This window comes from Cysteiniphilum sp. GTC20157 (assembly GCF_055396795.1).
This window is the reverse complement of sequence record NZ_AP044698.1, coordinates 230687-286098: the sequence shown is the minus strand read 5'-3', so window position 1 is coordinate 286098 and position 55412 is coordinate 230687. Positions and strand designations below refer to the sequence as shown.

General features: G+C 39.3%; 65 protein-coding genes and 5 tRNA genes (2 of these 70 running past the window's edge). 37 read left to right on the top strand and 33 right to left on the bottom strand.

Going from position 1 to position 55412, the window contains the following annotated elements; all coding sequences use genetic code 11:
* The 15 genes from rplN to ACZ5V8_RS01150 all read right to left on the bottom strand — a co-directional run.
* On the bottom strand, positions 1 to 135 hold the beginning of the coding sequence (gene rplN / locus ACZ5V8_RS01220) for a 50S ribosomal protein L14 (RefSeq protein WP_192484761.1). Its footprint begins 234 nt before the window's first position; only the first 135 of its 369 coding nucleotides appear in the window; the start codon lies at positions 133 to 135; its stop codon lies off the left edge, out of view.
* Positions 136 to 274: 139 nt separating this feature from the next.
* Positions 275 to 526 (bottom strand): 30S ribosomal protein S17, encoded by a 252-nt coding sequence (gene rpsQ / locus ACZ5V8_RS01215; protein ID WP_192484762.1) that lies wholly within the window; start codon positions 524 to 526, stop codon positions 275 to 277.
* A 2-nt stretch (positions 527 to 528) separates the two neighbouring features.
* A complete protein-coding gene (rpmC, locus tag ACZ5V8_RS01210; RefSeq protein ID WP_117001406.1) occupies positions 529 to 738 on the bottom strand; it encodes a 50S ribosomal protein L29 in 210 nt (69 codons plus the stop codon).
* Positions 738 to 1151 (bottom strand): 50S ribosomal protein L16, encoded by a 414-nt coding sequence (gene rplP, locus ACZ5V8_RS01205; protein ID WP_464218032.1) that lies wholly within the window; start codon positions 1149 to 1151, stop codon positions 738 to 740. Before rplP ends, rpmC begins: the two co-directional genes overlap by 1 nt.
* A complete protein-coding gene (rpsC, locus tag ACZ5V8_RS01200) occupies positions 1151 to 1852 on the bottom strand; it encodes a 30S ribosomal protein S3 (protein WP_117001408.1) in 702 nt (233 codons plus the stop codon). Before rpsC ends, rplP begins: the two co-directional genes overlap by 1 nt.
* A 10-nt stretch (positions 1853 to 1862) precedes the next feature.
* Positions 1863 to 2198 (bottom strand): 50S ribosomal protein L22, encoded by a 336-nt coding sequence (gene rplV, locus ACZ5V8_RS01195; RefSeq protein ID WP_119328266.1) that lies wholly within the window; start codon positions 2196 to 2198, stop codon positions 1863 to 1865.
* Positions 2199 to 2210: 12 nt separating this feature from the next.
* The gene (rpsS, locus tag ACZ5V8_RS01190; protein WP_117001410.1) at positions 2211 to 2489 is read right to left on the bottom strand and encodes a 30S ribosomal protein S19; all 279 of its coding nucleotides are present in this window, start codon (positions 2487 to 2489) and stop codon (positions 2211 to 2213) included.
* Positions 2490 to 2505: 16 nt separating this feature from the next.
* A complete protein-coding gene (rplB, locus tag ACZ5V8_RS01185) occupies positions 2506 to 3330 on the bottom strand; it encodes a 50S ribosomal protein L2 (RefSeq protein WP_440616898.1) in 825 nt (274 codons plus the stop codon).
* 17 nt (positions 3331 to 3347) lie between these two features.
* The gene (gene rplW / locus ACZ5V8_RS01180; protein WP_151192904.1) at positions 3348 to 3644 is read right to left on the bottom strand and encodes a 50S ribosomal protein L23; all 297 of its coding nucleotides are present in this window, start codon (positions 3642 to 3644) and stop codon (positions 3348 to 3350) included.
* Entirely contained in the window at positions 3641 to 4264 is a 624-nt protein-coding gene (rplD, locus tag ACZ5V8_RS01175; protein ID WP_440616872.1) for a 50S ribosomal protein L4, read from the bottom strand. Before rplD ends, rplW begins: the two co-directional genes overlap by 4 nt.
* A 14-nt stretch (positions 4265 to 4278) precedes the next feature.
* The gene (gene rplC / locus ACZ5V8_RS01170; RefSeq protein ID WP_464218031.1) at positions 4279 to 4923 is read right to left on the bottom strand and encodes a 50S ribosomal protein L3; all 645 of its coding nucleotides are present in this window, start codon (positions 4921 to 4923) and stop codon (positions 4279 to 4281) included.
* Positions 4924 to 5544: 621 nt separating this feature from the next.
* Positions 5545 to 6681 (bottom strand): Fic family protein, encoded by a 1137-nt coding sequence (locus ACZ5V8_RS01165; RefSeq protein ID WP_464218030.1) that lies wholly within the window; start codon positions 6679 to 6681, stop codon positions 5545 to 5547.
* Positions 6682 to 6690: 9 nt separating this feature from the next.
* Entirely contained in the window at positions 6691 to 9357 is a 2667-nt protein-coding gene (locus ACZ5V8_RS01160) for a TrlF family AAA-like ATPase (RefSeq protein WP_464218029.1), read from the bottom strand.
* Positions 9347 to 9643 carry a type IIL restriction-modification enzyme MmeI gene (locus ACZ5V8_RS01155; RefSeq protein WP_464218028.1) on the bottom strand — a complete coding sequence of 99 codons (297 nt, stop codon included), beginning with the start codon at positions 9641 to 9643 and terminating at the stop codon, positions 9347 to 9349. Before ACZ5V8_RS01155 ends, ACZ5V8_RS01160 begins: the two co-directional genes overlap by 11 nt.
* A gap of 99 nt (positions 9644 to 9742) precedes the next feature.
* A complete protein-coding gene (locus ACZ5V8_RS01150) occupies positions 9743 to 11275 on the bottom strand; it encodes an NAD(P)H-hydrate dehydratase (RefSeq protein ID WP_464218027.1) in 1533 nt (510 codons plus the stop codon).
* A gap of 268 nt (positions 11276 to 11543) precedes the next feature.
* Between ACZ5V8_RS01150 and ACZ5V8_RS01145 the strand changes: the two genes are divergently transcribed.
* From ACZ5V8_RS01145 to ACZ5V8_RS01125, 5 genes are all read left to right on the top strand, one after another.
* Entirely contained in the window at positions 11544 to 12860 is a 1317-nt protein-coding gene (locus ACZ5V8_RS01145; RefSeq protein ID WP_464218026.1) for an MFS transporter, read from the top strand.
* 31 nt (positions 12861 to 12891) lie between these two features.
* Positions 12892 to 14421: a glycosyltransferase family 39 protein gene (locus tag ACZ5V8_RS01140; protein WP_464218025.1), complete on the top strand. Its 1530-nt coding sequence runs from the start codon at positions 12892 to 12894 to the stop codon at positions 14419 to 14421.
* 9 nt (positions 14422 to 14430) lie between these two features.
* Complete coding sequence (gene zapE, locus ACZ5V8_RS01135) at positions 14431 to 15477, top strand: cell division protein ZapE (protein WP_464218024.1); 1047 nt, start codon at positions 14431 to 14433, stop codon at positions 15475 to 15477.
* A gap of 93 nt (positions 15478 to 15570) precedes the next feature.
* Complete coding sequence (gene traT / locus ACZ5V8_RS01130) at positions 15571 to 16245, top strand: complement resistance protein TraT (RefSeq protein WP_464218023.1); 675 nt, start codon at positions 15571 to 15573, stop codon at positions 16243 to 16245.
* 107 nt (positions 16246 to 16352) lie between these two features.
* Positions 16353 to 16745, top strand: coding sequence for a hypothetical protein (locus tag ACZ5V8_RS01125; protein WP_464218022.1), 393 nt, complete (start codon positions 16353 to 16355; stop codon positions 16743 to 16745).
* 23 nt (positions 16746 to 16768) lie between these two features.
* Here the strand turns inward: ACZ5V8_RS01125 and ACZ5V8_RS01120 are convergent, their stop codons facing one another.
* From ACZ5V8_RS01120 to ACZ5V8_RS01110, 3 genes are all read right to left on the bottom strand, one after another.
* Entirely contained in the window at positions 16769 to 17017 is a 249-nt protein-coding gene (locus ACZ5V8_RS01120) for a YdcH family protein (RefSeq protein ID WP_464218021.1), read from the bottom strand.
* Positions 17018 to 17146: 129 nt separating this feature from the next.
* On the bottom strand, positions 17147 to 17566 hold the full coding sequence (locus ACZ5V8_RS01115) for a GNAT family N-acetyltransferase (protein ID WP_464218020.1): 420 nt from the start codon (positions 17564 to 17566) through the stop codon (positions 17147 to 17149).
* Positions 17567 to 17646: 80 nt separating this feature from the next.
* A complete protein-coding gene (locus ACZ5V8_RS01110; protein WP_440616860.1) occupies positions 17647 to 17937 on the bottom strand; it encodes a type II toxin-antitoxin system TacA family antitoxin in 291 nt (96 codons plus the stop codon).
* A gap of 370 nt (positions 17938 to 18307) precedes the next feature.
* On the opposite strand from ACZ5V8_RS01110, the gene ACZ5V8_RS01105 reads away from it, so the two are divergent.
* From ACZ5V8_RS01105 to grxB, 6 genes are all read left to right on the top strand, one after another.
* Positions 18308 to 19510, top strand: a complete 1203-nt coding sequence (locus ACZ5V8_RS01105) for a trans-sulfuration enzyme family protein (RefSeq protein WP_464218019.1) — start codon at positions 18308 to 18310, stop codon at positions 19508 to 19510.
* A 2-nt stretch (positions 19511 to 19512) separates the two neighbouring features.
* Complete coding sequence (locus tag ACZ5V8_RS01100; RefSeq protein ID WP_464218018.1) at positions 19513 to 20313, top strand: amino acid kinase family protein; 801 nt, start codon at positions 19513 to 19515, stop codon at positions 20311 to 20313.
* A 1-nt stretch (position 20314) separates the two neighbouring features.
* Complete coding sequence (locus tag ACZ5V8_RS01095) at positions 20315 to 21478, top strand: trans-sulfuration enzyme family protein (protein WP_464218017.1); 1164 nt, start codon at positions 20315 to 20317, stop codon at positions 21476 to 21478.
* Positions 21471 to 22397, top strand: a complete 927-nt coding sequence (locus ACZ5V8_RS01090) for a methylenetetrahydrofolate reductase (protein WP_464218016.1) — start codon at positions 21471 to 21473, stop codon at positions 22395 to 22397. The genes ACZ5V8_RS01095 and ACZ5V8_RS01090 overlap by 8 nt, the downstream gene beginning before the upstream one ends.
* A 69-nt stretch (positions 22398 to 22466) precedes the next feature.
* Positions 22467 to 23330: a LysR family transcriptional regulator gene (locus ACZ5V8_RS01085; RefSeq protein ID WP_464218015.1), complete on the top strand. Its 864-nt coding sequence runs from the start codon at positions 22467 to 22469 to the stop codon at positions 23328 to 23330.
* A 12-nt stretch (positions 23331 to 23342) separates the two neighbouring features.
* Positions 23343 to 23999, top strand: a complete 657-nt coding sequence (gene grxB / locus ACZ5V8_RS01080; protein WP_464218014.1) for a glutaredoxin 2 — start codon at positions 23343 to 23345, stop codon at positions 23997 to 23999.
* Here grxB and ACZ5V8_RS01075 read toward each other — a convergent pair.
* Both ACZ5V8_RS01075 and ACZ5V8_RS01070 read right to left on the bottom strand, forming a co-directional pair.
* Positions 23996 to 24685, bottom strand: coding sequence for an aspartate/glutamate racemase family protein (locus tag ACZ5V8_RS01075; RefSeq protein WP_464218013.1), 690 nt, complete (start codon positions 24683 to 24685; stop codon positions 23996 to 23998). The two genes, grxB and ACZ5V8_RS01075, sit on opposite strands and share 4 nt — an antisense overlap.
* Entirely contained in the window at positions 24685 to 25002 is a 318-nt protein-coding gene (locus tag ACZ5V8_RS01070; RefSeq protein ID WP_464218012.1) for a hypothetical protein, read from the bottom strand. Before ACZ5V8_RS01070 ends, ACZ5V8_RS01075 begins: the two co-directional genes overlap by 1 nt.
* A gap of 158 nt (positions 25003 to 25160) precedes the next feature.
* Here ACZ5V8_RS01070 and ACZ5V8_RS01065 point away from each other — a divergent pair, with 158 nt between their 5' ends.
* The 7 genes from ACZ5V8_RS01065 (at position 25161) to ACZ5V8_RS01035 (ending at position 30104) form a co-directional block, all read left to right on the top strand.
* A complete protein-coding gene (locus ACZ5V8_RS01065) occupies positions 25161 to 26339 on the top strand; it encodes a mandelate racemase/muconate lactonizing enzyme family protein (protein WP_464218011.1) in 1179 nt (392 codons plus the stop codon).
* 194 nt (positions 26340 to 26533) lie between these two features.
* A tRNA-Ser gene (locus tag ACZ5V8_RS01060) sits at positions 26534 to 26626 on the top strand.
* Between the two features lie 222 nt (positions 26627 to 26848).
* Entirely contained in the window at positions 26849 to 27982 is a 1134-nt protein-coding gene (locus ACZ5V8_RS01055; RefSeq protein WP_464218010.1) for an aminotransferase class I/II-fold pyridoxal phosphate-dependent enzyme, read from the top strand.
* The gene (locus ACZ5V8_RS01050) at positions 27970 to 28755 is read left to right on the top strand and encodes an amidohydrolase (protein ID WP_464218009.1); all 786 of its coding nucleotides are present in this window, start codon (positions 27970 to 27972) and stop codon (positions 28753 to 28755) included. Before ACZ5V8_RS01055 ends, ACZ5V8_RS01050 begins: the two co-directional genes overlap by 13 nt.
* Before the next feature lie 195 nt (positions 28756 to 28950).
* Positions 28951 to 29187: a 50S ribosomal protein L28 gene (gene rpmB / locus ACZ5V8_RS01045; protein ID WP_117001429.1), complete on the top strand. Its 237-nt coding sequence runs from the start codon at positions 28951 to 28953 to the stop codon at positions 29185 to 29187.
* A gap of 29 nt (positions 29188 to 29216) precedes the next feature.
* Positions 29217 to 29372 carry a 50S ribosomal protein L33 gene (gene rpmG, locus ACZ5V8_RS01040; RefSeq protein ID WP_119328291.1) on the top strand — a complete coding sequence of 52 codons (156 nt, stop codon included), beginning with the start codon at positions 29217 to 29219 and terminating at the stop codon, positions 29370 to 29372.
* Positions 29373 to 29453: 81 nt separating this feature from the next.
* Complete coding sequence (locus ACZ5V8_RS01035) at positions 29454 to 30104, top strand: YoaK family protein (RefSeq protein WP_464218008.1); 651 nt, start codon at positions 29454 to 29456, stop codon at positions 30102 to 30104.
* Between the two features lies 1 nt (position 30105).
* Here ACZ5V8_RS01035 and ACZ5V8_RS01030 read toward each other — a convergent pair.
* A tRNA-Ser gene (locus ACZ5V8_RS01030) sits at positions 30106 to 30193 on the bottom strand.
* Between the two features lie 259 nt (positions 30194 to 30452).
* Here ACZ5V8_RS01030 and rplM point away from each other — a divergent pair.
* From rplM to panD, 8 genes are all read left to right on the top strand, one after another.
* On the top strand, positions 30453 to 30881 hold the full coding sequence (gene rplM, locus ACZ5V8_RS01025) for a 50S ribosomal protein L13 (protein ID WP_117001431.1): 429 nt from the start codon (positions 30453 to 30455) through the stop codon (positions 30879 to 30881).
* A gap of 15 nt (positions 30882 to 30896) precedes the next feature.
* Positions 30897 to 31289, top strand: coding sequence for a 30S ribosomal protein S9 (gene rpsI, locus ACZ5V8_RS01020; RefSeq protein ID WP_464218007.1), 393 nt, complete (start codon positions 30897 to 30899; stop codon positions 31287 to 31289).
* 163 nt (positions 31290 to 31452) lie between these two features.
* Entirely contained in the window at positions 31453 to 32061 is a 609-nt protein-coding gene (locus ACZ5V8_RS01015) for a glutathione S-transferase N-terminal domain-containing protein (RefSeq protein WP_464218006.1), read from the top strand.
* Positions 32062 to 32072: 11 nt separating this feature from the next.
* Positions 32073 to 32477, top strand: coding sequence for a ClpXP protease specificity-enhancing factor SspB (locus ACZ5V8_RS01010; RefSeq protein WP_440616834.1), 405 nt, complete (start codon positions 32073 to 32075; stop codon positions 32475 to 32477).
* Positions 32478 to 32625: 148 nt separating this feature from the next.
* The gene (locus ACZ5V8_RS01005) at positions 32626 to 33381 is read left to right on the top strand and encodes a DUF2520 domain-containing protein (protein ID WP_440616831.1); all 756 of its coding nucleotides are present in this window, start codon (positions 32626 to 32628) and stop codon (positions 33379 to 33381) included.
* Entirely contained in the window at positions 33368 to 34192 is an 825-nt protein-coding gene (panB, locus tag ACZ5V8_RS01000) for a 3-methyl-2-oxobutanoate hydroxymethyltransferase (protein ID WP_464218005.1), read from the top strand. The genes ACZ5V8_RS01005 and panB overlap by 14 nt, the downstream gene beginning before the upstream one ends.
* 14 nt (positions 34193 to 34206) lie before the next feature.
* Positions 34207 to 34998, top strand: a complete 792-nt coding sequence (gene panC / locus ACZ5V8_RS00995) for a pantoate--beta-alanine ligase (protein WP_440616829.1) — start codon at positions 34207 to 34209, stop codon at positions 34996 to 34998.
* A complete protein-coding gene (panD, locus tag ACZ5V8_RS00990) occupies positions 34995 to 35372 on the top strand; it encodes an aspartate 1-decarboxylase (protein ID WP_464218004.1) in 378 nt (125 codons plus the stop codon). The genes panC and panD overlap by 4 nt, the downstream gene beginning before the upstream one ends.
* On the opposite strand, the gene phoR is transcribed toward panD, so the two are convergent.
* Both phoR and ACZ5V8_RS00980 read right to left on the bottom strand, forming a co-directional pair.
* Positions 35369 to 36388, bottom strand: coding sequence for a phosphate regulon sensor histidine kinase PhoR (phoR, locus tag ACZ5V8_RS00985; protein WP_440616826.1), 1020 nt, complete (start codon positions 36386 to 36388; stop codon positions 35369 to 35371). The genes panD and phoR overlap by 4 nt on opposite strands.
* Positions 36385 to 37083 (bottom strand): response regulator, encoded by a 699-nt coding sequence (locus ACZ5V8_RS00980; RefSeq protein ID WP_440616825.1) that lies wholly within the window; start codon positions 37081 to 37083, stop codon positions 36385 to 36387. Before ACZ5V8_RS00980 ends, phoR begins: the two co-directional genes overlap by 4 nt.
* A 294-nt stretch (positions 37084 to 37377) precedes the next feature.
* Here ACZ5V8_RS00980 and crcB point away from each other — a divergent pair, with 294 nt between their 5' ends.
* Positions 37378 to 37764, top strand: a complete 387-nt coding sequence (crcB, locus tag ACZ5V8_RS00975) for a fluoride efflux transporter CrcB (protein ID WP_440616824.1) — start codon at positions 37378 to 37380, stop codon at positions 37762 to 37764.
* 7 nt (positions 37765 to 37771) lie between these two features.
* Here the strand turns inward: crcB and ACZ5V8_RS00970 are convergent, their stop codons facing one another.
* A complete protein-coding gene (locus ACZ5V8_RS00970; RefSeq protein ID WP_440616822.1) occupies positions 37772 to 39175 on the bottom strand; it encodes a sugar porter family MFS transporter in 1404 nt (467 codons plus the stop codon).
* A 394-nt stretch (positions 39176 to 39569) separates the two neighbouring features.
* Here ACZ5V8_RS00970 and ACZ5V8_RS00965 point away from each other — a divergent pair, with 394 nt between their 5' ends.
* From ACZ5V8_RS00965 to ACZ5V8_RS00935, 7 genes are all read left to right on the top strand, one after another.
* Positions 39570 to 40493: an ROK family protein gene (locus tag ACZ5V8_RS00965; RefSeq protein ID WP_464218003.1), complete on the top strand. Its 924-nt coding sequence runs from the start codon at positions 39570 to 39572 to the stop codon at positions 40491 to 40493.
* Positions 40494 to 40540: 47 nt separating this feature from the next.
* Positions 40541 to 40897 (top strand): phosphomannose isomerase type II C-terminal cupin domain, encoded by a 357-nt coding sequence (locus tag ACZ5V8_RS00960; protein ID WP_464218002.1) that lies wholly within the window; start codon positions 40541 to 40543, stop codon positions 40895 to 40897.
* Between the two features lie 218 nt (positions 40898 to 41115).
* Positions 41116 to 41670: an ATP-dependent protease subunit HslV gene (gene hslV / locus ACZ5V8_RS00955; RefSeq protein ID WP_440616583.1), complete on the top strand. Its 555-nt coding sequence runs from the start codon at positions 41116 to 41118 to the stop codon at positions 41668 to 41670.
* A gap of 21 nt (positions 41671 to 41691) precedes the next feature.
* Positions 41692 to 43041 carry an ATP-dependent protease ATPase subunit HslU gene (gene hslU / locus ACZ5V8_RS00950; protein WP_440616584.1) on the top strand — a complete coding sequence of 450 codons (1350 nt, stop codon included), beginning with the start codon at positions 41692 to 41694 and terminating at the stop codon, positions 43039 to 43041.
* Positions 43042 to 43141: 100 nt separating this feature from the next.
* A tRNA-Gly gene (locus ACZ5V8_RS00945) sits at positions 43142 to 43216 on the top strand.
* A 3-nt stretch (positions 43217 to 43219) separates the two neighbouring features.
* Positions 43220 to 43293, top strand: a tRNA-Cys gene (locus tag ACZ5V8_RS00940).
* Between the two features lie 14 nt (positions 43294 to 43307).
* Positions 43308 to 43396 (top strand) — tRNA-Leu (locus tag ACZ5V8_RS00935).
* 100 nt (positions 43397 to 43496) lie between these two features.
* Here the strand turns inward: ACZ5V8_RS00935 and ACZ5V8_RS00930 are convergent.
* From ACZ5V8_RS00930 to ACZ5V8_RS00905, 6 genes are all read right to left on the bottom strand, one after another.
* Positions 43497 to 44036 carry a dihydrofolate reductase family protein gene (locus tag ACZ5V8_RS00930; protein WP_440616586.1) on the bottom strand — a complete coding sequence of 180 codons (540 nt, stop codon included), beginning with the start codon at positions 44034 to 44036 and terminating at the stop codon, positions 43497 to 43499.
* 20 nt (positions 44037 to 44056) lie between these two features.
* Positions 44057 to 45760: an NAD-dependent malic enzyme gene (locus ACZ5V8_RS00925; protein ID WP_464218001.1), complete on the bottom strand. Its 1704-nt coding sequence runs from the start codon at positions 45758 to 45760 to the stop codon at positions 44057 to 44059.
* Positions 45761 to 45828: 68 nt separating this feature from the next.
* Positions 45829 to 46869, bottom strand: coding sequence for a uroporphyrinogen decarboxylase (hemE, locus tag ACZ5V8_RS00920; RefSeq protein WP_464218000.1), 1041 nt, complete (start codon positions 46867 to 46869; stop codon positions 45829 to 45831).
* A complete protein-coding gene (locus ACZ5V8_RS00915) occupies positions 46866 to 47780 on the bottom strand; it encodes a lysophospholipid acyltransferase family protein (protein WP_464217999.1) in 915 nt (304 codons plus the stop codon). The genes hemE and ACZ5V8_RS00915 overlap by 4 nt, the downstream gene beginning before the upstream one ends.
* A gap of 21 nt (positions 47781 to 47801) precedes the next feature.
* Positions 47802 to 49310: a YifB family Mg chelatase-like AAA ATPase gene (locus ACZ5V8_RS00910; protein ID WP_440616591.1), complete on the bottom strand. Its 1509-nt coding sequence runs from the start codon at positions 49308 to 49310 to the stop codon at positions 47802 to 47804.
* A 5-nt stretch (positions 49311 to 49315) separates the two neighbouring features.
* Complete coding sequence (locus ACZ5V8_RS00905) at positions 49316 to 49570, bottom strand: accessory factor UbiK family protein (protein ID WP_464217998.1); 255 nt, start codon at positions 49568 to 49570, stop codon at positions 49316 to 49318.
* A gap of 78 nt (positions 49571 to 49648) precedes the next feature.
* Between ACZ5V8_RS00905 and ACZ5V8_RS00900 the strand changes: the two genes are divergently transcribed.
* The gene (locus ACZ5V8_RS00900) at positions 49649 to 49987 is read left to right on the top strand and encodes a P-II family nitrogen regulator (protein ID WP_464217997.1); all 339 of its coding nucleotides are present in this window, start codon (positions 49649 to 49651) and stop codon (positions 49985 to 49987) included.
* 221 nt (positions 49988 to 50208) lie between these two features.
* Here ACZ5V8_RS00900 and ACZ5V8_RS00895 read toward each other — a convergent pair whose 3' ends face one another.
* The gene (locus ACZ5V8_RS00895) at positions 50209 to 51879 is read right to left on the bottom strand and encodes a lytic polysaccharide monooxygenase (RefSeq protein WP_464217996.1); all 1671 of its coding nucleotides are present in this window, start codon (positions 51877 to 51879) and stop codon (positions 50209 to 50211) included.
* Positions 51880 to 52134: 255 nt separating this feature from the next.
* Here ACZ5V8_RS00895 and ACZ5V8_RS00890 point away from each other — a divergent pair, with 255 nt between their 5' ends.
* Complete coding sequence (locus ACZ5V8_RS00890; protein ID WP_440616595.1) at positions 52135 to 52281, top strand: hypothetical protein; 147 nt, start codon at positions 52135 to 52137, stop codon at positions 52279 to 52281.
* Entirely contained in the window at positions 52274 to 53557 is a 1284-nt protein-coding gene (locus ACZ5V8_RS00885; protein WP_464217995.1) for an AmpG family muropeptide MFS transporter, read from the top strand. Before ACZ5V8_RS00890 ends, ACZ5V8_RS00885 begins: the two co-directional genes overlap by 8 nt.
* A gap of 168 nt (positions 53558 to 53725) precedes the next feature.
* Here ACZ5V8_RS00885 and ACZ5V8_RS00880 read toward each other — a convergent pair whose 3' ends face one another.
* Together ACZ5V8_RS00880 and ACZ5V8_RS00875 are read right to left on the bottom strand one after the other, a co-directional pair.
* On the bottom strand, positions 53726 to 54103 hold the full coding sequence (locus ACZ5V8_RS00880) for a RidA family protein (protein ID WP_464217994.1): 378 nt from the start codon (positions 54101 to 54103) through the stop codon (positions 53726 to 53728).
* A 67-nt stretch (positions 54104 to 54170) separates the two neighbouring features.
* Positions 54171 to 55412, bottom strand: partial view of a hypothetical protein gene (locus ACZ5V8_RS00875; RefSeq protein ID WP_464217993.1) — the 3' portion only. Its footprint extends 144 nt past the window's final position; only the last 1242 of its 1386 coding nucleotides appear in the window; its start codon lies beyond the right edge, outside the window; its stop codon occupies positions 54171 to 54173.

Genomic DNA, 55412 nt, shown 5'->3' with positions numbered 1-55412 from the left:
TTCTTTAACAGTCACTTTAATCACATCACCAACACTTGCGTATCTGCGATGAGAACCACCCAACACCTTGATACATTCTACCCTACGAGCGCCACTATTATCAGCAACTTGAAGTTCAGTTTGCATCTGAATCATTTTTATACCTCACTTACGTCAATTTCTAAATAGTGGCGTCAAAAGCCGCACTATTATAACAACAAAAATCAAAATTGCAATTTGACAATTTGCGCAAAGAATAAGCGCTTTACACAAACTGTTTATCATTACATTTTTATTATTTTGCACGCTCTACGATTGAAACCAAACGCCACTTTTTAGTTTTTGAGTAAGGTCTTGTTTCAGTGATCTCAACCGTATCACCTTCGTTGCACTCGTTTGTTTCGTCATGCGCATGGTATTTAGTCGATTTAGTTACGAACTTACCATATAGCGGATGCTTAACCTTACGATCCACAACGACAGTGATCGTTTTATCCATCTTATCGCTAGTTACTTTACCAAGTAACGTTCTTATTTTATCACTCATCTTTAGTTACCCACTTTTTGTTTTTCAGACAAAATCGTATTAATGCGAGCAATATCACGACGAATGTTTTTAAACATATGATTTTTTGTTAATTGCCCAGTTCCTTTTTGCATACGCAAGTTGAACTGCTCTTTTAACAAATCAATCTTATGCGCTTTCAACTCTTCAGCTGATTTTGCTTTTAATTCTTTTATTTTTTCAATAGCTTTCATTACATCACCGTCTTTTCTGCGAATGTAGTTGCAAAAGGAAGCTTAGCCGCGGCACGCGCAAAAGCGGCTCTAGCCATTTCTTCCGTCACACCTTGGATTTCATAAAGCATCTTGCCTGGCTTGATTTGTGCTACCCAGTACTCAACGTTACCTTTACCTTTACCCATACGAACTTCTAATGGCTTCTCAGTAATCGGCTTGTCTGGGAAAACGCGAATCCACACTTTACCACCACGACGAATGTGACGGTTAATTGCACGACGACCTGCTTCAATTTGACGAGCTGTCATACGACCACGAGCAGTCGCTTGCAAACCATACTCACCAAAACTGACTTTATTGCCACGCAAAGCAAGACCACGGTTACGCAATTTTTGCTGTTTACGGAATTTAGTACGCTTAGGCTGTAACATTATTTAGCCCCTCTTCTTTTTGCTTTCTTTGGTGCTTTATCTTCAGTCGCTGCGTCAACTTTACGCTCTTGACCTGGAAGAACTTCACCTTTGAATATCCATACTTTAACACCTAGGATACCGTAAGTTGTTAAAGCTTCAGATGTTGCATAATCAATATCAGCACGGAATGTATGAAGTGGAATACGACCTTCTTTTGCCCATTCAGTACGCGCGATTTCCGCACCACCTAAACGACCAGCGATCGATACCTTAATACCTTCAGCGCCCATTTTCATTGCTGTTTGAATTGCACGCTTCATTGCACGACGGAACATAACGCGCTTTTCTAATTGCTGCGCAATACCATCAGCAACCAATTGAGCATCTAGCTCTGGCTTACGAATTTCTTCGATATTCACCTGAACAGGAACGCCCATTTTCTTGGTTAACTCATTGCGTAACACTTCAACGTCTTCACCTTTCTTACCAATCACGATACCAGGACGCGCAGTGAAAATAGTCACTTTAGCATTTTGCGCTGGACGCTCGATCTTGATTTTACTTACTGAAGCATTGGCTAGTTTCTTATGAAGATAGTTACGAACCTCAATATCAGAGTTTAACTTATCTGCATAATCTTTTGCATCTGCATACCATACTGAACGCCAGTCTTTAATAAAACCTAGGCGTATACCGGTAGGATGAACCTTCTGACCCATTTAGTGCCCCTTAATTTTTTTCTGCCACTTTCACAGTAACGTGAGAAGTGCGTTTTAAAATACGATTACCACGACCTTTAGCGCGAGCTTCAAAACGCTTCATGGTTGAACCTTCATCAACGTGTACTGTAGAAACATACAGTTCATCAATATCCAACCCATCGTTATGCTCAGCGTTAGCGATAGCCGACGTTAAGACACCTTTGATCAATTCAGCAGCTTTTTTATTGCTAAAAGAAAGAAGGTTTAACGCTCTTTCAACTGGCAAACCACGGATTTGGTCAGCGACCAAGCGTGCTTTTTGAGCTGAAATTCGCGCATGTTTTAATTTAGCTTGAACTTCCATTGAAAACCTCAATTATTTTTTCTTAGCTTTTTTATCTGCTGCATGACCACGGTAGTTACGTGTCACAGCAAACTCGCCTAACTTGTGCCCAATCATGTTTTCAGTTACAAGAACTGGAACATGCTGATGACCATTATGCACAGCGATTGTTAAACCAATCATATCTGGCACAATCATTGATCTTCTAGACCAAGTTTTGATTGGCTTTTTTGAATTAGACTCTTGCGCATCAAACACTTTCTTTAATAGGTGATGATCTACAAAAGGTCCTTTCTTTAATGAACGAGCCACAGTATTCTCCCTTTAATTATTTACGTCTTTGTACAATTAGCTTGTTAGAACGCTTATTTGTACGTGTTTTCTTACCTTTAGTTTTCACACCCCAAGGCGTTACAGGATGACGACCACCAGAAGTACGACCTTCACCACCACCATGCGGGTGATCAACTGGGTTCATCGCAACACCACGTACAGTAGGACGAATACCACGCCAACGATTAGCACCTGCTTTACCGATTGATCTTAAGTTATGCTCAGAATTAGAAACAGTTCCAATCACCGCGCGACAACCCAATAATACTTTGCGCATCTCACCTGAACGCAAGCGCACGATCGCATAAGCATTATCTTTACCAACAACTTGAACTGAAGTTCCAGCAGAACGCGCCATTTGCGCACCCTTGCCAGGCTTTAACTCAACGTTATGAACAACCGTACCAAGCGGGATGTTACGAATTGGCATACAGTTACCCGGCTTGATTGAGACATGCTCACCAGAAATAACTTCCATACCAGCCGTTAAGCCTTTTGGTGCAATCATGTATCTTCTTTCACCATCTTTGTACAACAATAATGCGATATTTGCTGTACGATTTGGATCATACTCGATACGTTCAACTTTAGCAGGAATACCATCTTTAACACGCTTAAAGTCAATAACACGGTAGTTTTGCTTGTGACCGCCACCTTGATGACGAACAGTAATACGACCTTGGTTGTTACGACCTGCGTTTTTAGACTTACTCTCAACTAATCCAGCAAAAGGTCTACCTTTGTGAAGCTCAGGGTTTTGGATCTGAACAACAAAGCGACGACCAGGAGAGGTTGGTTTTGCTTTAACTATTTTCATTATCTATCCTCACCGCTAACTTATTCAGCACCAATAAAATTGATGTCATGACCTTCTTGAAGTCTAATATAGGCTTTCTTCCAGTCTTTAGTTCTACCTTCAATACGACCAAAACGGCGCGCTTTACCTTTAACGTTGACAGTTTTCACATCTTCAACTTGTACTTCAAAAAGCATCTCAACTGCTTTTTTAATTTCTTTCTTAGTTGCATCCGTCGCGACTTTAAAAACAACATAAGAAGCACGCTCAGCGGCCTCATATGCTTTGTTTGTCACATGCGGGCTTAGCAACACCTTAAGCAATCTTTCTTGATTCATACTAAACGCTCCTCAACTTGCTTAACTGCTTCTTGAGTCATAATTACTTTGTCAAAGCACATTAACGCAACAGGATTGATTTCATGCGAATCAACAACAGCTACATTCTTAATGTTTCTTGAAGCAAGGTATAGCTCTTCAGTAAACTCTTCAGGGCTTACAACAATCAAAGCTTCTCTGACATCTAACTGCTTTAACAACTGGACGAATTCTTTTGTTTTTGGCGTTTCAAGCTTAAAGCCTTCAACCGCTAGCAGACGATCACTTCTTAACAGCTCAGACAAAATAGACTGAATTGCTGCACGATACATTTTGCGGTTAACTTTTTGCTCATAGCTACGAGGTTTAGCAGCAAATGTAACACCACCTTTACGCCAGATTGGAGAACGAATAGTACCAGCACGCGCACGCCCTGTTCCTTTTTGTCTCCAAGGCTTAGCACCACCACCTGATACTTCAGAGCGTGTTTTCTGTGCTTTTGTACCTTGACGCGCGCCAGCCATATAAGCCACAACGACCTGATGAACCAACGCTTCGTTATAGTCTTTAGAGAATACACTATCTGCCACATTCAGCACGCCAGTGTTTTCACCAGCCAATGTTTTAATATTTAAATCCACGTGCAATTCCCCTCTTAAGCTTTAACTTTGATAGCAGGTGTTACGACAACATCACCGCCTGTTGCGCCAGGAATGCCGCCTTTTAGTAACAACAAACCGTTTTCAACATCTACTTTAACAACTTCAAGAGTTTGCATAGTGGTTTGAACATTACCCATATGACCTGCCATTTTCTTATTCTTGAAAACACGCCCTGGGGTTTGGTTTTGACCTGTTGAACCATGCACACGATGAGACAGGGAATTACCATGCGTTGCATCTTGCGTTCTAAAATTATGACGCTTAACACCACCTTGGAAACCTTTACCTTTAGAAGTGCCTGTTACATCTACTTTTTGACCAGCTTCAAACATAGAAACATCAACTGTTTTACCAGCTTCATATTCTGCAACTTGTTCTGCACTTAGACGAAACTCCCATAAACCACGACCTGGTTCAACATTTGCCTTAGCAAAATGACCAGCTTCCGCTTTGTTTAGACGAGAGCGCTTTTTAAGACCTGTTGTTACCTGAATAGAGCTATATCCATCTGTATCAGTAGTTTTTACTTGTGTAACCGTGTTTGGCTCCACGTGAATAACCGTTACAGGGATAGATGTTCCATCTTCAGTAAAGACACGAGTCATGCCGCATTTGCGACCTACGATACCTAAAGACATCTTTTATCCTCATTTTATTATTATTTACTTCCGCGATTACAATTGACCACGAAACACTTATTTTTACTGCTGACGCAGCTTCAACCAAAACGCCACCTTTATCTATTAAGGCGATACTGCTTTGGCAATTTTTCACAGCTTTCACTGTAAAATCTTTCACTTACCCAAGGACAAGCTCCTTTAACTCACCTCCAAAACCCCGTTTGAAGATAACTTAAAACAACTCGCAAAAAAGACGCTAAAAACCGCCTAAAATCAGCATTTTCCACCTCTTCAGCGCGCACCAAAGCCGCCTGAGCACAGGAAAATAGTAGCGCATTCTAACGCATACTGGTTTAAACATCAACAGCGTGATTGCAATTAGTTTGTTAACCGAATTGAATCAAATTAAAAATCATCAAAATGAGACTGCACAGCTGACTTCAACATAGGCTACAGAACCCTTAGTTCGGTCTGGCACGCTAACTTGAACTATAAGAATCCTTAGTTCGGTTTAGCGCCTTAACTCGAACTATAGAAATCCTTAGTCAAGTTTGAGGCGTTAACTCTGACTATAAAATTCCTTAGTCAAGTTTGAAGCGCTAACTCTGACTATAAAATTCCTTAGTTAAATTTAGAACCTCAAGTTTTACCATAGATCATTAAATACCTATCAAAAACAAAAAGTTTATTACGCTCATATCCTGTAATTTCTTTGAGAATATTTTTTTGCTCAAACTCTTTGACTAAAATGCTTGCTGTTTGTTTACTCACACCCAGAGGCTCAATGATATCACCGACCGATATAATAGGTTTTTGATATAAAAATTCGATCAACTTGCTTGCATTATGCGCTTTTTTACCAAATCCTACGATCTGTGTATCCATTTCTTGTTTTAGCATCAAAAGACTCCGAAAGGTTTCCACGCCACTGTTAGCGGTAACAATCACTGCTTCAAGGAAGAACTTAAGCCAATGCGTTAGATCGTGATCGGTTCTAACTCTAGTAAGCGCTTCATAGTAGGCTGATTTATTTTTTTCAATAAAGTCCGATAAATACAAAGACGGCTTTTTTAACAACCCATTACTCACCAAATAAAGTGTGATTAGTAACCTACCAATGCGACCGTTGCCGTCTAAGAAAGGATGAATGGTTTCAAACTGATAGTGGGCAATCGCAATTTTAATCAAGTGCGGCACAAAAATAGCCTCATTATGCAGAAACTTTTCCAAATCACTCATCAGATCAATAACTTCGCGATGATGCGGCGGGATAAAATAGGCACTGGCTAAACTTGCACCCCCTATCCAGTTTTGAGATTTCCTAAATTCTCCCGGCTCTTTTGTCTCACCACGCACACTGTTGAGTAACACAGCATGAATGTATTTAATCAATCGTGTAGATATTGGTAGCGTCTCAAGCTCCTTGATTGCATAATTCATCGCATCGATATAATTTCTCACCTCCTGCCAGTCATCTCGCTTTTCTGGATCAATTTGCTCTTTGGCAACAAGCACCTCATCCATTTCAGTTTTAGTACCCTCGATTTTACTCGAGGTATTTGCTTCTTTGGTAATGTGCATTTGGATAAACATATCAACATTTGGCACAATCATCGTAAACGCATTTAGCTCACCCAAAGCGCGTGTCGCATCCTCTAACATGGTATTGATTTGCGGATCATCCCAAGTAAAGGTGTGATTAATTTTCTCAGGCAAAAAGCTTTTGTATTGATATTCTTGTTTTAATGTGCCCGATTTGAAGTCTTTTAGGTTCATATTGTTGTCTTAACCCTTAATTATCAAATATCTATCATTTCTTTTTTTAAACGCTTCTTCTCCACCTTCAAGCACTTCACAAATATGCTCTTTAATGTTCTTCTGATCTAAAAAATATCCTTTTTTATTCTTTTCAGTATTCTCGAGCGATCCTGATTTATATGAAAATTTTGCACCATTTGAGTTTGCTGCCTCAACTCCATGTTGATTTGCAACTATTATTTGCTCAGAGTCAGCATTAACTACTAAATTTGCATTATGAGTCACTATGATTATTTGCCTATCCTTTTTCTTGTCCTTTATATATGCAACTAATTCATTGTAAATAGCCCTATTATCTAAACTATCTTCCGGCTGATCTATTAAAATTGGGCACTTTCTATCACTATACTCTAAAAGCAATTTGAGTATAACAAAGGCTCTTTTACCTTCTGACATACTTTCAAAATTGTCCCCTTGATATATTAGATCATATTTATATTGGTATGGATTTGTTGTAAGAACAGATTCTAATAGCTTTGTCTTGTCACTATGAGCATTGATTTTAAAATAATCATTTAAAACTTTTGAAATAAAATCTTTGATATGTTTTTGTTTATCATCATGATAATTTTCATAAAAGTTATTGATATAAGTTTGAATCCCTTTTGCTTGTTTATTTATGCTTCTAGGCAAATCAGCAAAAATATCATCTTTAGATACTTTTGCTGATTGAATCTTTATTTCGACATCATTTGTTTTTTTAGATTTGAATTGATTTTTTAAATCCTCAATTTTGGATTCAAACTGATTATTTTTTTTGACAATATTATCTTTTAGCTTATCAAGCTGAGCTGAATATACTTTCTTTGTTTTTTCTAGTTTTTTGAGCTCTTCAAGCTTTTCTTCTTCTTGCTTAAGTTTATCACTTAACTCTTTTAGGGTTGTGTTTTGCTTTAGAAATTCTAAGCCTTTTTTATAATCTACATCTTTTTCAATGTTTGATACTGTATGTGTGTGAGTATTTCTCTGCTTGTCTAACTTACCTATTTTCCTTGTAATTAATTTCTTCCATCTGTTTTCAAATACTTTTAAAAATCTCGAGCAAGCTCTAGATATTAGCTCCCTATTTTTATCCGAAAGCTCTAATAGGTCATAGTTATACTCAAAACTAATTAACTTCTTATTATAATTTTGTAGGCACTCAATATCTGACTCTATCTCACGCTTCTTTATATTTGCATCATCAAGTTGATTTTTAAGACTTTCAAATTTATTTTTTTCAGTTTCTGTAAACTTGTTTTCTTCCATTAGATAGGCGATTTTCTGATTCAATTCTGAAATTTCTTTTCCTATTGCTTTTTCATTGCCAATTTCATGAATTTTCTGTGTAATTTCTTTAAATCTACCATCTTCTTCAAGCAATTTAGATATATCTTTCTTTATATCTAACTGATTAGCAGCTATAAATTTTTCATATGATTCTAATTGCTCCTTACCAATAATATTTTCTACTATTTTTTTTCTTTTGTTATCATCTTCGACGATATCGTGCATATAAGATTGTGGAAAATATTCAACTTGTCTATCTTGATGATCAGTTTCTCCATCAAGCCACTCTATAGATACACTATCGGCAATATTTTTAATACGCTCTATGTTCTCTTTTAGTACCTCTAATTTACATGCAAGAACTTGAAGTAACGTTGATTTACCTGTAGAACGACCACCAATAATAGTATTTAAATTTGGATTAAAATTTATCTGTCCTTTGTTAAAATCTGCAGTATCAGAATTAAAATGAATAGCTTTAATAACGCTATATGCCGTTTTATTATCATCTGGTTTTATTTCTTGTATTTTTACTCTATCCTCTGGTTCTTGAACAATCTGTTTTAAGCCTTCAAAAGTAGGATCTGCTTTTATCCAAGTATTACAACTATAATTTTTATTTAGCTTATCAAAATCGTGTATATCTAATGAATGTAGTAATGGCTTGTTGCCAAAGATATTCATCTTTCTATTTTTTTTATCAAAACTTAATATTTCTCCAGCCGATAAAAAAGCATTTGCTTTATTAAATAAATCTTTTTTCGTATCCTGAATTTGATTGTTTTTATCTAGATTATTCCATTCTTTATACCCTAAGAATAAGAAAACTTTATCTTTCCATGCATCAGATCCTACAATATCTAACACCTGTTTTGTCGATGGTATAATATTTGCAAAACCATTTTGTAAATTATTGTTTCCTTGTGAAATGAAGTGATCTTTAGATAAGCATTTGGTTTTATGTTTATCTAAGCCTGATAAATTGATACACCTTATAAACTCATCTTTGACCTTCTTGATCTCTTTACCTAAATCATTCTCATCTAAATCAAAGAGTATATGTAAATTAATCTTTTGGAGGTTGTTTTCATTACCACTTCCAAAAGTATCAATTCTAAATTCCAATATCGGAAATATTTTTTCTATATTTGCTAATCTGCCATTATTTTTATATGACATTACTTTCTCATACCCATCAATAAAGTAATAATCGGTAATGCCAATAACTTTCACATCTTGAGGTAAGCCTTCTAAGCTATTTATAAAAGAGTCCCAACCATTATCTCCACCGTAACTTTGATTAATTGAGGCTGGGGTATGAATATGCAAATCCCACTTTCTCCAAATACTACCATTATTTTGCATTTTTCTTCTCCCCCGCTGTCATCTTCTCATACAGCTTAAACAAATATGCCAAGCGTTCCTCATCACTTTCAAATGGTGTTTCACGATAACAGCGGTCAATGGCTTCATCCATAGCGTGATGTGCCGCACGTAAGTTATCAGGCATTTTATCAGGGTCATATAGCTGGGCGAGGGTTTTACCAACATAGGTATCCCACGTATTTAAAACATTAAACACAAAGCTTGCGTGTGTTATGTTACTGACAAGACCATGAATATTTTCTTCAATTTTAAACGCACTAATCATAATCGCTTAAGTGTTCTCATACTCCATTTTGACAAGCATTATAATCAATATTTTCAGCAACACCCAACAATATACAAAGTTAAATTCAAACCGCTAAATTTAACTAAAACCACCATTCATCACCTCAACAATTTCATCCAAAAGCATCGATGCGACAAACCCATGCATTCCATGCTTTGCGACATGGTTTTCAGCGGCAACACCTTGTAGTAATAACGCAAATAGCGCTGACGACTGCATACACTTTATTTGTGCTGCCAAGCCAGCAATGACGCCCGTGAATATATCACCTGATCCTGCGGTAGCGAGGATATTAACGCCATACGGGTTTAAGTACATTGTGTTATTACTGTAAAGCAAACTGCCGCAACCTTTGAGCAAGACAGATAGATTGTATTTTTGTGCCAACTCCTTTGTTATTTGAACTCGATGCTCACGAATATATTCGACTTCAATGCCAAGCAGCCTTGAGGCTTCGCCCTCATGTGGCGTGATGAGTCGAGAGGAAGTGAAGTCAGATAGATTGAGATTATTTAAAAAATCCAAAGCCCCAGCGTCTATTACCATTGGTTTATCAACAAGCAAAATACTTGGCACAATATTCTTTGACCACGGTTGATTAATCGACATGCCACAGCCCGCGGCAATTACATCAAACTGATCTGCTTGATTTAAAAATTCCTCCGCTGAATGCAATTTATGACACATGACTTCAGGATATGCAGCGCTTAATGCATCACAATTATTTTGCGGATGAGTAAAAAGACTAACTCGTCCTGCACCGACCTTTAACGCTGCATAGGCAGACATTACTGCCGCACCGAACATTCCCTTATCGCCAGCAATAATCGCCACATGCCCTTTATCACTTTTATTAATCGTTTTAGCTCGCGGTAATAAATTCAAATAATCTGGCAAACCCTTTTTATCCAGAAGCTTAGCCTGAGGCTTTTCAGCAAGCTCAAATTTAAAATTTCCCCAATCAACAAGTGGGGCGAATACCAACTCACCTACATAGTCAGGCGCCGCTCCGGTATATAGCCCTAGCTTTTTGCAGATAAAACTCACTGTTTTATTGGCAACAATTGCCACTTTAAATACCTTGCCAGTCGTGGCACAAATACCTGATGGAATATCAACGCTTAAGGTGTTTTTACTGTGATTATTCATCGTATTTATGACTGACGCAAAGAGACCTTCAACATTGCGATTGACACCGGTACCTAAAATCGCATCAACCACTACATCCGCCTGTGATATTGAGATAATAAACGACTCATTAACAATGTCTAATTTCGTAACAACAACACCGACTGACTGCGCATGCTTAAGCATATACTGACTATCTTGGGAAAGACTCTCCGGCGCCAAACATAAAAAGACCTCCACGCTCAACCCCGCCATATGACAAAGGGCGGCAATCATCAAGCCATCACCTGCGTTATTGCCAGCACCACATACGACAGCAACCTTTTTATAATTGCCTTTTTGGATTTCGGCAAAACAAGCAAAAGCCGCCTTTGACATCAAATCCAGACCATTAATCCTGAGCTGATCGATAATTAATTGATCATTTTTTTGTGATTGTGCGGCATTGTAAAGCTCAGATTCAAAAGGTAAAATTTGACTCATTGCCGTTGCCCTTATTTTTTGCCTTTATAATACAAACCCGCCTAAGTTAAACCTAAATCCCCCTCACCCGCGCAGCTTGCGCTACGCGACCTCTCCCTCAAGGGGCGAGGTGAAAAAAATAGCTCAACTCATTTTTTAGTTAGTTACATACTATACCCCTCACTTTGGGCAATGCATATGAAAAACCTGACAAATCCAGACACTTTACTTTTAATTTTCAATCAAATCGTTAATATGTTTTCACCCTCTAGATAACCCTCTAACATATATGGCAATTCACAAAATCAAAGGTTATGTTATTTTCGTTGTGGTGCTAAGCGCCTTTTTACTATTCTACAAGTATATTATGCAAGTTTTTCCAGGCCTTATCGCCAATGACATCATGTCTTCGTTTCGCATCTCTCCGGCTGAAGCAGGATCATTGGTCGCAATTACTTTTTGGACGATTGTTATTACCCAGCTATTCTCGGGTGTCATTTTAGATAGATTTGGTTTTCGCATTATTAGCTCACTATCCCTAGTAAGCTCGGCAATAGGATTGCTTGTATTTATTTATGGCGCTAATCATGGCGATCTTTGGTTGGGATATCTTGGGCGCATTTTGATTGGTGTTGGCATCTCTTTTGCCACGGTTAGCTACATTAAAGCCGTATCCGTGTGGTTTTCGCCACGCCGCTTTGCGTTTGTTTCAAGTTTTTTAGCAACTGCAGCAATGCTAGGAGCAATCATTGGACAAGCCCCATTATCCTATTTAATTTCACATACTGGCTCATGGCAAAAAGCATTGGTAATTTGCGCTTTCGCAGGTCTTGTTGGCGCTTTTTTGTACTTCCTAATTGTACGAGATCACAATCCTAAGCAAAAAGAGATTTCGACCAAAGATAGTAGTCTTGAATGGGCATCGATCAAAACGGTACTTTTCAATCGTAACAACTGGCTGCTGACCTTTTATTCAGGCTTAAGCTTTACGGCGATTGATGCCTTTGCCGGTCTTTGGGGGAACAATTATTTTCGCGAGCAATATGGGGTATCAACCGAGCATGCTGCGGGTATGATTTCAATGATTTTCCTTGGCATGGCAATTGGTTCTCCGGTTATCGGCAAGCTATCAGAATACTATAATACTAAGCGTTTAATGCTTTGTTTTCATGTTATTGCCACCATAAGCCTTGCCATTGTTCTCACTATGAAAACTACGCCACTGACTGCCTCTATCTGCTTATTTATTTTTGGTTTTTCATTAGGTATATATATGCTGAGCTTCGCTATCGGTCGGCGCATTAACCCCATTGTTGTAACTGCCACTGTTGCCGCATTGATCAATACCGGTGAGCCAATCTTTGGTGCTATCTTTGACCCATTGATCGGCTATTTCCTCGAACTAACGTGGCAAGGCAATTATATCAACAGTGCTGGGCAAATTGTGCATTACGCGCAGGGTTTGGCGCCCGCTAATGCAGTTAAACACTTTGATGTTTCTTCTTACCATATGGCGTTCTCTATTTTAACACTCAGCATGATTCTCTCTTTTGTCTTATTATGTTTTGTTAAAGATAATAGCGAAGAGCAAAGTGATGATGTTTAATAAAAACATTTTCTAAGAGGCTATTTCTGCTATGATGATGCGCATTGCCACAATATTTACCGATGCAATGAAGCAAACAATTAAAGCAAGTCACCTTTTTTGGATTTTTTTTATAAGCTATGTATTTTTATGGACACTAGCTCCTTCGTTAATGCGCTTTGTCACGCCCATGGATGCAACAGAAGGGGCAATGTGGGCGCATACCTTACAATGGGGGTATCCGCGCGATCCTTGGTTGAATGCGCTATTAACCAAAATCGCACTCATTATTAGTGGCAATCAAGATTGGAGTATTTATTTATTTTCACAGTTAATGGCGCTTATTGCTTTTTGGTCGGTATGGCGCTTAGGAAAATTAATTTTTAAAAACGACTATCTTGCTTTATTTGCGGTAATTATTTTAGTTGCCATCCAATATTACAACCTTGCAATTATTGATTTCAATGACAACGCCTGTGAACTTGGACTTTGGCCTTTAATGGCTTTATATTTTTATCGTAGTGTGACAACAAATCGCTTAAAGCATTGGTTGCTGCTTGGCGTCATTGCGGGGCTTGCAATGATGGCAAAGTACTACACCGCCGTGCCCTTAGTTGCCATGCTACTTTTTATCCTTTTTGAAAAGTCACTTCATCGCCATTTAATCAACTGGAAGCTTTATCTAAGTTTGATCATCTTAGTGATTATTTGTATTCCACATATCGTTTGGCTGGTGAATTATGGCTTTATTACCATTCACTACTCAATGGATAAAGTCGATAGTCATATGCACGAGAGCATACTGCAAAGACATTTTGGTTATGCGCTACACTTCTTCTTTGCCCAACTAGGCACATTCATGGGTGCAGTTGCTTTGTTTTTATTCGGGTTTATTGGCAAATCAAAAGGCAAAAAAACACTCAACACCAAAACGGCTATCAGCTTATTTGATGCCAAATTTTTATTCTTTGTTGGGTTTTGTCCAACATTAATTACACTATTGATCTCAATTATTGGTGGTTGGAATATCCACACGATGTGGGGCATCCCATTATTGAGCCTGTGGGGATTAATTTTAGTCGCATTAACAAAGCCTATTTTAACCACGAGCAAACTGAAGCGCCTCATTGCCATGGCTAGCTTTATTACTATTTTATTGCTTGTCGGCTACAGTATTTCATTGTCACGCAGCAAAACCAGTAGCGCCAATTACCCTGCGCGCGAAATCGCACAAATCGTTACCAATGAATGGCATCAACGTTATAATACTAAGCTTCAATATATCGCGGGCTTTAACAAGCCGATCAGCTATATTACACGCTATTCAACAGATCATCCCATGGCGCTTATCGCTTTTAATCCAGCGCTTAATCCAGCACTTGATATGCATGATTTACGCCAGAAAGGTGCCGTGTTTATTCTTGTGCCACAGATGGAAGGAACTTCCAAGTTTCCGCAAGAAGTATTAGCACAATTTCCTGATCTAGTCATCACGCCTTATCAGGAAACCCCTTGGAAACGTGCCAAACCTGATCAACAGCCGATGCGCTTTCAAATCGCCTTTTTACCACCGAAAGCTTAGTGAGAAATTATGAGTTTACATGAAAACTACCTAAGCTATATTCAAGGACATCACTACAACGAGGATCCATTGCAATTACAGGCAATTGACCTTTTACAACAAGTTATTGATCAGCTAGATAACAAAGTCATAAAAGCTAAGTCATGGCATTTATTTAAAAAAAAACCTGACCCTATTAAAGGCCTATACATGTGGGGTGGCGTTGGTCGCGGTAAAACCTTTATTATGGATTTGTTTTATGATGCGCTAAATACGCAGAAAAAAACACGCTTGCATTTTAATCACTTCATGCAGCAGGTACATCAATCATTGCGTAATTTTCAAGGTCAAAAAAATCCTTTACAAAAAGTTGCTCACAATATTGCAGATCAATATAGCGTGATTTGTTTTGATGAATTTTTTGTCGAAGACATTGCAGATGCAATGATTCTTGGCAATCTTTTTACTCAATTGTTTGCGCTTGGTGTCACCCTTGTTGCAACATCCAACATTCCGCCAGAGCGTTTATACCAAGGGGGATTGCAACGTGAGCTTTTCCTTCCTGCAATCGACTGCCTTATCAAGCATGTCACCGTTCTTAACCTTGATTCCGGCACTGATTACAGACAACTAGCACAAGCGCGCAATCAGAACTACTTTTACCCCTTACCCCAAGCCACGCTTGATCTTGCTAATCGCTTTAAACAAAATGCATCAACTCACGTTATGTATGATACTGATATCATCCTTGAAGATCGTCTTGTGAAAGTCAAAGCCGTTGATGAAAATGCTATTTGGTTTGATTTTTCTAGTATTTGCGGTGATGGTCGCGGAGTTAGTGATTACATTGCTCTTGCCAAGCGTTTTGATATGATTTATATCAGTGATATGCCGATATTAACGATAAAAGATGAAAGTGAAACCAGACGTTTTATCGCCATGATTGATGAGTTTTATGATGAAGATAAACACGTTATTATCGCAGCGGATACTGATTTTAATGATATTTATCAAGGTGAAAAACTTAAGTTTGAGTTTGAACGCACTAAAAGCCGATTGCACGAAATGCAGCAATAGCATCAATAAAGCATAAACTCACGTAAAACTACGCTTGTCTTTTTAGATGAACCTTATTAGAATCATCCACCTCAAATTCAAACAGATAATTAAATGAACATTAAAAGAATATTTTCAATCCTAGTTGTTTTAGTAACGATCACACTCTTTAGTGGCTGCGCTGCCATTGGTACCGCCGTTAGTCATCGCAACTTAGAAACCCAAACGCTTATGAGCAATAGTATCTTTTTATCACCTGAATCTGTTGATTTAAAGCCCACGATATTTGTCATGCTAACCAATACCACAGATCATCCTGATTTCTCTATCAAAAGTGCTTTATTAAAGCGTCTTGAATCAAAGGGTTACACTATCGTTAATCACCCACAGCAAGCTTCCTTTATTTTGCAAATCAACATTCTACAAGTTGGTCAAAAAAGCAAAACCGCAGCACAAGAGATGATGTCTGAAGGCTATGGTGGCGCACTAGAGGGCGTTGTATCCGGTGTTGCTATTGCAGCCACAGGTGGTGCAAATATCGTTGTTGGCGGTGTTGCAGGTGGTGTCGCCACATCGGTGACAGATAATTTTGTCAAAGATGTCACCTATACTGTAATCAGTGACATTAAGCTCAGTCAAAAATTCAAAGACAACACAATCACAGATAAAACAAGAATTCTTAGCATGGCAAATCGTGTGAACCTAGCATTTGATAGCGCCAAACCATTACTTGTAACCGGCCTATCTGACGCTATTTCCGGATTATTTATCCAACAGACTGCTGCTTAGGAAGCCTCATGCGATATTTCCTCACAATAATAAGTCTTTTTATATCTTTGCTTCTGCTAACAGGTTGCGCTCATCAACCGATTGGCAGCGGCCCCGTTCTCAATAGCATGAAAGTCGAGAAAAAAGACGTCTTGCATGCGGTTGGACATGACTCCACGGTCGTTGGCACAATTGGTGCGGGGGCTGGTGCGGTTACCGGAGCTGTTATCGGCATTGGTTTAACGATTGTAACATTTGGTTTAGCGGCACCATTAATTCCTGTAACAACTTTAGCAGGAGGTGCCGGAGGTGCTGCCATTGGTGCTGGCAGTGGCGCTATTTACGGCTATGCCAAAAACCATGACCAATACTTGTATAGCTATCTTGTAGAAAATAAAAATGATGGCAAAAAATACCTTATTCACCAGTATGACAAAAACCAAATTGCGCAAGGTCAATTAGTTAATATTTATCATGATAAGGGTGATATATTTTATATTCGAGAAATCAAAAAAGCGTAAGGAAATACGACAATAACTAAGAACTAAACCACTTCTTTCGCTTGTAACACTTGATTGTAAAGCATATCTTTGACACGGCGGCGCTGCTTTTTAAGGTTTGTTAACTCATTATCTGTTACTGCTTCTTGATTGGCTTCAATCCTAAATATTTCCTTATCAAGCGCCTCATATTCATCGAATAACTTATTAAAATGATTATCCGTTTCTTTTAAATTATGGATTATTTCCGCATGCTCAGGAAACTCTTTAACTAGTGGGTGATGCTCTAACATTATTGACTCCTACATTTACGATTAATATTACAAATTCCCATCTGAGTCTAACAATCATAAAACCAGGCGTCATGCGCGTTTACAGCAAAAAACTTCGATAGATACTAAAAAAATGATCTATGTCATCTTTTATATATTTTTTAGGGGCAAAAATAGGCGGTGCTCCTCCAAGTGAAAGGCTCTGAAACCAAACTGCTGATAGAAAGATACTGCTTTTTTATCAATTGCATCAACAATCATGGCATAGACAGCGATTTGCTCACTCACGCCAAGTGTGCGCTTAATCGCATCGACTAAGAGCATTTTACCAACACCTAAGCCTTGTGCATCTTCACTGACCGCCAAACGCCCAATTAAAGCGCAAGGGATTGGGTGACGTGGCAATTTACACGCCACTTCCTCAGGTAAAGCACTTACATCTACTGACAATGTGGAAAGTGTATAATAGCCAACAATAGTCGCTATATCTTCTTTAGATGTTGCAACAAACGTACGCGCAATATTGCGCCGATCATCTTGAGTTGCTTGCTTTTGAATATAATGGTCCAATACCTCAACTCCACAGCAAAAATGGGATCGATTGTGAATGCTACCATCCAGGGTTGAAATAACTATATTTGAATAGCTTATCATTTACTATCAACACGCACATTATGCTCATCAAATGCTTGAAGCAACTTATCATTAAACTGTACTGGCTGCGATAACGCTGTTAGAAAAGCCATTGCATCACCCTGATCTAATTGCATCACTTCATGCGCATGAATCGTTTTTTCAGCCTGTCTTAATGCGCAATGCAAGATAAAGCTGCTTACACTTTTTCCCTCAAAACTTGCGGCGCGTTCGAGAACTGTTTTTGCCATATTATTCAATCTCAAATTAATACGTTCTTGTTTAAGATTCATTGTCTCGCTTCGCATTTTGAACTCCACATACTTTCAACACAACCTAAGTGTACGTCAAAAAGGCACCAAAATCAAAACAAGGTTATCATATATACCGCCCATAGCGTAAATCACAAAAAAAATGCAAATCACAATTGACAGCCTTTAAAAACTTCTGGTAGTTTAAGTTCAAGTTACTAATTTTTTCGTGAAGTCATTATGCTTAAATACGCTTGTTACAAACGAATGATGATGCCCAACCTAGGCACTGTTGTCGAGGTTGGGTTTAAGTCGTTTGCTTAAGCGCGAACAAGCGATTTAAATGCCAATTCCAGTGCCTAGGATCCCAAGGCACTGGCTCTTTGCCAGCGACCCCAAGCGCAAAAATAGCTTAAAGAGGTTCAAAATGGCAAATCAATTTACAAATGAGCAGCACTTCAACACGCAATGCATTCATTCAGGCATCCAAGCAGATCCAAATAATGGCGCGTTATTAACACCTATTTTCCAAACAACAACCTACTTACAAGAAAGTGTAGGCAATCACAAAGGTCACACTTACAGCCGTTCATCTAATCCTACAGTTAGCGTATTAGAAGATAAACTTGCCAAGCTTGAAAAAGCACCTAGTAGCGCATGCTTTGCTACAGGCATGGCTGCCATTAGCGCGCTTGCCTGCACTTTACTCAAAGCAGGTGATCATGTGATCTGCTCAGATGTTGTCTATGGTGGCACCGTGCGTTTATTTAATGAAGTGCTTAAAAAGTTTGGTGTTGATGTGAGCTATGTTGACAGCAGTAACCCACAAAATGTCAAACATGCAGTCACTAACAACACGCAATTAATCTTGATTGAAACGCCAGCCAATCCAACGCTTAAATTAACTGACATCAAAGCAATCGCTGATATTGCTAAGGCACGTAATATTCTGCTTGCAGTAGATAATACTTTCTTGACAGCAGCACTGCAAAAGCCACTTGATCTGGATGCGGATATTAGTATCTACTCGACCACAAAATACATTGACGGACACAACGCGACTGTTGGCGGTGCGTTAATTGCAAAAGATGAAGCAATTAATGAGCGCTTTCGCTATACCCGTAACTGCTTAGGCTCAATTCAAAAGCCGTTTGAGGCATGGCTTATTTTACAAGGCATCAAGACATTGCCGCTTCGTTTGAAACAACATTCTGACAATGCCTTAGCAGTGGCGCGTTTTCTAGCAACACACGAGGCAGTCAAAAGTGTTTACTACCCTGGCTTAAATAGCTTTCCACAGCACGCACTGGCTGAAAAGCAACACCTAGGCGCACACGGTGGAATGCTTGCCTTTGAGCTTAAAGGTGATATTCAAAATGGGATAAACTTTATTAATTCTGTTAAACTTTGTGCATTAGCTGAGAACCTTGGTGCGATTGAAACATTAATCACCCATCCAGCGACGATGACACATGGTCCAATTGCTGCAGATGAACGTAAACGCCTAGGCATTCATGATGGTTTAATTCGATTATCTGTTGGCTTAGAAGATCCATTTGATATCATTCAAGATCTAGATCAAGCATTAACCGCTGCCACTGAACAACAAAATAAACAAAAGGTATCTTAATCATGACGCAATATCGCTGTAGTAGTTTTCAAGCCGAAGTGATTGTGCTTAAGTTTGGCAGCTCAATCCTTGAGTCTTTTGATCACTTCAAAGATGCTGCTGTTGAAGTAAAGCGCTTTGTTGATAAAGGATATAAAGTCATTGCCGTTGTCTCTGCTATTGGTAATACCACTGATACTTTAGAAAATCAAAGCACATTGGATTTAAGTAACAATCAAACAATCGCTAAAGCCCGTGCTTTATTACTTTCCACTGGTGAGCTACAATCCGTCGCCTATCTCACACAAACACTACTACAGCACGGTATCCAAAGTAATTTCATCACCCGTCCAATTGTTGCTGAAGGCGATTATGCTAATGCCACACCACTTTGCATCAATCAATCATTATTTCATGAGCTATTGAATACACAACAAGCCATCGTTGTACCTGGCTTCATTGCCGAGAATAAAGACAATGAACCTTGCCTTTTAGGGCGCGGCGGTTCAGATCTAAGCGCGCTTTTTATTGCGCATCAATTAAAGGCCAAGCGCTGTATTTTGCTTAAAGATGTCGATGGTGTTTATCATTTGGATCCCAATAAATTTAAAGAAGCTATTCGCTACGAGACACTTACGTATGACTGCGCGAAAGAAAAAGCAACGCAAGTCATTCAGCCGCAAGCGATCACTTGGGCTAAAGCGCATTGTCTGACATTTCAAATTGGTAAACTCAATGGCAATAATTACACAACCGTTGGCACCTTAGAAACAAAGCAGGTAGCTCAAACGCTGAGTCAAGCTAAAATTTACGAGGTTGCATAATATGGATCAGTGGACTCGCCTTATTCATCCAAATATTAACAATAACGACCCTCATCACGCCAATAGTTTACCTATCTATCAAACGGCTACGTTCGCCCAAGATGACGCTGAGCATCCTGATAACACCTATGATTATTCAAGAAGTGGTAATCCGACACGAACGTACGTTGAAGCTTACATTGCCAAGCTTGAAAATGCGCAATATGGTCTGGCATTTAGTAGTGGTATGGCAGCCATTAGTTGTGTGCTGCAACTATTAAACGCAGGCGATCATATCATTATTGGTACGGATATTTATGGTGGTACACACCGCATTATTCACAAAGTATTAACGCGTTTTAATATTCAATGTACACAGGTTGACTTCAATGATGAGCAAGCACTAAAACAAGCATTAACGGCGAATACTAAGTTGCTATTGTTAGAAACACCAACTAACCCACTACAACAAATCACTGATATCAACGCCTTAAGATTAAAGCTACCACAAGAGATTATTCTTGCCGTCGACAATACTTTGTTATCACCGTGGCTACAAAAACCACTGGATCTTGGTGCTGATATTGTGATTCATTCAGCGACTAAGCATTTAGCAGGACACAGCGATGTTTCCGCGGGTATTGTTGTCACTAATCATGAACATTTAGCACAAGCGCTTAAATTCTTACAAAATGCTAATGGTAACGCACTTGACCCTATGCAAGCATGGCTTTTATTAAGAGGAGTCAAAACACTTGGTTTACGCATCGAACGGCAGCAACAAAGCGCGCTTAAAATTGCACAATTTCTTGAGGGTCACCCCAAGGTGACTGAAGTCTACTATGCAGGACTGCCAACACACCCGAATTATAATATTATGCAGGCTCAAGCCTCAGGCGCTGGTTCGGTATTGAGCTTTACCACTGAATCATTTGAACTATCTAAACACATTGTTAATCAGACACAACTTTTTACTATCTCAGTAAGCTTCGGCAGTTTAATGAGTCTTATTAGCTTACCTTGTCAGATGTCACATGCCGCAATTGATAGTAGCAATCACAATATTCCAGAAAGTCTTATTCGACTATCCATTGGCATCGAAGACCCTGATGATTTGATTGCCGATCTTGAGAAAGCCTTAAACCATGAAATAACAACGTCTTTTACGAGTGAACACCATGCCTAATTCCAGTCACATCAGTTTTGAACTATTCCCATCCAAAGCTCATCTTGACAATGGCAAGCTTTACCAAGCCATTGATGAGATAAAGCCTCATGCACCTAAATACGTATCCGTCACCTTTGGCGCTGGCGGCTCCGAATCTTACGCTAATTCGTTAACACTTATTCGCTATTTACGTCAACAACATATTGACGTTGTGCCACACATCACCTGCTTTCATCTTGATAAGCAAGCGATTTGTAATCTTTTGCAAGAGTATATTAAGCTTGGCATTAATCGCCTTGTTGTTGTTCGTGGGGATCTACCACAAAATATCCAAAAACAAACGAATGTAAGCTTTAATTATGCTTACCAATTGATTGATTATATTCGTCAAATCAGTGGTGAGCAGTTTGATATTACGATTGCAGCATATCCTGAGTTCTACCCCAGCTCCAAGACCTTACAAGAAGATATCGATAATCTAAAGCAAAAGATTAGTGCAGGGGCCAATCATGCCATTACGCAATATTTTTATAGTATTGATGCTTTTTATCATTTCTTACAAATGTGTCATGATCACCAAATCAATATTCCAATTACAGCAGGGATTATGCCTATTGCCAATTATCAAGGGCTAAAACGCTTCTCACAAATTTGTCATGCTGATATTCCACAGTGGCTTGATAAGCGTCTTGCTGCCTACGCACATGACTCTGTTGCATTGCAAGACTTTGCCAGTGACGTTGTCGCTAAACTGTGTGATGACTTAATTAATCTTGGTGTACATGGGCTTCATTTCTATACACTAAATCAAATGTCCGCAACCAATGCCGTGATTGCTAAAAGTTCTAAAATACAAAGCATCTTGGAGCAACAAAAAAACCAAAGGAATCAACAATCTCTAGCATTTACAGCAGTTTCTCATTCGACATCTCATTAATCACTCAGCTTTACAGCCACAGGAGTTCGACGTACCATAAGCACAAATCAATGAGAGTCATAACTTCTTATGCAATTGCCGCCATTAAAATCTTTGCCCTATTTTATTGCTGTTGCCAAGCACAAGCACTTTGCTCAGGCTGCTGCCGAGCTTAATCTTACTGCTGGCGCAATCAGCCAGCAGATCAAGCAACTAGAGCAGTATCTTGGCACAACATTATTCAAACGTGATACCAAACACGTTGAATTAACACATGACGGCATGCGTTATTACAAAGAAATTGAAGCTGCACTAAACCATATTGAACAAGCAACAAGTCAGATTAAACCAATTAGTCAAGACACTGTACAACTACGTATTTTTTCAACACTTGCCGTACAATGGCTTATCCCACGATTAAGTGACCTTTATCTAAAACATCCAGATATTAATCTCAATATGATGACATCGACTGAGTTAAAAACACACGATGTTGACAATGCTGATCTGAGTATTCAACTGGGATTAGAGGACTCAACCAGCAAAGCAGTGAAGCTATGGCAGAATCAACTGGTGCTTGTCTACAACCCGCAAATTATTAAAGCCCATGAGATAAGAAAGAGTCCTGCGATTATCGTAAATCACCCCTTGCGCGAACAAGACTGGCAGATTTTTTGTCAGTCTACTCATTTAACAATCCCTAGCAAAAAAATATCTGTTGCCACGACCATTCATGCGCTTCAAGCCGTTGAAAATGGGCTTGGCAGTTTTGTTACGCATTTGCCCCTTGTTTATACATTAATCCAAAGCAAGCGGCTTAGCATATGGCAAGATCCTTTGCCACTACAACAATATTATTACCTAATAGACAACCAACCGCATCGACATACTGCCAATAAAAAAATTGTACATGATTGGCTAGTGGCACAAGCACAAACCTATCTAAAATACTAACAAGGAAATTTGATGAAACTTTATATTTATGAACACTGCCCTTTTTGTATCCGTCCACGCATCATTTCAGGACTAAAACAGATCCCACTTGAACTGATTTACCTTGCCAATGATGATGAAAAATCTCATCTTGATCTTATTGGCAAAAAACAAGTGCCTTTTTTGCAAAAAGATGATGGTAGCTTTTTAGTTGAAAGCTTGGATATCTGCCAATATCTCAATACTTTTGACAACAAACCAATATTAAGCGATGAAATCACGACAAGCACCAGCCTCATTGAACTCACGACACTGCTGAGTAATGCCAGCAAATCACTGGTCTACCCAAGTTTTCTGAATCACCCGCTTAACCAACAAGATTTCCCAACCCAAAGCGCCAAAGACTATTTTGAGCATAAAAAAGAAAAATACATTGGTTGCTTTAAGGCAAATCTACGCTTCCCAGATGCTGCCATTGAAAGCACGCAAGCGATTTTAAATGAGATTGATCCGCTTATGACATTTACATATGCTAGCAGTAACCAGTTGTCTTGGGATGATATTATGGTTTTCCCGATATTGCGTAATCTAGGCATTATCAGTCATCTAGTCGATATACCAGAAAACATTAAACGCTATATCAAACACTTAGCGCATGAAACAAATATTGGGCTTTACAACACGCTTTAATCACCTTCTTTACTATCACGAAGAATTGCGTCTACCAATGCTTTTGATGAGTCAACTATCCTCATAGGTAACTTCTGATCATCTCTGACACGTAAGATAATCTCACTTAACTCAGTACAACCAATGATTAACGTATCTACTTTTAATTTGGTTAGTGTCAACAATAACGCATAGGCTTCCTCATAAACACTATCTGCACTTGTTTTAACTGCCCAAATTAAAGCATTAATTTTTTGTTGCCAATGAGGCTCAAAAATAAATTCTTTTGCTACTTTTTCAATGGCAAGTTGATATAAATTACTATCGAATGTTGATTGTGTTGAAAGCAAACTTACTCTGTTCGCATTTTTTGGAACCTGTTCAACTGTCTCATGAATGATATTTAATAACTTTACTTCCAAACGCTGCTGTAATTGCTCAAAATATAAATGTGCTGTATTACACGGCATCGCAATCAACTTAACACCCCAGTCTTGCAACTTTAATAAACCTTCGGTAATAACACGCTCCATTTCAACATGATCAAGCGTTTTATCAATGTAAAACGGCGTTGGCAATGAATAAATCGCAACATGTGGAAACTCAATATCATTAATCGCACCAAATCTTTTCTGCCAGCTTTTCATTAACAGGTCAATAAATGGTGCTGTTGACATGGGTCCCATACCCGCCAAAACACCTATCATTACAATTTCTCGGTAATGTAGTACTTAGAAAAGTGAAATTCCATCGATAGCCACGTGCCTGTGGGAGTTCGCGGTCTTATAACACCATCAATAATTTTAAGCATGATTTCAATATAATGCTGATCACGATTAGGTTTTTCCAAAAAATGTGCATCAACCTTAATATGTGAATGTCTATACTCTTCTGTACGGTAAAGTCGTGACTTGCAATCACCGCAACTCAGATCAAACTGATTGATCTGGGTTTCAATATCTTTAAATATTGCATCACAATCTATTTCAATGTCACTTGAGCATTTTATTTCAATATGAGGCATTTATTCTTTCTTCCGAAGTTAATTTAATTGGCGAGATTATAACATGCCGCATTCATTATAAAAGAACATGACACCTTAAAACTTTGCCGATAACATATTGCATACAGATAAGAGGATTACTCTCGTCTACGAAACAATAAGATTAAGGATAGTAATTGATGAAAATCACCCACATTGAAATTTTTGATATTCACTGCCCCAAGCGTCCAGCATGGTCACCCGTATTTGTGCGCATTCATGCTGATGAGGGGTTAACTGGCGTCGGTGAAGCGGGTCTTGCCTATGATTTAGGACATTCCGCTGCGGCACATATGATCAAAGAATTTAGTGAGGAAATGCTGATTGGCATTGACCCATTTGATACTGAAAATCTATGGAATCGCATGCTCAGAGAAAGCTTCTGGGGTTTAGGAGGAGGACCTGTCGTTTACGCTGCGATGAGCGCGATTGACACCGCGCTTTGGGATGTCAAGGGCAAAGCACTTGGCGTTCCCGTCTATCAACTATTAGGTGGCAAAACCAATAAAAAACTGCGCACCTACGCCAGCCAATTACAATTTGATTGGGATTGTTATGAACGTAAGACTTTATTTAAACCCGAAGACTACGCCAAAGCAACTGAAAGGGTAGTTGCGGAAGGTTATGATGCAGTTAAAGTTGATCCTATGATGTTTGATCACAAAGGTGACACAATCTACGATTGTACATTACCATTTCGTCGTGATCATTTGAACCTTATTCGTGCACGCATGCAAGCAATTCGCGATGTATTGGGTGATAACGGTGATATTATTTTTGAATGTCATAGTTTGCCAGGACTCACCTCCGCGTTGCAACTTGGTGAAATCGCAGAAGAGTTTAACTGCTTATATTTTGAAGAACCCGTTAATTATTTAAATAGCAAATTACACGAACCACTTAAGCAAAAATTAAACGTGCCTATTGCTGCCGGTGAGCGTTTGTATCTACGCCATGGCGTACGTGAATATCTTGAGAAACAAACCGTTGATGTCTTACAACCTGATATTGGGCTTTGCGGTGGTTTAACTGAAGCAAAGAAAATTTGTGATTATGCCGATATGTATGATGTCAAAATCCAAGCCCACGTCTGCGGTGGTCCCGTAGCAACCGCTGCTAGTTTGCACTTGGAAACCGCAATCCCCAACTTCATTATCCATGAACATCACACCTACGCCTTAAAAGACTGTAATCGCGAGCTTTGTATACAAGACCCACAACCTGTTAATGGTTTCTTTGAAGCTCCAGAAACGCCAGGACTTGGGATTGAGTTAAACGATGAAGTAGTAATGAAATCCCCTAGGATGATTATTAAATAAAACCCACTTTTTACTGCATAATTTCATAACTCATTTTGATTTTTTCTGATTACATACCCACCGCAAAATCATTTACGATGGGCATAATTCCAGTTTATTTTGCTGTTTTTTAATCTGATTTAATTCGATTTCAAAATATCGGCATTAACCACTTGACATAGAAAGGTCAAGTCGATAAATTGTCGCAGTACCGCGGAGAGATGGCCGAGAGGCTGAAGGCGCTCCCCTGCTAAGGGAGTATGGGGCTAATAACTCCATCGGGGGTTCGAATCCCCCTCTCTCCGCCACACTCAAACAATTCAACTTTTTCCGTATCCAAAATATTCAAAACACTTAATTGCTAAGGAAGAAATTCTGCAAAATGCTTTGCCGTAAGCATATATACTGTTTTACCATGACCTTATAATCTGTTGTGAGCGTTGAAAATAATGGTACTTTGTTACCCATTTGCATTCATGAAACAAAAGAGCATTCACACAGCTAACCATACCTAAGAGAACATTTAAGTTATGTCATTTAAACCCTACATCAACACCGAGCCATCCATTTTTGGTAAAATGTCGGTAATGGCAAAAGCCCATAATGCCATTAACCTCACGCAAGGTGCGCCTGATTTTAAAACGCCTGATTGGTTAGTCGATCGTTTGAATTATTATGTGCAAAATGGCTTTAATCAATATGCACCGATTCCTGGGGCGCCTAGCTTAAAACAAGCGATCGCACATAAAGTAAAGATGAGTTACGACGTAGATATTAATCCCGAGGATAGTGTATCTATTAGCTCAGGTGCCGTTGAGGCAATTTTTGCGCTAATTAGCGCGTGCATTAGTAAGGGTGATGAAGTGATCTACTTTGATCCTGCTTTTGATGCCTACCCTTCGATTGTTAACTTCAATCAAGGCATTAGTCGACGTATTCCCTTATTGCCAAACGGAGATATCAACCTTGAGCGACTAGCACAAACGGTTAATGCTAGAACCAAGCTCATCATTCTTAATTCGCCTCACAACCCTATGGGTAGTGTGATCACAAAAGCGCAATATCAAGAAATCGCAAAACTGATCAAAGGTCGGGATATTCTATTGCTTAGTGACGAGGTATATGAGCATATTTACGCAGGAGATTCTTATACCAGCGCCTTACAAATTCCTGAGCTAAAAGATCAACTTATCGTTGTTCAATCTCTTGGCAAAACTTATAACCTTACCGGTTGGCGCCTAGGTGTTTGTATTGCGCCACCAGCAATTATCCAAATGATAAATGCTATGAAACAATTCACAAGCTTCAGCGCACCACATCCGATGCAATTAGCACTAGCTGATGGCATTAATGCACATCCTGAGTATTGGCAGGACTTACCCAAACTTTATCAAACCCAGCACGAAAAGCTAATCAACGGTCTTACCAGCAGCCGCTTTAAGATACTGCCATGGTCAGGTTCACCTTTTCAGATACTTGACTATACCGCGATTTCTGATGAGGATGACTTTAGTTTTTGCCAACGTTTGATTCATGAGCACGGTGTTGGACTGGTGCCGATTTCATCATTATATGAAACACCTAAGCAGGGATTGGTGCGTTTGTGCTTTGCCAAATATGATGATGTCTTATTACAAGGAGTCAAACGACTATGTCAAGTTTAAAGGTCGCCGTCATTCAGTCTGATATCGTTTGGGAAGATAAGCATCAAAACTATACTCACTTTGAAAAAATTATTGCCGATCTTGAGCCTTGCGACCTGATCGTGCTACCAGAGATGTTTAACGTGGGCTTCACACCGAACATGGATAAAGCTGTTACTCCAAAGGATGAAATCATTAACTGGCTAAAGCGCCAAGCACAGTACAAAAACGCAGCGATTATCGGTAGCGTTGTTGTATTGAATGATATGCAAAAACCAGTGAATCGTTTGTTTTTTGTCACGCCCGAAGGTTTAGTTTCTCATTATGATAAATGCCATCTGTTTGTACTATCTGATGAGTATAAACTACTTACTGAAGGCAAAACGCGTAAGATTTTGCACTACAAAGGTTTTAACATTCTCTTAAGCATTTGTTTTGATCTAAGATTCCCTGTTTTTAACTGCAATAACAATGACTATGACCTGTTGATCAATATCGCGAGCTGGCCTGCTAAGCGTCGCGCACATTGGCGCACATTATTGCAAGCTCGCGCAATTGAAAATCAAGCTTATGTTATCGGCTGCAATCGCATTGGTCATGACGGGCTAGGATTCGATTACAGTGGCGATAGTCTGTGTATTCACTTTGATGGCGAAATTAAACAAGATATTGCAGCGTACACATCAGGCATTTTATATCATACATTTGACAAAGGTACTTTAGGCAACTATCGAAACAACTTCAAAGTTCTGGCATCACAAGATAAATTTAATTTAAATTTGACCACAAATTAAAATATCCACCACTTGGCAATTGTAAGGCGCTAATGACAATGATAGAATGCGCAGCGAATTGTCATGATCTGGCAGCTTATTAAAAGTATGTTATAAATTCTGATTGCCTTTGCGTCATTTTTTTGCTATAAAGTTGCCCCTTGAGAATTTAATAATTATAACTATTTAATTTACAGCAATTGACTGGAGGATAACATGTCTAGAGTTTGTATGGTTACAGGCAAGCGCCCGATGACTGGCAACAACGTATCGCACGCACAAAACAAAACTAAGCGTCGTTTTTTACCTAACTTGCACTCACACCGTTTTTGGGTTGAGAGCGAAAATCGTTATGTTCGTCTACGCGTCAGCTCAAAAGGTATGCGCATTATCGATAAAAAAGGCATCGATTCTGTGTTGGCTGATTTACGTGCACGTAACGTAAAATTCTAATTCACTAGATACTTCAGGAGTAATTTAATATGCGTGATAAAATCAAATTAGTTTCAAGCGCTGGCACGGGTCATTATTATACAACAACTAAAAACAAGCGCACTATGCCAAACAAGATGGAAATCAAAAAATTTGATCCAGTTGTTCGTCAACACGTTCTTTATAAAGAAGCTAAAATCAAATAAGCTTATACTCTAAAACTCTTTTCGCCCTTAGCAGCTTAAACGAAACACAAACATCTAAAGCTGAGGTATTTTGAATCAAACATGAAGAATAGCATTCCTCAATCATCCGCTTGGATTTATATTTCAGCAATCCTCTTACCATTCAATGGTGGCTTTATTAACGCTGCAACGCTCATTAGCTTCTTACACAACCCCGTTGGCTATGTAACAGGAAATTTAACCTTTGCAGGCACTCATTTTGCTGAGGGTGACTATACCGCATTTTTACGCATGATCGCATTAGTGCTTGCTTTCTTAACGGGTGCAATCATCAGTGGGTTGTTAATCAAAAATGAGCATTACCATAAAGATCAACGCTATCGTGTCATTCTAATATTACAACTAGCACTCATCTTAACTTCCATAGGACTCATGCATCTTGATATTCTCTACTGTGAATACTTATTGGCTGCAACCATGGGATTACAAAACGCAATGACCACACATTATGGCTCAGCGCTTATTCGCACCACACACATGACTGGAACCACAACCGACCTTGGTGTTTTGCTTGCGCATTGGATAAAAAGGAAAAACATTGCTATCTGGAAGTTAAAATTATACTCGATCTTGATTCTATCTTTTTTGGGAGGATCAATCATTGGCGCAATTGCTTTTACGCATCTTCATGAAACAGCGTTATTTGCTTCGATAGCGATTTATTTGGTAATGATATTTGTAAGCAAAAAATAAGTGGCGGAGAGAGAGGGATTCGAACCCCCGGACCTGTTACAGTCAACGGTTTTCAAGACCGCCGCTTTCGACCGCTCAGCCATCTCTCCGAACGAGGGCTAATTATAACGGTATTTTTGCAAATAGAAAGAGCTGTTTTTGTTTTTTTAGAAAAAAATTAATCAAAAATATTTGAGCGTATATTTTTCACTCAGCCAGTCGCCAAAACATGCAAAACATAAACTTAGTACTTCTTTTTAATCAGTCACTATGATAGAATCGCCACGCTTAAATTTTTATGGATTGGGAACAACCCACACAGAAATTAGCAAAACTGAGTAGTTAATAATAAATATTAAGGTAACAAAGATGAAAACGTTTAGCGCTAAGAGTGATGAAGTCAAAAGAGAATGGCTTTTGATCGATGCAAATGGTAAAACTTTAGGTCGCCTTGCAACCGAAATTGCAAGACGTCTTCGTGGTAAGCATAAAGCTGAATATACACCTCACGTTGACACAGGCGATTACATTGTTGTGATCAACGCTGAGAAAGTTGCTGTAACTGGCAACAAACAAAAAGATAAAATTTACTATCACCACACAGGCTATATTGGTGGTCTTAAGTCTGTTTCTTTTGAGAAATTAATCGCGCAACACCCAGAGCGTGCGATCGAATCTGCTGTTAAAGGCATGCTTCCTAAAAATCCTTTAGGTCGTGCGATGTACAAAAAGTTAAAAGTTTATGCAGGTGAATCTCATCCGCATACAGCGCAACAACCACTTGTTTTAGAAATATAAGAATAGGATAGGAAAATGACTCAAGCATACAATTACGGTACTGGTCGTCGCAAGAGCTCAGTTGCTCGTGTATTTATGAAAAAAGGCACTGGCAGCATTATTGTTAATGGTTTGCCACTAGATGATTATTTTGGTCGCAAGACTGCAAGCATGGTTGTACGTCAGCCACTTGATTTAACGAACAACCTAGAAAGCTTTGATTTCAAAATCAACGTTCATGGCGGTGGTGAAACTGGTCAATCTGGCGCAATCCGTTTAGGTATCGCTCGCGCTTTAGTTGACTTTGATGAGAACTTAAAACCTGAGTTACGTCATGCTGGCTTTATCACGCGTGATCCACGTAAAGTTGAGCGTAAGAAAGTTGGCTTTAGAAAAGCACGTAGAAAACGTCAATTCTCTAAGCGTTAATCAATACGCTTACTTTCTACTTTTTATACATTTTATTTTATTAAAAGCCCAACTGAAGTTTCAGCGGGGCTTTTTTGTTATTACTACGACTTCTGTGATGCAAAATGGCTGATCAGTAGTATATAATGTTGAAGCTAATATTGAATAAGGAAAATTGGGATAAATGTCTGCTCAAAACAAACGATCATCAATGACTTTATACACCAACGGTAATGACCCTTTTTGTCATCGCATTAAAATGATTCTTGCGGAAAAAGACATTAGTGCAGATATTATTGATGTTGTTGCTGAAGATAAATTAGAAGAGCTTTATGAGCTTAACCCTTATGGCGGCGTGCCAACATTAATGACAAAAGATCTAATTGTATATGAGCCAAATATCATATTTGAATATCTTGAAGAGCGCTTCCCCTATCCTCCTTTGTTGTCTGTTTTTCCACTTGAGCGTGCTCAAGCGCGTATGTTATGCAAGAAAATTGACAACGAATGGATGCCTTATCTCATCAATGCGTTAAACGCTGATAATGAAGACATTCGACAAGCCAACAAGATTGCGCTACTTAAGGCACTTTTTTCATTGATTCCGACCCTCAGTCGACAATCTTATTTACTTGGTGATGATTTCACCATTGCGGATTGCTCACTTGCCGTGATCCTATATAATTTACCTAAATTAGAGATCCGCCTACCTGAAAAAGCAATGCCGCTCATCAAATATGCAAAACGCTTATTTGCTCGCAATTCATTTAGAAAAAGTATTAGAACTCAATAAGGAATACCACCATGGCAATGTTACGCGCTTACTTAGTTGAAGCAACCTATGACTGGATGATCGATCATGATTTAACACCTTATTTGCTTGTTGATACCGAATATGAAGGGGTGATCTTACCCGAAAGTCATATCGATGAGGACGGTAAAATGCTACTTAATATTGCCCCTGAAGCAATTGAGCGTTTTGACTGTGATGATCAATTTATTCGCTTTGATGCTACATTTGATGGCGAGGCGATGTCATTGCAAATCCCTGTTGAAGCAGTGCTTGAACTCTACGCAGGCGAGACAGCGCAAGGTCTTTATGCTCGCGAATTTGGTTATGGCATCGATGTCAACGAAGGTGACGACAATGATGTTAACCCTTCAAAAAATAGTGCACAAAAAGGTAGCGGCGGACTACATCTGGTTTAATATATACCCCATTGCTTCACGCATCATTTTATCCTACGATAGCGCTTAAGTTGAAACCGCATGATTTTACTTTTTATTAAGAAAATACAAAAGCAGTAACAACTTAAATTTATACAACACAGAAACAGACAACAAGGAACTTGATCCAATGCGACAGGTATCTCATTCATTAGGCGCCAATCCTAGCTATGGCATTATTGGCAATGGTCGACTTGCGCGACATATACAATTTTATTTTAAGCTCAAAAATATCCCACATACGCTATGGCACCGTCAGCAAGCAGAACCTCCAGAAAATACGCTTGATCAAAGCGACATTATTCTACTGGCAATTAGTGACGATGCGATAGACTCATTTTTAGATAATCATCGACAATTGAATGATAAACTATGCGTGCACTTTTCAGGCACATTAGTAAGCCAAAATGCCTTATCATATCACCCTTTAATGACGTTTCCCTCACAACCATATGATTTTGATTTTTATCAAAAAATACTATTTGTTGGCGAGGAGAAGACACCCGCTTTTAGCACTATTTTCCCACAATTGACTAATCCATCTATTCAAATTCCTCAAGCAAAAAAAGCTTATTATCACGCGCTTTGTGTAATGGCGAATAACTTCACCACACTCTTATGGCAAAAGTTTTTTAATGAAATGACAACAACCTTTAATGCATCATTAAATGATATTAAACCCTATCTTAAACAAACACTGCTTAATATTGACAGCGATTATAACAACGCCCTAACAGGACCTTTAAAGCGCCAAGATTTGCAGACGATTAAGCGCAACTTAGAAGCACTTGAAGAAGATGGTTTTGTCAAAATTTACCAAGCATTTGTCGACGTCTATCAGGCAAATTTGGATAATAAAACGGGAGAGCAACATGAGCACGCATAACTTAATTAAAAAACAAAGCATTAGCGACCTTCAAAGCAAAAAGCTCAAGCAACAAAAGCTATCGATGCTGACTTGTTATGATTTTACTTTTGCGCAAATCATGAATGAGACAGCCATTGACATGCTGCTTGTTGGTGATAGCGGCGTGATGACGCAACTTGGCTATCCTGACACAACCCATGCGACAATTGATATGATGTGTTTTATGACACAAGCTGTTGTTAAAGGCGCGCCTGATAAACTTATCATTGCTGATATGCCATTTCTTGCACAACGCCAAGGTATAGCGCATGCCATACATTATGCCGACAGATTAATTAAATGTGGCGCCAATGCCATAAAGATCGAGGGCATTAATGGGCATCAAGAGGTTATTGCACATATTGTTGAATCCGGCATCCCCGTGATGGGGCATATTGGATTGACACCGCAATCAGTGCATAGCTTGGGTTACAAGGTACAGGGCAAAGATCAAGCAGCTGCCAAGAATTTAAAAGAACAAGCGCTGCAACTTCAAGAAATTGGCTGCTTTAGTCTAGTCATGGAATGTGTACCTAGTGAGCTTGCCAAGGAAATCAGTCAAATGCTTAGCACTCCAGTAATTGGGATTGGTGCTGGCAATGATGTTGATGGTCAAGTACTTGTTCTTCAAGATATGCTTGGCTTAAACAACAACCTTCAACCAAAATTTGTGCGCCACTTTCTCAATGGTTTTAGTGATATCAAAGCAGCATTTGACGCTTATCAGCATGCAGTACAGAGCTGTGACTACCCTAATAAGCAAGAAAGTTACGATATTAAAATTGCATAAACTAAGGACTTCTAATGAAGATTTTTAATGATATAGTCTCTTGGCAAACAATACGTCAGCACATTGCAACTAACAAGACTCTAGGTGTTGTAATGACTATGGGCGCACTGCATAAAGGGCACTTGAGTTTAATCAAGCAAAGCCAACAAGACAATGATTACACATTGGTAACCATTTTTGTCAACCCGACACAATTCAATAATCAAGGCGATTTTGACGATTATCCAAATACATGGCAACAAGATGTTGATCTACTGACGACGGAAGGTGTTGATTTTCTACTATCGCCACATAAAGAGATGCTTTATCCGGATAATTATAATTATCAAATCATTGAAAACCATTTAAGTCGGATATTATGTGGCTCTTCACGTCCTGGCCATTTTGAGGGAATGCTCACCATAGTAATGAAGCTGTTAAATATTGCTCAAGCAGACAATGCCTACTTTGGCGAAAAAGATTATCAACAATTTCAGCTAATCAAAGGCATGACACAAGCATTCTTTATACAGACCAACATCGTTAGCTGTCCAATTATCCGTGAAAAAGATGGACTTGCTTTTAGCTCAAGAAATTTACGTTTAAATAAAAGCGCTCGCAACAAGGCAGGCTATTTTGCCCAAACGATTCGTCAGAATCATGATATTGAACAAGTCAAGAACAAACTTATAGCCAACCATATCAAAATTGATTATCTAGAGGATATTGATAACCGCCGCTTTGCTGCAGTGATTATTGATGATATTCGCCTTATTGATAACCTCCCACTTGCTAAAATCATTCAGCTTACCAAGGAAAATGTATGAAACGCACACTATTAAAATCTAAAATACACATGGCAACTGTCACAGAAGCAAATCTTAATTATTACGGTTCAATCAGCATTGATCGCGCGCTTTGTAAAGAGGCAAACCTAATCCCTTTTGAGCGCGTTGAAATTTACAACTGTAACAATGGTGCACGCTTTGCCACCTACGTCATCTTAGGCGATAAAGGTGAAGTTTGTCTTAATGGTGCCGCAGCACGTCATGTCGCCACAGGGGACACCATGATTATTGCATCTTACGCTGAATATGAGACCCATGAATTAATCGATCACAACCCACATCTTGTCTTTGTTGATAAGCAAAATGACGTGATTGAAATCAAGCGCTATTTAGATTCTTCCATTAATCATTAGCTAGGGAAATCACAACGAAATATACTGCCCTTACCAAGCTCGCTTTGAATGCTCAATGATGCTTTATGGCGAATAAGCACGTGTTTGACAATTGCCAACCCAAGACCAGCACCTCCTGTTTCTGGGGAGCGTCCTTTATCCACGCGATAAAAGCGCTCAGTTAGGCGCGGAATGTGCTTTTGCTCAATACCTAAGCCCTCATCTTTGACATAAAAGTGCTTACCATGTTTATCCTGATACCAAGCAATCGTAATCCTTCCGCCATTTGGGGAGTAGCGTACCGCGTTGATAATCAAATTACTAAAACAGCTATTGATTTCTTTTTCATTGCCCTGAAGTGGCAACTTTTCGTCAATATCTAAAACAAACTGATGCTTATCTGTACCTAGTGTTTTTGTCGATTCGATAATTTCAATGAGCATTGGTGCAACATTCAACGTCTCTAGTTCACCTTTTTGCACTTGATGGCTTTGAACTTTAGATAATAATAACAAATCTTCAATAAGCCATTCAATACGCATCATTTGTTGCTGCATTTGCTCAAAATAAGGTAGCCATTGACTTAAATGCTCAGCAACATCTGGCTGCATCAATTCTAAATAACCGCGAATAACCGTCAATGGTGTGCGCATTTCATGTGAGACATTGGCGACAAAGTCTTGACGCATACGCTCAATATGGTGCCGAAAACCGGCATCTTGAGTAATAAGCAAGAAATGCTGGTCATAGGGAATAAGTACCACAGACAATATCTGATCGGGTGTTTTGGGTAATGGCAACTCAAAGGTGCTCATGTTTTTTTGTCGCAAATAAGTCAACAAAGCAGGAAACTCAAAAACTTCAGTAATGTTTTGCGTCAATTGCGCACTGGATAATTGAAAGAAATTTTTGGCCGGTTGATTAAACCATTGCATCACCCCTTCTTGGTCAATGATGACAACGGCATCAGTAATACCTTGAGCGAAAGTCTTTGCCCAAAGCAAGCCAATTTTATTGTGTTCATCTATCATCTTCATACAATCTCTTGATCAATGAGTTGATAACCCTCTCCACGAATCGCACGCAAATAAATATCATAATGACAGGAAGCTAAGAGTTTTCTAACTCGCGCAATATGTACATCAACGGTTCGTTCAGTGACTTCCTTATCTGTATCCCAAACGTGATCCAAAATACGTGCACGCGATAATGTTTTACCTGCATGTTTCATTAAATACGTTATTAACTTAAATTCAAGTCGCCCACATTTGATTATTTGCCCCTTACAGCTCAACACGTGACTTTGTAAATCAGCATTAAGCTCTCGAAAAGTGAGTTTTGATTTATCATCACTTACCCCCTTTGTCCGCTTTAACAAAGCTTGAATACGCATAATCAGTTCTTTAGGTGAGAATGGCTTAGTGACATAATCATCAACGCCCATACCAAACCCTCTTAAAACATCACCCTCCTCAGCCTTAGCCGTTAACATAATCACAGGTAAAGTCTCAAGCTGCTTGGTTTGCCTGATTTGCGCTAATAGCTTAATCCCACTGGTATCTGGCAACATCCAATCTAATAAGATCAAGTCAATACTAGAATCACTTATTAGTGCTTTTAATGCTTGCTCACCATTCTCAACCATGACAACATCGTATTGCTGTCGCGTTAATGTTAAATGCAATAACTGCCGTATTGGCGGTTCATCATCCACAATTAATATTTTTGCCATGTGATTATCAAGCCTCTACTGAACATTCACTGTCAAATCCTAACTTATATATAGCTAACCCACAAATGCTTTCTGTCAAAATTCTAGTGAGACAACCATCATAAGTCATATTAGAGTATTTAATAGCTCAGCATTTTAGTACATATTGATTTCATTATTTATTATGTTATAGTTTGGCGCTAAGGAAATGACGTTCTTCCGAAGTGTACAAGTGATTATCTCGAGCAAACACTTAAACTATCCTTTAAGATTGATGACGTCTATATAATGAGAACTTAAAGGAGAATTACAACGATGTTGACGTTATTATTAGTTGGTTTAGGTGGTGGTTTAGGTTCAATCAGCCGCTTTGGTTTATCTGAGTTTATTTACAAAGTATTTGGAAAATCCTTTCCGCATGGCATTTTGATTGTCAACATCCTAGGATGCCTTATTATTGGTGCATTGGCTGCTTTTTTTCAAAAAGAGCGCTTGCTTGAGCACTTTCTCACACCTCACTTTAGAGCCCTGTTAATCACCGGCTTCTTAGGTGGATTTACAACCTTCTCAAGTTTTAGTCTAGATGCCTTAACGCTTCTACAAAAAGGTGAATGGTCAAAGGCAATTATTTATATCATGCTTAGTGTTTTTATTTCGATGATTGCCGTTTTTGTTGGCTTTTATTTAGTTGAGAAGTACTAGGACTTATTTATTCACCCAGATTTTTAAGCGGAACCCCATTTTCTAAATTCTTTTCAATATGTTCAAGACTCACACCTTTTGTTTCAGGCACAAAGAACTTCAAGAAGATCATTGCTAAGATACAAAACCCTCCAAACACAAAGAATATCGAGGCATTACCATAAAGCTTCATAAAGCTTAATGCGTTTGCCATCACAACGCCTGCAAATGTCCAGTTCACCATTGTCGTTACGGTCATGCCAATTTCACGTCCCTTTAATGGGAAAATCTCGGCACAAATTACCCAAGCAACGGGCCCCCAAGAGCAGGCAAAACCAAAAATATAAACAACGGCTGACAATAATAAGACAGTTTTTGATAATCCACTAGGTGACGCATTACCTGCCATTGATAAAAAAGCAAAGCCCGCCGCAAACATTGACACCATCATTACGACCGCTCCAACATAAAGTAGTTTCTTGCGACCCCACTTTTCAATCCATTTAATTGCCGGGAAAGTAAAAAGCATATTAACCGTTGGAATAGCAAGAAGGGCTATAATTCCCGTCATACCGGCATAACCAAAGATGGTTGGCGCGTAGTAAATCATCATATTAATACCAACTAATTGTTGAAACATTTGCAATATCACGCCAACAATAAGCACTTTCCAGAAAAAGCCTTTAGAAAGCATATTAAAACCAACGCCTTTATTAATTGAAATGCTTTCTCTAATTTCATTGACCTCATCATCAATTTCCTGCTGTGATGAACGTACACGCTTTAGTACCGAAATAGCTTGAGTCTCTTTGCCTTTTAACAGCAACCAACGAGGACTTTCTGGCAAGAAAACACTTCCTAAAAACATGACAAATGCAAATATGACAATCACACCAAACATCAAGGTCAATGAAATTTCAACATGCCCTAACGCCTTGGCAATAAAGACATTTGTTACCGCGATTAAGAATATACCAATAGTAATCATTAGCTGGAAAAGTGTTGCCATACCGCCACGAATCGCTTTTGGCGCGGTTTCAGATAGATAAAGCGGCACGGTAAATGAAGCAATACCAACCGCAAAGCCTAAACCAAAACGACAAGCTGTAAGCACAGCCAATGGCGGTAAAAACGCTGAAACCAATGAAAAAGCAGTAAATAGAAAACCTGCTAAAACAAGTACTTTCTTACGTCCTAAGGCACGTGCAAATAATCCACTGAGCAAAGCGCCCAGAATACCTCCCCATGCTAAAACTGCCGAGTAATGTTCACCTTGTTGTGTCGTTAAACCATAAACATGGTCAATCGTTGATAATGAATTTGCAATAAACCCTTGGTCTAACCCAAATAATAAACCACCTAATGCTCCAATTAAGCAGATCATATAGACGAGTTTTTTATACTCTTTTTTTGCATTGACATTGACAGTCATTGAATTCTCCCCGTTTTTAACATTTACTCAAGAACAAGTAATAAAATAGTAAAAATATGTTAATGCAATATTGCAGCAATAGTTACACACATTGTCAATAAATTACTTACTTTATTGCGTAAAATAATTAAATCTGACTTGTTCTCATGATGAAAACTATTGCACGCATATAAAATATTTATCACATGAAATTCGTGAGTTTCTGTTTTTGGTCAAAAAAATCGAACTATTCTACGTAACCCAACAACTATGACAACCCTTTAGTCTCTTTGGCTCCCAAGCCCCCTTGACATTTGGCTGTTCTTTGCTTGTTAACTGCACTCAAAATGCGATATATTTGCCATGAATGAATTCCCTGCAAACACAACATAAAAAAGAAAAAGGTAACCAAATTATGCATAATTTTTTAGGTGCTATTGAGGCTGGAGGCACTAAGTTTGTCTGCGCAATCGGCACTGATAACGGAAAAATTCTACAACGCATTCGTATTAAAACTATTACACCTGAAGAGACCATGCCTGAAGTGATTGCGTTTTTTCGTGAGCATATGAACAAATACCCACTTAAAGCAATTGGTTGCGGGTCTTTCGGCCCCATTGATCCTGATATAAACTCTAGAACATATGGCCACATCACCCATACTCCCAAGCTGCCATGGCGAGATTATAATATCGTTAAAACCCTAGAAGATGAGTTACAAATCCCTGTTGCATTTGATACGGATGTCAATGCCGCGGCACTAGGTGAGCATCGTTGGGGTGCAGGCAAAGGGATTAGTGATTTGATTTATCTAACCGTAGGCACAGGTGTTGGCGGTGGCGCCATCGTCAACAATCAGTTAGTGCACGGCAGTGCTCATCCTGAGATGGGGCATATTTATATCCCTGTTGATTTAATCCACGATGATTTCAAGGGTATTTGTCCATATCATGAGCGCTGCTTAGAAGGATTAGCCTCAGGTCCAGCCTTAAAAACACGCTGGCAGGTTGAATCCGCTTTGGATCTTCCTGATAATCATATTGCTTGGGAGCTTGAGTCCGAATACCTATCGTACGCACTTGTAAACTATATGATGTGTTTTGTCCCTAAGCGCATTATTTTAGGCGGTGGGGTTATGAAGCAGCAACATTTATTTGAGAGAATTCACACTAAAGTAAAAGCAAAAATCAATGGCTATCTGAACAAGGAGTATTGTGATAGTATCCCATCGATTATTGTGCCGCCAGCTTTAGCAGATGATGCTGGCATTATGGGTGCTTTGGCTTTAGCTAGCACCGCTATAGGCGTCAGGTCAGAGGAAAGCTCACTTAATGCCTAAAAATCAACCAAATACATTCAAAAAAAATTAAATTTTAAGGTTTTAAAATGGATATAAATGAAGTAGGTAAAGTATATGAACGCCCTTGGGGAACATATCGCACAATTGAATTAGCGGAAGGCTATCAGGCAAAAATCATCACAGTAAGTCCTGGTGGGCAACTATCTTTGCAAAAGCATTTTAAGCGTGCTGAGCATTGGATTGTTGTTAAAGGATCGCCAACTTTCACCATTGGTGACACTAAGAAAATGTATCACGTCAATGACCACGTCTATATTGAAAAAGAAGAAGTGCATCGCATGGAAAATACAACCGATTCACCATGTGAAATTGTTGAAGTGCAGATTGGTAGTTATTTAGGTGAAGATGATATTGTTAGACTGGAAGATATTTATAACCGTTAATTAGTACCTGTTGATACCAAGCCAAAACTTTTAATCAGCTAGGATAAAAGTATATTTTTCAGGGTGTACGCTATACCCCCCTACGGTAAAACCAAATACAAATGTCCAACCTTTTGAATACAGTTAAATCTTTTTAAATAAAACCTTGTAATTTTTCTCTTAAGCGCAATCTATAGCGATCATGTTTTTACAAACCCAACCATTTAAGCGGGGAAACTATGTTAGAAATGAAAGGCACCACAATTTTGTGCGTGCGTCGTGGTGATGAAGTTGTCATTGGTGGCGACGGTCAAGCAACACTAGGCAATACGGTTGCAAAAGACAATATCATCAAAGTGCGTAAATTAAGTAATGGTAAAGTATTAACTGGATTTGCTGGATCAACAGCCGATGCATTTACCTTATTTGAAAAATTTGAGCAAAAGCTTGACTTCTATCAAGGCAACCTTGAACGCGCGTCCGTTGAAATGGTGCGTGAATGGCGTCTAGATCGTATGATGAGCAAGCTTGAGGCAATGATCATTGTCGCTGATGAAAATAAATCACTCTTGATCTCAGGCGTCGGTGATGTCATGGCGGCTGATGAAAAAGGCATTTTATCGATTGGTTCAGGCTCTGCTTTTGCTAAGGCCTCGGCACATGCCTTGGTCGATAACACCGATCTTTCGGCATATGAAATTGTTAAAAAGAGTCTTAATATTGCCGCTGATATCTGTATTTACACCAATCATAACTTAACCATTGAAAAGCTTGCTAACAAAGCAGCCGTATAATTGACTAAGGGGATAGAAACCATGTCACAAATGACACCTAAAGAAATTGTCAGTGAATTAGACCGCTTTATCATCGGTCAAAAAGATGCAAAAAAAGCCGTGGCGATTGCGCTTAGAAACCGCTGGCGCAGAATGCAGCTTGAAGATGGCATGCGCCAAGAAGTTACACCTAAAAATATTTTAATGATTGGTCCGACAGGTGTTGGTAAAACAGAGATTGCACGACGCTTGGCAAAGCTTGCCAATGCGCCATTTATCAAAATTGAAGCAACTAAATTTACTGAGGTAGGCTATGTTGGTAAGGATGTTGATTCAATCATCCGTGATCTAGCAGATATCTCAATCAAGATGTATCGTGAGCAAGAGAAAACCAAAGTCGCAGCACGCGCTGAAGAGTTGGCAAAAGAGCGTATATTAGATGCGCTATTGCCTGCAGCTCGTGAGAGCAAAGTAGGCTTTGCCAATGAACCCGTTGAAGTCGAGCAAAAAACTGAAAGTACAACACGTCAACTTTTCAGAAAAAAACTTGCCACAGGCGAGCTTAATGACAAAGAAATTGAAATCGATATTGCCATGGCAGCACCTCAGATGAATATCATGGGACCTCCTGGTATGGAAGACATGACCAATCAACTGCAAAGCTTATTTTCATCAATGGGTGATGAACGCAAAAAACGTCGCAAAATCAAAGTTAAAGATGCTTTGAAATTACTACAAGACGAAGAAGCTGGCAAGTTAGTCAATGAAGATGATATCAAGCTTAAGGCGATTGAAGCCGTTGAGCAAAATGGTATTGTATTTATTGATGAAATTGACAAAGTATGCAAAAAATCAGATCAGCGTGGTGGCGATGTATCACGTGAAGGTGTTCAGCGTGATTTATTACCATTGGTTGAGGGCTCAACAGTCACTACTAAACACGGCATGATCAAAACAGATCACATATTGTTTATCGCCTCTGGCGCATTCCATGTCGCCAAACCATCTGACTTAATTCCTGAGCTTCAAGGGCGTCTGCCAATTCGTGTTGAACTAAGATCACTTGAAGTTGAAGACTTCGTGCGCATTCTCACCGAACCTGATTATTCATTAATCAAACAATATGTTGCCCTACTAGGTACTGAAGGTATTGAAATCATCTTTGAAGAAATGGCTGTTAGGCGCATTGCCGAGATTTCATTTCGTGTCAATGAAGAGGTAGAAAATATTGGTGCTCGACGCTTGCATACCGTGCTAGAAAGGTTATTAGAAGAAGTATCCTTTGATGCCTCTGATCGCACTGAAAAAACCTTTAATGTTACCAGTGATTATGTGAACGAAAAGCTAGGTGATTTAGTCAAAGATCGTGACTTAAGTCAGTATATTCTGTAGCGCATTTGTACACTTAAGAAAAATTCGTTAATAAACGTATGAAAACTCAAAAAATACAATTGACATTAGGGCTTTAGTCCTTATAATCTGATCCTGTTCTGCGGGAATAGCTCAGTGGTAGAGCACAACCTTGCCAAGGTTGGGGTCGCGAGTTCGAACCTCGTTTCCCGCTCCAGTTGGCTGGGTAGCAAAGTGGTTATGCAGAGGCCTGCAAAGCCTTGGACACCGGTTCGATTCCGGTCTCAGCCTCCACAGAACAAGTCTTTGCCCGGGTGGTGAAATTGGTAGACACAAGGGACTTAAAATCCCTCGAGACTTAACTCTCGTGCCGGTTCGACTCCGGCCCCGGGCACCATCAAATTTACCCAATCATTTTATATAGTTACCATCTTGATGGTGATGGCTTAAATGGCTCATCAAAAAGTATTAGCGATATCCCTTACAGATTGTAGAAATCATTTAATGACAGTGTACTTTAATTGAACTGCATCAAACTCATACTTTTTAACATCTACAAGCTTTAAGTTGATATCTTGATTAACTCTGCCAAACAAAGCTTTACCTTCACCAAGAAGGGTTGGGACAACAGTTACTATAAGCTCATCAATTAACCCTTCATTCAGAAAAGACTGAATAATCAAAGCACCGTCAATATACAAATTATTAGCATCCATGATATTAAGTGATCCAATCAGTTCTTTTGGTGTTCCTGAAAATACTGAAACCTTATTCTTCAAAGCGTCAGGAACAATCACATCACTTCTAGCCATAACAATCACTCTTTTATTAGTGTATGGCCACTGATCAAACTCTAATACCTTATTAAACGAGTTTTTACCCAGTACGATTGTATCAATAGCTCTGATAAAATCAGCATAACCACAATCCTCATCAACAGGTAAAGAAGCATTAAACTTCATTAGCCAATCGATACCCCCATTTACTCTTGCAACATAGCCATCTAAACTCGTTGCGATAAAAACTGATAATTTCATGTTAAACACCCTTGAAAAAACTATGACTTAAAATAATACGGATAATACTTCGGCTCCCAAATAACTTGATCAATCTTGCGCCAAATATCATCAACATCTTGAGCGACACCATCCTCAATCGCCTGACGAGCTACAGCAAATGCCACCTGACGGCTAACACTATATGCTTCACTTAGCTTTGGTAATAACGCATCATCTTGGGTTGAGTAATTTGCTAATGCCTTGCATGCTGCCCATAGCATATTATCGGTAAAGCGCTTGGCAGCAATTGCAACAATCCCAAGACCGATCCCTGGGAAAACCAAGGCATTATTTGATTGCGCGATACGATAAACCTTGCCTTTATAGCCAACATCATCAAATGGACTACCTGTGGCAATAAGCGCACGCCCTTCAGTTAAACGAATAATATCCTGCGGCACACGCTCACAACGACTCGTTGGATTCGATAAGGTGAAGATAATCGGGCGATCATTATTCTCAGCCATAGACAAAATAACATCGTCTGTAAATGCACCAGCAACACCTGAACAGCCAATTAAGGTTGTTGGCTTTGCTTGTTTGACAACTTCCGAAAGCGTAATGCGTCCCTTATCATCAGCCCCCCACCCTTTAACCGACTCTCGCGCACAAGCATAGGGCCGTTGAAAGTCCATCATTTCTTGGTCATCAATTAATAAACCATCTTTATCAATACACCAGAAACGCTGATAAGCTTCTTCTTTTGTCAAACCTGAGTGCACAAGTGCTGCCACAATCTCATCGGCAATACCTAAGCCTGCCGTTCCTGCACCAAAGATCACAAATTTCTGATGATTAAACTTCAAGCCTGAGCGTTTTGACGCTGAGATCAAACCTGCTAACGCAACGGCAGCAGTACCTTGCATATCATCGTTAAAGCTACAAATTTCATTTTGATATTTTACTAAATTTTTACGCGCATTATCACGTCCAAAGTCTTCCCAATGTAGGAATGTCTCTGGCATTTCATCTTGAACTGCCTCAATAAATAACTGAACCATTTCATCATACTGCTCACCGCGCACACGCTGATGACGCCAACCAAGATATAACGGATCTTCTAATAACTTTTTATTATTAGTGCCTGCATCTAAAAACACCGGTAAATAACGCCCAGGATTAATACCCGCACACAGCGTATAAACCATCAGCTTAGCAACCGGTATTTCAATACCGCCAACACCTTGATCACCAATCCCTAACACGCCTTCCGCATCACTGACTACAAGAATATCAACATCTGAATTGGTACGATTACGTAGAATCTCGCGCATTTTATAGCGATCTGGATAAGCAATATAAAGTCCTCGAGGAGACAAGAATTGCTCGCTATAGCGCATCACTGCCTCACCAACTGTTGGTGTATAGATAATTGGCAACATTTCATTGAGGTTATCGCGCACTAATCGATAAAACAATGTCTCATTGATATTGTGCAAGTTCTTTAAAAAACTATAGCGCCCGATGTTACTCCTGAAAGATTTATACTGCTGATAGGCACGCGTTTTTTGCTCTTCCAATGATTCAATCTGGAAAGGTAATTTACCCAACAAGCCAAATTCTTGACGCTCACGCTCACTAAAGGCAGTCCCCTTATTTAAAGAGGCAAGCGTTAATAAACTCTTACCATGCAAATCAGTTTCAACCCACATTTCATTGCTTTCAGGGTTGCGTTTAAATTCAAATCTTTTTATTTTCTTCATCGCTATGTTTCTATCGTTATTTTTTATTTTTATATCTTTTTAACTTCAGTTTCTAATCTCTAATTCACTCAATTTTTGGCACCGAACTCACGCACTGCATCAACCATTATTTTAACTTTATCCGGTGAAATGTCTGGATATACGCCGTGCCCTAGATTAAAGACAAAGCGACTATATGGTGCTTGACTTGTGACGATGCTTTTTACCGAGTCAATAATACTTTGATCACTGCCATAAAGTGCCGCAGGATCTAAGTTGCCTTGCAACGCAAATTCATTACCAACGGCTTGTCTTGCACGTGCCACATCAATATTCCAATCAATACCAATACCATCGCAGTCGGTTTTAATCAGCTGATCTAACCACAATCCACCGCCTTTAGTAAAAAGTGTCACCGGCACATGCGGATGACGTTTTTTAAGCTCAGCTGTAATCCTTTGCATGTAACCCAATGAAAAGGCCGCATAGTTGCCTTGTGCCAACATGCCACCCCATGTATCAAAGATCATCACAGCATCAGCTCCCGCTTTAATCTGTTCATCGAGATAATCAATAATCACAACACTTAGATCAAACAATAACTTATGCAATACTTCTGGCGCGCTATAAAGCATCTTACGCAATTGCGTAAACTGTTTTGAACCCTGACCCTCAACCATGTAAGCCGCTAACGTCCAAGGGCTACCGCTAAAGCCAATTAATGGCACACGATCTTTAATTGCCTGTTTAGTGGTTGAAACTGCATTGAACACATAATGCAATTTATCAATAGCACCTTGAGTATCTAAGCGCTCAACATCTGCTAAAGTTGTCAATGGCGAGGAGAAGATTGGCCCTTTACCACTGACAAATTTAAGATCCATACCCATTGCTTCAGGAATCGTTAAAATATCTGAAAAGACAATGGATGCATCTAAATCATAACGATCCAAAGGTTGCAAAGCTACTTCACAACAAGCTTCAGCATGGCGGCACATCTGCATAAAATCACTAAATTGTGAACGCGTCTTACGATACTCAGGCAAATAGCGCCCAGCTTGGCGCATAATCCACATCGGTGTTTGTGTCACAGGCTTGCCTTGTAAGGCGTCTAAAAACAATGTTCTCATTTTTTATCCTTTTTGTAATAATCAATCCCATCAGGGTGATATTTAAAGCGTTTATACGTCCACTGATATTGCTCTGGATATTGGCGAATAATTTCCTCAAAGCGCTTGGTAAACGCATAAGCCACTGGATCTTCAATACCATCAATTGCTTGATAGTGCTTAATCAAAGGCTCCAAGTCCTCATTAAACAGTGTCAAACCTTTGCCATCAGAATTTCTAACGGCATAGCTTAACACAACCGCAGGCTTGTAGCGCTCATATAATTTTCCAGCAAAATTCATCGTCTTGGCAGGGTTATCAAAGAAATCAATATAAGTACCTCCAGCATCAACTGGGACTTGATCCGTTAGCATGGCAATGACTTCCTTTTTTGCTAGGGCTTTAAATAACATTTTCACACCCTTTTGATTGGCAGGTGACATGTTTTCACATAAGCGTGAACGCGCACGCAAAATCAGCTTATCCAGTGTTTTTATCTTCGGTGGTGTGTATAACATCGCCGAAGGATATTTGCTTGAATAATACATCGAGGCAATTTCATAACTTCCCAAATGAGGTGCTACAACCATAACACCACGACCTTCTTCATATAAACGTTGTGCAATATTCCCACCATGCACCACTTGAATTTGTTTCAATAGTTTTTGCGGATTTTTGAATAAAATTCCCGGCATTTCAGCACCGGTCATACAGGTTTGTTGTAAAGTTTTCTTAACCAGTGTGCGTTTATGATAGTCACTTAATTCCGGAAAACATTTATCAATATTAATACGCGCTATTCGACGCATATCGCTTTTACAATAATAAAATAATACCCCAATCATCGCCCCAATACGCTGCGCTGTTTTAAAACTTAACTTTCCCCACAAAAACAATATTAATATTAGCGCTTGGGCACCTATTTTCTTCATCGCATTTTACCGTTTTTTATTTTATTGCTGAAAGCGTTCAAATTTACGATAGCTTAATGCCTCTTGAATATGATGCTTTGCAATCATTTCTTGTGCTGCCAAATCAGCAATTGTCCGCGCAATTTTAACGATTCGGTGATACGCTCTTGCCGATAAACCAAGCTTTTCAATGGCGTCCGCCAACAACAGTCGCTCATTATCCCCTAAAATGCAGAATTGATCAATTTCCTTGCCCTGAAGTTCGGCATTAATTTTCCCTTGGCGCTTGATTTGCAGATCGCGTGCGTTGATCACACGCGCTTTGACATCATGACTTGACTCGCCTTGTGCGCCTGCAATCAAATCATCATGCTCAACTTCAAGCACCTCAACTTGCAGATCAATGCGATCTAATAGGGGGCCTGAGAGCTTTTGTTGATAACGTTTTATTTGCACATCCGTATCTTTACACGCTTTGCGCTGTGAACCTAAAAACCCACAAGGGCAAGGATTCATCGCCGCAATTAATTGAAATTTAGCCGGATATTCAACTTGTGCACTGGCTCTTGAGATCACAATCTTGCCAGACTCAAGTGGCTCACGAAGAACCTCTAGGACTTTGCGATCAAACTCTGGCAGCTCATCTAAAAATAATACGCCATTATGCGCTAATGAAATCTCTCCTGGCTTTGGATTTGATCCACCACCGACAAGAGACACTGCCGATGAGGTATGATGAGGGGCACGAAATGGGCGCTGATAAAAATGCTCAGCAACATCACTGGTACCTTTAATAGACGCAACCATTGCCGTTGCTAAGGCCTCATCCATCGAAAGTTTGGGTAAGATCGTATTAAATCGCGATGCAAGCATCGTTTTACCTGTACCAGGGGGACCAACAAATAAAAGATTATGACCACCTGCTGCGGCAATCTCTAACGCGCGTTTGGCTTGAAACTGACCTCTGACATCGCTCAAATCCAATTCAAACGCATTATCTGACATCACGCCTTCTGCTTGTTGTGCCGCTTTAATAAACTGTGTTTTTGATAAGTGCAAAACAACGTCCATCAAACTCCTAGCCGCATAAGCATGAAGATCTGGCAATAAGGCAACTTCACTTTCATTTTTTACCGCAATAATGAGGTTACGTTGATGCTTTAAGCTTTGAATAGCAAACGGCAAAATACCTTTTACCGGTCTTAATTTGCCACTTAAAGATAACTCCGCAGCAAATTCATATTGCTCAATATCGGGTGCTATAACTTGTTGAGATGCAATTAAAATACCAATGGCAATTGGTAAATCATAGCGCCCACCTTCTTTTGGCAAATCGGCAGGTGCCAAATTAATGGTGATGCGTTTACTTGGGAATTGCAATCCTGAATTAATGATCGCACTTCTAACGCGATCCTTACTCTCTTTAACCGCCGCTTCAGGTAAGCCTACGATCGACAAACTCGGCAATCCATGCGATAAATGCACTTCCACCGTTACTTGTGGTGCATTCACCCCCAATTGAGCGCGACTAAAGACCGTAGCTAGCGACATAACTGCTACTTATTTCCTTGCTCAGCAATAAGTTCATCAACTTTTTTTTCAAGCGCTTCAAGCTTTAAACGTGTTTTTGCTAACACTTCTTTTTGGATATCAAACTCCTCACGCGTGACTAAATCCAACTTTTCAAAGCTTGCTTTTAACACACTTTTGCAATTATTTTCAAACTCACTAGCCACCGTTTTTAAACCACTAGGAATACCACTGGAAATCTTACTGGCAACATCATCGATTATTTTATTGTTTAGTTTCATACTCAATCACTTAAATGCTTTACTAATAGATAGTGCATAATGTAGCATAGACAGCCAAATTGACAAATCAATTCGAGCATGAAGCTAATTACAGCCTATATCAAACCGCATTTACTTGACCGCACACGCGAAGCCTTATTAAGCACTGGGGCTACAGGCATTACTATCACTGAAATCAAAGGCTTTGGGCGCCAACTTGGTCATACTGAGCTTTATCGCGGCGCGGAATATGCGGTTGATTTTTTGCCTAAGATTAAGATGGAGATCATCTGCAAAGATGATCAACAACAAGACTTTATAAAGGCCATCATTGACACAAATAAAGCCGATAAGATTGGGGCGGGCAAAATCACCATCACCCACCTTGAAGAAGTTATTCGCATCCGCACTGGTGAGACGGATGATGAGGCAGTTTAAATCAAACTTTTTTTCGGCTAAGACTAAATATTCACCCACAAGTGTTCATCGTACCCTGAGCGTAAGTCGAAGCGATGCGCTGAGCATCAGTCGAAGTGGGGAAGCTTGGGAAAATCACACGCCATAGAGGCTTCGACTTACGCTCAGCCAGCGCTTACAAAATCAAAGTGGGCTGGAATATGGTCATAGCCTTTTCTTCCTCCCATTAATTACTCTCCACTTTAGTCTTTAGTCCAAGTGCCATGACCAAAATGACCTGCTGGATCATAAACGCTTTGATTGCACCAACCTTCGTGCCCAGTACAAGTATAGGTCACACCATTTCTAACAACTTTACTGCCTAATTGATAGCTGCCAAGACCATTTGACCACTCTGGTAAATCTGGCGTTGGCTCCGGAGAGACTTGTCCTTTATTTTCCAAAAGCCAAGTATATTCAATATGATTACTCTGCTCGATCTCCGTATTGATATAAACGATATTATCAACACCATCGATCGGCTTAACGGTGTCATCATCTTGTAAGACGCCGATGACAACGCCATATGCATGCAATTCATTATTTAACTTGGCAATATATTGTGATTTCCACGTTGCCAACCTATCGATCACCATTGGCACTTCGATCGCTTCTTCATAACCACCTAAACGCCCAGAATCAAAGACATCACTGCGCCATAACCTGAAGTTAAGTTGGTCATTTTGTTTATAATGACTCTCTGATTGAGCGCCAAAGACAGCACTACCCTCTTTACCTGCAAGTGGCGTCCACACACTTTCAATTGGTTCTGGCGTTACCGCATGATGTTCGATACGCCATTGATAGTTTACTGGCGACGTTTTTGCCTGATAAACACTGTAACCTGAAGATGAATTGGTTTCGATCGCTTTACCATCACGACTAAGCACGCCAATTTGCACTTCCTTCTGGTCATGACTTTGATTGAATTGCTGCGCTAGCTTTTGTTGCCACAATTTTGCATCATTGTCTGATGTAGGTTGATAAGAAGCTGCATAGCACTGGCTATGCGCATCCACGGTGCAGACGTCAACAGTCACCGTATCTTCCGGTTTAATATCTAGACTAGGCAGAGTACTTTCTCCATAAACATTCTTTACTTTTTGCCATACAACATCCACTGGTGGCGGTGGCGTATCATTGCCGATCACTACATCTGAGCAAGAATAAAAGGCTTCAGCACTATCATCACGCTGCCATACCGCGTAAATAACATGCTGACCTACTTTAGACTCAGGTATTGTACATGTGAAATTTTCAAAACCACCTAATCCTGGAGATTGCAAAGCTGATTCGCTCGTAGTCGGCACATAATGACAAATGGGCTTTTCTTCCAGATCATTCCAAGTCAATGCTTTATTGATTTGCCAATCATCACGCGTAATATAAATATCAATATAACCTTTACCATAAGTTTTATGAGGTGCAGTTACTGCATAAGTGAACTTATTTTCACCTGCTTCAAGTTTAACAGGGTAGAGATTATCGCCTTGATCAACTGTCCATTCACTATCTTCTAAACTGCGATATTTTGCTAAGTTTGCAGAGCAAATCGGCGCATCTTTACCACCCATAATAGCAATATGTGCACTACGTGAATCATTGATATAAGATGGATCATTTGACCAACCTGCTGCCGCCCCTTGAGCCACGCCACTCCAATCAGTAATGACCTGATTGATACCTTCGCCATGCAAATTAACACTACATACATCTGCACCATTGTGACCATTCCACGACACATTATTATTAGGTGTCGCCCCTCCTGAACACAACCATTGCCTGCTATCTGGAAAGGACAATGCACCATGCCCAAAAACTGCACCTGAGCTTAACGCTAAGCTTGACACTAAAAAAATAGAACGTAACTTCATATATAACTCCTATAAAATAATTTAGCAAAAGTGTATGAAATTCGCGCCAATATGTGAAATTGAAAGAACTAATAGTGTTATAAGCGTTATTTATTTTCAAAATTTAGCGAATCTAGGCTTTGTGTCTCAAAACCATATAAAGTAAGAACTAAGCATTATATTTGGGTAAAAGCAGTACTATTTAAAATTAATCCCTAACAGTATCTTTTGCAGACTGGTTTCGATATATTGTTTAAATAAACATAAGCACCGGATATGACCGTGATTATAAAGTGGCTTCATTTTTCACTCACATTGGCATATAACATTATATTTGATTGTTTGGCGCAACGCCAAACAACGTTTGTTAATAATCAAAATAACACAACGCTTTTAGGTAAGGGTTGGGTAGAAAATGAGTAGCTTTTCACAACAACTAAAAGCCGCAACCATAGACAGTATTACCGGCTTATTTAAAAATCGAAAAATGCTGGTGATGTTTATTTTGGGCTATTCTTCAGGACTACCTTTAATGCTTACAGCATCGTCGCTCACTTACTGGTATCACGAAGCAGGGATCAGTATTCAAGATATTGGCTTATTAACGCTGGTAGCATTGCCATATACGATAAAGTATCTATGGTCGCCTGTGATTGATCAGGTAAACCTTAAATTCCTTGGCAGACGCAAAAGCTGGATTTTATTAATGCAATTATTATTAATTGTCTGTGTGTTTTTATTGAGTCAATTTTCACCTGCGCAATCACCATTGATTATTGCCGGTATTGCCTTGGCAATTTGCTTTTTCTCGGCAACACAAGACATTGCGATTAATGCCTATCAAACAGAAGTGTTAGATGAGGATGAGCGCGCCTTGGGGAGTTCTGTCTCTGTCTTAGGCTATCGTGTGGCAATGATGGTCACAGGCGCCTTTCTATTAATTATGGTTAAATACTTTGATAATAACTGGCAAAACGGTATTTTTGCGCTTATCCCGTTTTTTGCAGTGGCAATGGTTGGTACTTTTTTAGCGAAAGAAGCTTCAGTGGACAACCGCCCTAAAACTTTTGCTGATGCGGTTGTTTTGCCATTTTATGATTTCTTTACCCGTCGCGGCTTTGCAGTGGCGATTGTTGTGCTTTTAATTATTATTTTTTACAAGTTTAGTGATGCGCTAGCATTTTCACTTAATACCGTCTTCTTTGCCGAACTTGGCTTTGATAAAGTCACGATTGCTGTGTCGTATAAAACCAATGCCTTAATATTTACCTTTATTGGTCTAGTGTTGGGTGGCATGTTAGCCAAAGGCTTTGGTTTGTTTCGTACATTCTTGGTATTTGGTTTTATGATGGCAGCTGCTAATTTGATGTATATGTGGTTAGCATTTGAAGGCAAAAATTATTATTTAATGGTTATATCGGTTGCCGTTGAATATATGGTCGGTGCGATGGGTACAGCTGTATTGGTGGCAATGATTATGAGCTTGGTCAATAAAAGTTTCTCAGCGACACAGTTTGCGGTACTAAGCTCGATTGACTCATTAGGACGTGTGTTAGTAGGGCCGTTAGCAGGCAATGTCCAAGCAGCTTGGGGCTGGGAGATGTTGTTTTTACTCAGTTTCATTCTTGGCTGTATTGTCACCTTTGGTATATGGTTGGCACGCAAACAGATTATCTTAATGGCAAATCTGCATGCGTAGTGACGAAGCAAGCGTAAGGCAAGAGTAAGTCGTGTTTTGTTCTGTCTCACCTGTTGCACGACCTCTCCCATCAACTGAGAGGTGTGCTAGTTGAGATGTCCTCGGGCTAAACCCGGGGTTCCCCGTCTACGATCGCTCAGATTGTGGAGCAAAAAGAAAGTCGATTGGTTAAAGCGTGGCAATTGCCTCGACTTCAATTAACACATCTTTGGGTAAGCGTGCGACTTCAACACATGAGCGTGCCGGTGGTGTTACCCCTTGAAAAAATGACGCGTAAACCTCATTAAAAGCAACAAAATCATCCATATTTTTAATAAAGCAGGTAGTTTTAATCAATTTGTTCATACTGCTGCCGGCGGCTTCAACAACGGCTTTTAAATTTTGCATTACTTGTGTTGCTTGCCCTTTAATATCACCTTGGACTAATTCACCGTTGGCATTTAAGGCAATTTGTCCTGAGGTATAGAGCATGCCATTGATCTTAACTGCTTGCACATAAGGACCTATCGCTTGTGGTGCATTATTGGTTTGCACGATTTCTTTCATAAATTTTCCTTAGATTTTTAAAAGCAATTTTATTCTGTCTAAATCAAGCGTATTGTCAACGCATGTGTTAGCACTTTCGTAACGTGAGCTGTGTAATGAAATTAAATATAATCACCAACACTACAAGTATGAGCAAACTAGATAACAATACATCTTTAAACGCCATCGTTGAGTAACGATGCAGCAATGAGGCAATGCTTAAATAAATCACTGGAATAAACCCTTGGTATAAGATATTAAGATAGGTGCTTAATAAGGTATTTGTTTGGTTTGAATATTGATTGGTAAAGATGATTTGCCTTAGGTTAAACATGACGACGTATTCGACAATCGCATAAATAATAAAAAACACAATAACGGCAAGCAATACCCAAGCTATATTGGCTGAACCAATGGTATAAAAGCACCACAATAGCGGCAACATCAACAGACCAAATAAAAAGATATTTTGGCGGATGGAGGCATCAGTCGTTTGGCTTTTTTTACACAAAATAAGGCGTAAACCAATGATGACGACAATTAATGAAAATACAGGCTCTAATGGATAAACCGCTTGATAGATTTGTGACAATTGATCGTTGAATAAAAACAGCAACACCGATGACATCAACACATAAACAACGATGCTGTATTGACTTGCGCCATTGATGCAAAGCATGACATAACGTGGCTTGGTTTTGACAGCAATGGCAATACTCAAAAAAGCAATAATCACAATAACAAGCACATCAGCGATATTATGCCAGCGATACATTAACGCACCACACAGCAGTGCTAATAATGCGCCCATAGCAAAGGATAAAAGGCATTTTAAAAACACCTGTATATTGAAGGTTTCAATGCTACGCACAAAGCGAAAATAGTAAAAAACCGCGCCACAAATCGAAGTTGTCAGAGTAAAAGGTAGCAGCAGATTTAAAAAAGAGAAGCCTACAAACAAAATGGTGACGATAATCCCAAGAGTGTTGACAATAAAAGACATTAGGTTGTTTTTAATCTCATTGGAAAGTGAGTTTTCTGCGACAAGTTGATAACGTTTAGTATGCAATACGACTTGATTGCCGAGATACGATAGTAAAAAGAAATGCACCCCCATCGTCATGTAAAGCGCACCACCGCCAAATTTTCCAGAGAGCAGGATATAGGTGGTCAGCATCAATAAAAATGGACAGAAGAAACCAACCACTGTCAGGGCGTCTGACTTTTGTTTGACATCTTTGACAAGTTTTTCAGTCAGCATGACGGTAAGCCAAGTAATGAGCCCCAAAATCGCACCAATAATCAGCATATCTGAGAAGAAATATAAACG

What these genes read in the sequence shown, in the direction of transcription:
- ACZ5V8_RS00890 (WP_440616595.1), top strand. Translation starts at nt 52,135, where the DNA reads ATGACCGTGATTATAAAGTGGCTTCATTTTTCACTCACATTGGCATAT.
- phoR (WP_440616826.1), bottom strand. Translation starts at nt 36,388, where the DNA reads ATGAAGATGATAGATGAACACAATAAAATTGGCTTGCTTTGGGCAAAG.
- hslV (WP_440616583.1), top strand. Translation starts at nt 41,116, where the DNA reads ATGTTAGAAATGAAAGGCACCACAATTTTGTGCGTGCGTCGTGGTGAT.
- ACZ5V8_RS01035 (WP_464218008.1), top strand. Translation starts at nt 29,454, where the DNA reads ATGAAGAATAGCATTCCTCAATCATCCGCTTGGATTTATATTTCAGCA.
- hemE (WP_464218000.1), bottom strand. Translation starts at nt 46,869, where the DNA reads ATGAGAACATTGTTTTTAGACGCCTTACAAGGCAAGCCTGTGACACAA.
- rplM (WP_117001431.1), top strand. Translation starts at nt 30,453, where the DNA reads ATGAAAACGTTTAGCGCTAAGAGTGATGAAGTCAAAAGAGAATGGCTT.
- rpsC (WP_117001408.1), bottom strand. Translation starts at nt 1,852, where the DNA reads ATGGGTCAGAAGGTTCATCCTACCGGTATACGCCTAGGTTTTATTAAA.
- ACZ5V8_RS01070 (WP_464218012.1), bottom strand. Translation starts at nt 25,002, where the DNA reads ATGCCTCATATTGAAATAAAATGCTCAAGTGACATTGAAATAGATTGT.
- rplC (WP_464218031.1), bottom strand. Translation starts at nt 4,923, where the DNA reads ATGTCTTTAGGTATCGTAGGTCGCAAATGCGGCATGACTCGTGTCTTT.
- ACZ5V8_RS01095 (WP_464218017.1), top strand. Translation starts at nt 20,315, where the DNA reads ATGGATCAGTGGACTCGCCTTATTCATCCAAATATTAACAATAACGAC.
- ACZ5V8_RS01145 (WP_464218026.1), top strand. Translation starts at nt 11,544, where the DNA reads ATGGCAATTCACAAAATCAAAGGTTATGTTATTTTCGTTGTGGTGCTA.
- ACZ5V8_RS01100 (WP_464218018.1), top strand. Translation starts at nt 19,513, where the DNA reads ATGACGCAATATCGCTGTAGTAGTTTTCAAGCCGAAGTGATTGTGCTT.
- ACZ5V8_RS00925 (WP_464218001.1), bottom strand. Translation starts at nt 45,760, where the DNA reads ATGAAGAAAATAAAAAGATTTGAATTTAAACGCAACCCTGAAAGCAAT.
- ACZ5V8_RS01075 (WP_464218013.1), bottom strand. Translation starts at nt 24,685, where the DNA reads ATGATAGGTGTTTTGGCGGGTATGGGACCCATGTCAACAGCACCATTT.
- ACZ5V8_RS01105 (WP_464218019.1), top strand. Translation starts at nt 18,308, where the DNA reads ATGGCAAATCAATTTACAAATGAGCAGCACTTCAACACGCAATGCATT.
- panD (WP_464218004.1), top strand. Translation starts at nt 34,995, where the DNA reads ATGAAACGCACACTATTAAAATCTAAAATACACATGGCAACTGTCACA.
- ACZ5V8_RS00895 (WP_464217996.1), bottom strand. Translation starts at nt 51,879, where the DNA reads ATGAAGTTACGTTCTATTTTTTTAGTGTCAAGCTTAGCGTTAAGCTCA.
- panB (WP_464218005.1), top strand. Translation starts at nt 33,368, where the DNA reads ATGAGCACGCATAACTTAATTAAAAAACAAAGCATTAGCGACCTTCAA.
- ACZ5V8_RS01150 (WP_464218027.1), bottom strand. Translation starts at nt 11,275, where the DNA reads ATGAGTCAAATTTTACCTTTTGAATCTGAGCTTTACAATGCCGCACAA.
- ACZ5V8_RS00960 (WP_464218002.1), top strand. Translation starts at nt 40,541, where the DNA reads ATGGATATAAATGAAGTAGGTAAAGTATATGAACGCCCTTGGGGAACA.
- ACZ5V8_RS01165 (WP_464218030.1), bottom strand. Translation starts at nt 6,681, where the DNA reads ATGAACCTAAAAGACTTCAAATCGGGCACATTAAAACAAGAATATCAA.
- ACZ5V8_RS00980 (WP_440616825.1), bottom strand. Translation starts at nt 37,083, where the DNA reads ATGGCAAAAATATTAATTGTGGATGATGAACCGCCAATACGGCAGTTA.
- ACZ5V8_RS00880 (WP_464217994.1), bottom strand. Translation starts at nt 54,103, where the DNA reads ATGAAAGAAATCGTGCAAACCAATAATGCACCACAAGCGATAGGTCCT.
- rpsQ (WP_192484762.1), bottom strand. Translation starts at nt 526, where the DNA reads ATGAGTGATAAAATAAGAACGTTACTTGGTAAAGTAACTAGCGATAAG.
- panC (WP_440616829.1), top strand. Translation starts at nt 34,207, where the DNA reads ATGAAGATTTTTAATGATATAGTCTCTTGGCAAACAATACGTCAGCAC.
- ACZ5V8_RS01160 (WP_464218029.1), bottom strand. Translation starts at nt 9,357, where the DNA reads ATGCAAAATAATGGTAGTATTTGGAGAAAGTGGGATTTGCATATTCAT.
- ACZ5V8_RS01120 (WP_464218021.1), bottom strand. Translation starts at nt 17,017, where the DNA reads ATGTTAGAGCATCACCCACTAGTTAAAGAGTTTCCTGAGCATGCGGAA.
- hslU (WP_440616584.1), top strand. Translation starts at nt 41,692, where the DNA reads ATGTCACAAATGACACCTAAAGAAATTGTCAGTGAATTAGACCGCTTT.
- crcB (WP_440616824.1), top strand. Translation starts at nt 37,378, where the DNA reads ATGTTGACGTTATTATTAGTTGGTTTAGGTGGTGGTTTAGGTTCAATC.
- traT (WP_464218023.1), top strand. Translation starts at nt 15,571, where the DNA reads ATGAACATTAAAAGAATATTTTCAATCCTAGTTGTTTTAGTAACGATC.
- ACZ5V8_RS01140 (WP_464218025.1), top strand. Translation starts at nt 12,892, where the DNA reads ATGATGATGCGCATTGCCACAATATTTACCGATGCAATGAAGCAAACA.
- rplW (WP_151192904.1), bottom strand. Translation starts at nt 3,644, where the DNA reads ATGAATCAAGAAAGATTGCTTAAGGTGTTGCTAAGCCCGCATGTGACA.
- rpmC (WP_117001406.1), bottom strand. Translation starts at nt 738, where the DNA reads ATGAAAGCTATTGAAAAAATAAAAGAATTAAAAGCAAAATCAGCTGAA.
- ACZ5V8_RS01085 (WP_464218015.1), top strand. Translation starts at nt 22,467, where the DNA reads ATGCAATTGCCGCCATTAAAATCTTTGCCCTATTTTATTGCTGTTGCC.
- ACZ5V8_RS01110 (WP_440616860.1), bottom strand. Translation starts at nt 17,937, where the DNA reads ATGCGAAGCGAGACAATGAATCTTAAACAAGAACGTATTAATTTGAGA.
- ACZ5V8_RS00910 (WP_440616591.1), bottom strand. Translation starts at nt 49,310, where the DNA reads ATGTCGCTAGCTACGGTCTTTAGTCGCGCTCAATTGGGGGTGAATGCA.
- ACZ5V8_RS01015 (WP_464218006.1), top strand. Translation starts at nt 31,453, where the DNA reads ATGTCTGCTCAAAACAAACGATCATCAATGACTTTATACACCAACGGT.
- ACZ5V8_RS01065 (WP_464218011.1), top strand. Translation starts at nt 25,161, where the DNA reads ATGAAAATCACCCACATTGAAATTTTTGATATTCACTGCCCCAAGCGT.
- ACZ5V8_RS01125 (WP_464218022.1), top strand. Translation starts at nt 16,353, where the DNA reads ATGAAAGTCGAGAAAAAAGACGTCTTGCATGCGGTTGGACATGACTCC.
- rpmG (WP_119328291.1), top strand. Translation starts at nt 29,217, where the DNA reads ATGCGTGATAAAATCAAATTAGTTTCAAGCGCTGGCACGGGTCATTAT.
- ACZ5V8_RS00900 (WP_464217997.1), top strand. Translation starts at nt 49,649, where the DNA reads ATGAAGCTAATTACAGCCTATATCAAACCGCATTTACTTGACCGCACA.
- ACZ5V8_RS00930 (WP_440616586.1), bottom strand. Translation starts at nt 44,036, where the DNA reads ATGAAATTATCAGTTTTTATCGCAACGAGTTTAGATGGCTATGTTGCA.
- ACZ5V8_RS01155 (WP_464218028.1), bottom strand. Translation starts at nt 9,643, where the DNA reads ATGATTAGTGCGTTTAAAATTGAAGAAAATATTCATGGTCTTGTCAGT.
- ACZ5V8_RS01005 (WP_440616831.1), top strand. Translation starts at nt 32,626, where the DNA reads ATGCGACAGGTATCTCATTCATTAGGCGCCAATCCTAGCTATGGCATT.
- rpmB (WP_117001429.1), top strand. Translation starts at nt 28,951, where the DNA reads ATGTCTAGAGTTTGTATGGTTACAGGCAAGCGCCCGATGACTGGCAAC.
- ACZ5V8_RS01050 (WP_464218009.1), top strand. Translation starts at nt 27,970, where the DNA reads ATGTCAAGTTTAAAGGTCGCCGTCATTCAGTCTGATATCGTTTGGGAA.
- ACZ5V8_RS00915 (WP_464217999.1), bottom strand. Translation starts at nt 47,780, where the DNA reads ATGAAGAAAATAGGTGCCCAAGCGCTAATATTAATATTGTTTTTGTGG.
- ACZ5V8_RS00970 (WP_440616822.1), bottom strand. Translation starts at nt 39,175, where the DNA reads ATGACTGTCAATGTCAATGCAAAAAAAGAGTATAAAAAACTCGTCTAT.
- rpsI (WP_464218007.1), top strand. Translation starts at nt 30,897, where the DNA reads ATGACTCAAGCATACAATTACGGTACTGGTCGTCGCAAGAGCTCAGTT.
- rplV (WP_119328266.1), bottom strand. Translation starts at nt 2,198, where the DNA reads ATGGAAGTTCAAGCTAAATTAAAACATGCGCGAATTTCAGCTCAAAAA.
- grxB (WP_464218014.1), top strand. Translation starts at nt 23,343, where the DNA reads ATGAAACTTTATATTTATGAACACTGCCCTTTTTGTATCCGTCCACGC.
- ACZ5V8_RS00905 (WP_464217998.1), bottom strand. Translation starts at nt 49,570, where the DNA reads ATGAAACTAAACAATAAAATAATCGATGATGTTGCCAGTAAGATTTCC.
- ACZ5V8_RS01010 (WP_440616834.1), top strand. Translation starts at nt 32,073, where the DNA reads ATGGCAATGTTACGCGCTTACTTAGTTGAAGCAACCTATGACTGGATG.
- ACZ5V8_RS00965 (WP_464218003.1), top strand. Translation starts at nt 39,570, where the DNA reads ATGCATAATTTTTTAGGTGCTATTGAGGCTGGAGGCACTAAGTTTGTC.
- zapE (WP_464218024.1), top strand. Translation starts at nt 14,431, where the DNA reads ATGAGTTTACATGAAAACTACCTAAGCTATATTCAAGGACATCACTAC.
- rplP (WP_464218032.1), bottom strand. Translation starts at nt 1,151, where the DNA reads ATGTTACAGCCTAAGCGTACTAAATTCCGTAAACAGCAAAAATTGCGT.
- ACZ5V8_RS01055 (WP_464218010.1), top strand. Translation starts at nt 26,849, where the DNA reads ATGTCATTTAAACCCTACATCAACACCGAGCCATCCATTTTTGGTAAA.
- ACZ5V8_RS01090 (WP_464218016.1), top strand. Translation starts at nt 21,471, where the DNA reads ATGCCTAATTCCAGTCACATCAGTTTTGAACTATTCCCATCCAAAGCT.
- ACZ5V8_RS00885 (WP_464217995.1), top strand. Translation starts at nt 52,274, where the DNA reads ATGAGTAGCTTTTCACAACAACTAAAAGCCGCAACCATAGACAGTATT.